The organism is Ruegeria sp. HKCCD3925, from assembly GCF_057221175.1.
Genome location: NZ_JBWVBI010000001.1, coordinates 619,820 through 677,179, shown reverse-complemented (window position 1 = coordinate 677,179; position 57,360 = coordinate 619,820). Strand labels below are relative to the sequence as shown.

Sequence of the window (57,360 nt, the reverse complement as noted above, 5' to 3'; positions counted from 1 at the left end):
CGCAAGGCGCGGCGGCGCAGACGGTCAGGTACAGCTTTGGCCATGAAGCCCGAGACATCATCGCCGGCTTCCAGTGTATCGGGATCGGGCAGATCAAACTCGGCCAGAATTTCAGCGTCGCTTTTTTCCTCCAACTCAGCTTGCCGCGTTGTGATAATCTGTTCCTCTGCGGCCAAAGCTTCTGCTTCGGTCTCGGCCTGAACGGCGGCCTTGCGGCGGGACCAGAAATCGCGGGCCTGGGTCATTGCAGCACCCGACGCGGAGCCCGGTAGACATCTGAATCCTGCCGGATTCGTGCATCGCCCTTGCCGTCTTCCACCAGATCGGTGCGTTTCTTGTCCCGTTTACGTTTTATGAACACCTCGTCCTGATGATGCTGCAGGGTGAAATCGCGGAGCCATGCAATCAACCCTTCGGTCATCGGAATCTTCTCAACGATCTCTTCGCCGGTATCCGCATAATCCTGACCCTCGAACGGTGAGGCGGTGATCAATACGGCATTCAGGGGTGTTTCGCCTTTCAGCTCATCCCGCAAAACCAGGTACAGCGAAGGTTGACCGTCCGACAGGTTGACCATGTAGGCTTCGGTTTCATCGGCCCACAGGGTGAGGGGCAGGGTGGCTGCATGGTATTCGATGGCCTCACCTTCACGTCGCAACTCTTGCCAGTCGGCAGGCTTTGCACCTGGCAAAACAGCGACCGCGCGCCAGTTCCAACGCGCCCAGCGTGTCACCCCGGGTGTTCTGCGCACGACGACGCCAATTGTCATTTCAGTCCGGCTTGCGGCCTTGGCCACTGGCTCCTCCCCGGAAGGCTCTCCCCTGCCTTCCATTGATGTACTATGTTACATAAATTGGCGACCTGCCAAGTCTAGTTTCGCCTAATATGAGACATTCACTTAGAGTTTATTTCCAACTTCAGGTTTTGATGGCGATTTGTGATGAAAAATAATGCACATATCGGGATTTTCTCTGATGCTTCGCATTGCCTCGGCGCGGATTGGGTCTAAGCTGCTGATGGGGCAGAACGCAGCGTCGGGAGGGGAAATGGCCAGCAAGCTCATATTGTGTGATTGCGAGGGGACGCAGTCCCTGAACGCAGATGGTATTTCTGCAGCCTGCGATACGGAGTGCTCGAAGGTGCATACCGCCCTTTGTACGCGCCAGATTCAAACTGCCGCCGAGTTGATGACGGGCGATGAGCAGGTGGTGTTTGCCTGCGCTCAGGAAAGTGCAGTTTTTAGCGAGCTTGCCGAGGAACTGGGTGTTGAAGCGCCCGGATTTGTCGATCTGCGCGACCGAGCTGGCTGGTCCGAACAGGGGACCAATGCAACCCCCAAAATGGCTGCGCTCGCGGCTGAGGCATTACTGCCGCAGCCAGTGACCCCAAGTTTCGATGTCATCAGTGAAGGTACCTGCTGTATTGTGGGGCCCGGAGAGGTTGTCTTTCCGTTGGCCGAACAGCTGTCCGCTGTGTTGGCCGTGACTGTGCTTTTGGTTGACGATGCAGAACCGCTAAGCCGCAACTATGACGTTGCGCGCGCACGAATACGCAGACTGACCGGCGCGCTGGGTGGATTTGTTTGGCATCTGGATGAAGTGCAGCAACTGGATCCCGGCGGACGCGGAGAATTTGGTTGGAGCGCACCCCGTGACGGTGCAACGTCGCGTTGCGACATTGTTGTTGATCTGACCGGAGCAACACCTTTGGTTAATGCCCCCGAAAAGCGCGAGGGGTACTTGCGCGCTGATCCCAGAGATGCGGTGGCCGTCGCGCGTCTTGCTTTTGAAGCGGTGCAACTGGTCGGGACCTTTGAAAAACCGCTCTATGTCCGATTGGATGAGACGCTTTGCGCCCATTCGCGAGCGGAACAAACGGGGTGTTCAAACTGTCTGGACGTCTGCCCGACCGGTGCGATCACACCGGCTGGCGATCATGTAGCCATTGATCCGATGATTTGCGCCGGGTGCGGTGAGTGTTCGGCGTTGTGCCCGTCGACTGCCATCACATATGAAGATCCTCCGGTCTCGGCGGTATTGTCGCGGATGCACATACTGGCCCGGACCTTCCGGCGCGCGGGCGGCGTTGCACCGCGACTGCTGGTGCACGACGCCCATGGGGCGCAGATGATCCGGATGGCGGCCCGGTTTGGACGAGGACTGCCAGCGGATGTCATTCCGCTGGAGCTGAACGTGGTTTCGGGCTTTGGACATGCCGAGATGCTCGCAGCGCTGGCGCATGGCTTTGCGCGCGCCGATATCCTGATTAGCCCTAAGACCGAACGGGACGCGCTTGATCGTGAATTAGAGCTGGCTCGGGCTATCGCAGTGCAAGACGCACTGAGTCTGATCGATGAAACCGACCCGGATGCGCTGGCAGATCTGCTTTATGCGCAAGATGTTCCGCAGCCATTGATTGATCCGGTGCTTCCACTGGGTAATCGTCGTCAAATAGCGCGTCTGGCGGGGCAAGCTTTGAACCCGGAGGTCGAGGTGCCGCTGGCCTTGCCCGAGAGCGCGCCTTATGGCGCGATTGCAGTGAATACCGACACCTGTACATTGTGCCTGAGTTGCGTGTCCCTTTGCCCATCGGGGGCGCTGATCGATAACCCGGACAAGCCGCAGTTGAATTTCCAGCAGGACGCCTGCCTGCAATGCGGGATTTGCCGAACGATCTGCCCAGAACAGGCGATCACACTAGTGCCCCAGCTTGATCTGAGCGACCAAGCGCTGTCACAACAGGTGCTGAATGAAGAGGAACCCTTTGAATGCGTCGAATGCGGCGCAGCGTTTGGCGTTAAATCAACGGTTGAGCGGATCATGGAAAAGTTGTCGGGCACACATCCGATGTTCGCGACCTCGGATCAGGCGCGGATGATCCAGATGTGCGACAATTGCCGGGTGAACGCCCAGTTCCATAGCGCTGACAATCCATTTCAATCCGCCCCCAGACCACGGGTTGTCACAACGGATGATTACCTTTCAAAGCGCAAGGATCACTGAAGTTGCAGTGGCGCGCCCAGATCGGCGGCGCGCATGGCGGTCACGAAAGCCAGAATTGCTTCGAGGTCATCCAGGCTCATCTCGACCGGATGGATCGGCGAGGGGCGCTCGGGCGGGAAAGGTTCGGTGACGCCCTCGATCTGCGTGAAAGCTGGGTGTGGGTTCAGGGCAAAGAACGCCTGAAACCGTTCCGACCAGTCGGGCATTGCGCGCAGCACTGCGAAAGACGGGGTCGAACCCAGCCCGTTCATCCGATTCTGTGGGCCGATCACATGGCACCGGCCACAATGGGTCATCGACAGATCTTCGCCAAGCAGCGCGTTTCCGTCGACCTCGACCTCTTCGGTAACAGTGGCAGTTTCGAAACTTGCGCTAAAGGGCGTGCCCTCATCGGGGATGAAGTTTTCAACCGTCCGTCTGCCAATGTCGGAAAGTAGCCATTCACGAAACCTTACCTGCTTGGCGCTGTCGTCGATTCTTAGATGATAGACCACCCCGTCACGGGCAAAGACCGGATCGCCGGGCGAACTCGGGGCCAGTGACATGACGCCGCTTTCATCCGCAACAACACGTATTCCGGTCTTGAGAGAAAAGCGCGGAAGAATATGTTGCAAAAGACCTGAGTTTGTCACTTCATCCGGGGCGGCAAGGCCCAATGCCTCTTGCGACCAAGAGGGGGTGGCGGTGAGCGTCAGGCTCAGGCACAACAGGACAAAGCGCATGGTTAAGCCTAACGGTGGCTGACCCGATGCGTCAAATGTACAAAATGAGACGGAGACACATGCAATGAGCGGCGACTATATTCTGTCGATACGCAAGGCGCCCAGCGTGGGGCGGATCAAGGGGAAGACGGCATGAGCATCCGTGATGCAGTTCTAGCGAACTTAAAGAAGATTACCGATCCGGTTTCTGGTCAGGATATTGTGAGCGCGGGTATCGTGCGTGCATTGAATGTTGAAGGCGATACCGTTCGGTTTGTGCTGGAGATCGATCCCAAACAGGCCGAGAAGATGGAGCCCGTTCGCGCCACAGCCGAACAGGCGGCGCAGATGGTTGATGGTGTTTCAAAGGTCTCGGCAATGTTGACCGCGCATTCGGACAAGGCACCGCCTGATTTGAAGCCCAAGCCAAAGCCCTCGCAAACCGGACCGCAGGCCGTTCCCGGTGTGGACCGGATCATCGCGGTTGCGTCGGGCAAGGGTGGCGTGGGCAAGTCCACAGTGTCGGCCAACCTTGCCTGCGCGCTGGCCGCTGAAGGCCGCCGCGTAGGCCTGTTGGACGCAGACGTATATGGCCCTTCACAACCCCGGATGCTGGGTGTGTCGGGGCGACCGGCCAGCCCAGATGGCAAGACGATCCTGCCGCTGCGCAATCACGGTGTCACCATGATGTCGATGGGGTTAATGACCAACGAAGGGCAGGCGGTTGTCTGGCGCGGCCCCATGCTGATGGGCGCCTTGCAGCAGATGATGAGTCAGGTGCAATGGGGCGCATTGGATGTGTTGATCGTTGATCTGCCCCCCGGAACCGGCGATGTGCAACTGACGCTGAGCCAAAAGTTTCAGGTGGATGGAGCCATTGTCGTCTCAACCCCACAGGATGTTGCTTTGATCGACGCCCGCAAGGGGATCGATATGTTCAACCAGCTCAAGACGCCCATTGTTGGGATGATCGAAAACATGTCGACGCATATTTGCTCGAATTGCGGACACGAAGAACATGTCTTTGGCCATGGCGGTGTTGCCTCAGAAGCCGAGGCGCTGGGCGTGCCATTGCTAGGGGAAATTCCGCTGCATCTGGATATCCGAGTTGCCGCCGACGGGGGTGCCCCCATCGTGGTCAGCAAACCAGACAGCACGCAAGCCGAAGCCTTCCGCAAGATCGCCCGCGACATGATTGCCAAGGGCAACGCGTGACCCAGCCGGTCTTTCCCCCATTGCTCAAAGGGCAACCTGCCAAGGCCGGCGAAGACCCGTTCGAGCGAGCCCAGGCCATGGCAGCGCTGGGCTGTGACGCGGGAACTGTGGTCCACAATATTCAGGCGGATCGTCTGCGCGTTGCGATAGTATTCGCGCCCGAGGTTCCGTTGCGGGATGCTATGGCAATGCTGCCGCTTTGTGCTGTCGGGTTCCAGAATGCGCTGGGCGCGCTGGCCCCGCCCGAGGTCGCGGTGCACTTGGGTTGGGATGGGCTGATCTGTGTAAACGGTGCAAAATGTGGGACAATAAAAGTTGCAGCGTCGTCTGCCGAGGTGGATGAGGTTCCCGATTGGCTGATCGTTGGTTGGGAACTGGCCTTGCTTCAAACCAGCGATGCACCAGGGGAAACACCGGATGTTACCTCGCTCTATGATGAAGGATGCGCCGAGGTTTCTGCGACGCAGTTGGTCGAGAGCTGGTCGCGTCACATGTTGACCTGGTTGAACCGCTGGACCGAGGACGGTAACGCGCCGATTCACGCTGAGTGGATGGGGCTGCTGCGCGGTGTCGGAGAACCTATTGGAGAAGGGGGTGTCTTTCTGGGCACCGACGAGCGCTTCGGTATGCTGATCCGCGACGGCGCGGACACACATTTACGCCCGCTGACAGAATTATTGGAGACCGCCAGATGAAACTCGCCCGTGCTATCCATTTTGATGAAAGCGATATGAACGTGTTTCATTCACCCGCAAGAACCGGTGAATGGTGCATCTCGGGCGGATTCGAGTTTTCGAACTGGAGTGAGGCTGATCTGGAAGGCAAGGCGCGTCAGGCCTTTGCCAATGGATGGCTGGGGCTTGAAACCTTCGGGCGCGTTACATTTGTTGCCGTCACACAAGTCGAGCAGGCCGAGATTGACCAGATCACGCAATATCTGGCCGAGCATTTCGTGCAATTCTACGGCGCGCCTTCGGTTGAAGCCGCGTTAGAAGTGGCGCAGGCCGAAGTCTCACATATGTCCGAGCTGTGCGAAGATCATGCCCCGAACACATTGCTGACCGTCGCCCGAGAGCTGACGGGGGCAGGGGTGCACGAGGCATTCCGAGTGATCACCCCGCAAGAGACGCAACTTGAAGCGTTGGCCGTCCACGGCTCGCTGGACGATTAGATCAGATCGGCGAAGCCGCCGAATTGTCCGCGCTTGAAGATCAGCCCCTGACCTGGGCGATGCATGACCTGTTCAACATGACCAACAAGGATCAGGTGGTCACCTGCCTCATGACGGGCCGACAGGCGGCAATCGAAGCGGGCGAGGCATTCCGCAAGTCGGGGGCGCCCGGCGTCATCCTCCTGCCAATCCGCATGGGAAAAATCGAACCCGTTTCGCGCGAATTGCAATGCTTGGTCGTGCTGGTCCTGCGCCATTACATGGATCGCGTAATGTTCGCAGTTGTGGAACGCGTCGTACCGGTTCGAGCCCCGATCGAGACACCACAGGACCAGCGGCGGGTCCAGCGATACAGACGCAAATGAGTTCACCGTGATTGCTGCAGGGCCCTCGGAGGTATTTGTGGTCACAACGGTGACGCCGGTGCCGAAACAGCCCAAGGCCTCGCGAAAGGCAAGGCTTTGCTCGGGGCTGGGAATGAAAGTTTTTTCCGTCATCGCGCGCTCGTACATGGGCCTGTCTCAGGTGCCACGCGACGCCGGGATTGTCCACGGAAAGCTGCGGTGATTTTAGGAATTTCTGGTCAGTTCAGGTCTTCAAGCAACCGTCCGTGTTTGCGAGTCTCGGTGATGACGTCGCCAAAGGTCACCAAATTACGGGCCGTAAGCATCGGTAGCATCCGAACCAGCACTTCGGCGGTCGCGACGGCATCACCCAAGGCCGTGTGACGCAAGGCTTCCGGGATCGTTATGCCTAACCGCTCGCAGACCGCGTCCAGCGTATGCGTTTCGCTTGCCCCGAACAGCACCGCCGACAGCAGGACCGTATCCAGAATGGGGTGGCTCCATTCCACCCCCATACGCTCGGCATGGCGGCGCAGGAAAGCCATGTCGAATGGTGCGTTATGGGCAACAATGACGGCATCCCGGGCAAATTGGTGAAAGCTGCGACCGGCCTCGGCAATATCAGGCGCACCCTGAACCATCCGGTCGCTGACCTTATGCACTTTGGTTGAAGCTGGGGGGATCGGGATGCCGGGGTCGACCAGGGTATCAAGCCGTTCGCCTTCGACGATCTTACCCTTTACGACGCGCACCGCACCGATCTGTACGATCTCATCCTTATGCGGGAGCAGGCCCGTGGTTTCGGTGTCAAAGACCACGAAGCAGAGGTCCAAAAGAGGTCTATCTTCAAACGCGTCATCACCGGGTGTGTCGAGAAGTTCGAAATCGTAAACCAGCGGGCGGGCCGCGTCGGGGTCGATCTGCGCAGCACTGTCATCGAAAACCAGCATGTAACCAGGGGCATCGCCCAAGGGTTTCATACGGGCCGAATAGGATTGCCGCCCATCAACACTGGTCAGCGTGCAATGGACGTCTTTCCCGGTCTTGACCAGCTTCGCATAAGAATCCGTCAGGCCCGTCGCTTCGAGATAGTCAAACAGCGACGCGTTCAACCGGGGATGTGCGATCTGTGCCAGAACCTCAGCCGCCTGCGCGTCATATAGAACGATCTGATGCTTCGGTCCGGCTAAAAGCATTGCAACCGGAATCTCGGTCAGCAGCGCCGTTAGACGTTGTTTTTCCGAGGCCAGATGGGCCGTTTCCGCGGCCACGGCCTCAGCCGTGGTCATGGCGTTGGCAGCCAGTTGTTCGGCCAGTCCAGCGGCGGCGGGGGCCAGATCGCCCAAATAGCGCGCCGCCTGAAGGTCCAAATCCGTGCTGACCCCGGCGTGTGCGCGCGCCCGGAGTTGGGCCGAGAGCCGCTCGATCGGTTTTGCAACGTTGTCATCAAAAAGAAGCCAGACTCCGGCAACTAGCGCCAACATTCCAAAAGCGATCAGTATCTCTGCGAAGATGAACGCATCCATAAGGGCAGGATCACTTGCCCTCTGATAACCGACCCACAAAGCCAGGGTGCTGATGATCAGCCCTCCTGCCGCAAGTAATAGGAAGAACAGGAACACCCTCAGGCGCAGGCTCAGATGGTTCAACATGGTCAGACCCCGCAGGTTGCCTCGATTACCGGATCTTCAGCGTCGATCTTGATCCAGCTGGCGTTCAGCAAACGTCCGTCATCGGCGAATTCGGCCCCGTCTGCCAGGTTGGCGCGGCTGTTTTCGGCGCAGTTTACAGCGACCGGCATCTTTGAGACCGGTGCCCAGCGACCAAAAAAGTAAAGATCAACCAGACGCTCGTCCGGCAAATTGGCATTGGTGCGTACCGATGTGGCGTCGATCGCAGCAAAGCGGTCGACAAAGGGCACGGCATACGTCCAAGGGCGATAAAAGGCGCGGCTTTCCACCTCCTGCACGATGGTGAGGCTGTCGGGCAGTTGGTCGCGCGTACGGTCATACCAAGAATACTCGCTGGTAATCGTCATACCGATCATCCCCGCACCTGCCGCAACCGGCGCGGCCCATTTGGGCAAGCGGCCCCCGGTCAGCTTGTTCACCACCATCACGACACCCGCAAAGGCAAAGCCTGCAAAAATCGTGCCGATCAGTTCCAGAAACATGTGATTTCTCCGTTCATTTCCAGTTTCTTAACCCAGCATTCCTTTGCCATGGCCAACCGCTGATTGCATGGTTTTTACCACGACAAAGGCATCGCGGAGATGACTTCGCTCAAAGTCCGACAATTCAGTGGGTGGCAGGTAATTGTCCGGTGCATCCCCGGATTTGACCAGACGCACTTGATGTTCCAATCGGGTCTCAGCGATCAGGTCATATGCGTCCAGTAAATCGCGTGCTCCAGACGCGCTGAGCACACCCGCAGCCTCGGCGGCGCCAAGACGGGCGCGGGTGTTCGCTTCGGTTAATTGTCCCTGCAGGCTGTAGATGCGTGCCAGATCCACGACAGGCACCACGCCATTATGCTTGAGGTCGAGCGTATTGCGATGCTCACCCGAACGTATGGTGGCGAATCCACGCAGCAGGCCCAGAGGAGGGGTGTGCTTGAGCGAGTTCGAGATCATATGAGCTACAAAGATCGAATTCGCATTGGCTGCCGCCAGCGTATCGGCCTGCAGGTCTGTGAACAGATCGAAGGACCCTCCGATGGGCCGCAGGTCAAACATCACCGAGGCCAGCATTTGCGCCTCAGGGTTGGGTTTGGCGATCCAGCCATTGAAATACTCGCGCCAGACACGCACGGGCTGGCACCAGCGAGGGTTGGTCGCCATCATGTCACCGGGGCAATAGAAATAACCGCAGGTATCCAGCCCGTCTGAGACGAATTTGGCCAGCGCAGCGAAGTAGGCCATATCACCGTCCGCCACACTGTCATCTAGCATCAGGCAATTGTCCTGATCAGAAACTCCGGTCTGTTCCTGCCGTCCTTGCGAGCCGCAAGCAAGCCACAAGTAGGGCACTGGCGGCGCACCCAGTTCAGCCTCAGCCAGTGCCAGCAACCGCCGCGTCGCAGTGTCTGCGATGTCGGTGATCAGCCGTGTAACGATCTCGTGCCGGTTGCCACCCGCGACGAGTTGGACCAGAAGTTGTGGTATCTCAGCGGTGACTTGAGCCATCTCTTGCGGGCTGTCGGCGCGGGCAATTCGTCCTACCAACTCGGCAGAATTGACCGCCTGATAGCGGGTGAGGTCGGTTTGGGTTACGATTCCGACCAGCTTACCGGCCTCGGAAATTGGAATATGACCGATGCCACGTTCCATCATCACGTGTAATACGTCCGAGCCGATATCTGTCGGGGCAAGAATGATTGGATCGGCGGTCATGATCGCCGAAACCGCGGTGTCAGCGGGCATCGCCTCGGCGACGTATTTGCCGGAAATATCGCGGAGGGTTGCGATACCCAACAATCTGTCCCCTTCGGTCACGCAAAGCGATGAGATATGGCGGTCGCGCATGATCTGCGCGGCGTTTTGAACCGGTGTATCGGGCGGGCAGGTGGCAGGGTCACGAGCCATCAGCACGTCAATTGCACTGGTAGCCAGGCTTTGCGGTCCGCTCCGCCCACCGCGTGAACGGTTAAAGAACTTGGACACCACATCGTGACCTTCGATCAGGTTTTTCACAAGGTCTGGCGGCAACACGATCAATACTGACGGCGTGTGCGCGCGCGCATGTGTGGCGGCTTTGCCGTCCTTCAGCAATCCGCGCTCACCAAAAGAATTGCGCAATCCCAGATGCGAAACGACAGCGCCGTTTTCATCGGTAATTTCTACCTGTCCTTCATAGATCACAAAGACGCCGGGCAGTGCGTTGCCCAACTGGTAAATGCTGCCATCGGCATCGACTTCGCGCACTTCGATCTGCTTGGCCAGATCGTCCAAAGCATCATGGGGCAACGAGTCATAGGGGTGTACAGACTTCAGAAACCGGGTGATTTCGTCATGGGACAGGGGCATTTACGCTCTCCGGAGTTCCGAATAAAAAATCCCGCCCGGTGGTGTGCCGGGCGGGAACAGTAAGTCGAAAGATGCGATCGAAGACAAGAGCCGCCGACCGCATCACACTCAGTGATCCTGAGCTGCGCCCGCACCACGGGGAATGCGAATGCTTTCGACCATATCTTTGATCTCCTGCGGAGTCTCTTTGGTCATACCGGCAACGACGTAGGCGACGCCGAAGTTGATCATCGCACCGATGGCGCCGAACGAGGTCGACTTGATCGGACCCAGAAGCGGATCAGCATCGGTGAACGAGTTGGTGCCCGGAATGAACAGCCAGCCCTTATGCAGGAAGATGTAGACCAGGGTTACGGTCAGACCAGCCAGCATACCTGCAACCGCGCCGGTGTTGTTGATGCGGGTCGAGAAGATCCCCATCATCAGCGCCGGGAAGATCGAGGCAGCCGCCAGACCGAAGGCCAAGGCCACGGTTTGTGCCGCAAAGCCCGGAGGGTTGAGACCCAGGTAGGTTGCAACAACGATGGCTACAGCCATTGCAATCCGTGCCGCCAGAAGTTCACCCTTTTCAGAGATCGACGGGTTGATTGCACCTTTGACAAGGTCATGGGACACAGCCGACGAGATCGCCAGCAGCAGGCCCGCAGCGGTTGACAGAGCAGCCGCAAGACCACCAGCAGCGACCAGACCAATCACCCAACCTGGCAAGTTGGCAATCTCAGGATTGGCCAGAACCAGGATGTCGCGGTTGAACTTGGTCAGCTCGTTACCGACCCAGCCTTTTTCTTCGGCGATTGCAGTCATCGCCTCGGATTTGTCGTTGTAGTACTGGATCTTGCCGTCGCCGTTCTTGTCTTCCCAATCCAGCAGACCGGTTTTCTGCCAAGTGGCCATCCAGTCGTAACGCGGATCATTGTCGATTTCCTCAACCGAAACAGCGCCACCTTCGATGCCACCATTGGGCCACATCATGTCGGTGATGTTCAGGCGCGCCATTGCACCAACAGCAGGAGCCGTCAGGTACAGCAGAGCGATGAAGACCAGCGCCCAGCCTGCCGACCAACGTGCGTCAGACACTTTGGGAACGGTGAAGAAGCGCATGATGACGTGCGGCAGACCCGCAGTACCGATCATCAGCGACAGGGTGAACAGCACCATGTTAAGCGTATTCGAGTGGTGGGCCGTGTAGTCGTTGAAGCCCAACTCGGTCACGATGGCGTCCAGCTTAGTCAGCAGGGGTTCACCGCTGGCGGTGTCACCAAACAGACCCAGTGCCGGAACAGGCGTGCCGGTCAGCTGCAGCGAGATGAAGATGGCCGGGATGGTATAGGCGGTGATCAGCACGCAGTACTGAGCGACCTGAGTGTAGGTCACGCCCTTCATCCCACCAAACACTGCGTAGGCAAACACAACGCCGGCGCCGATCAGCAGACCTGTAGTGTTGGACACTTCGAGGAAGCGACCAAAGGCCACGCCAACACCGGTCATCTGACCGATCACGTAGGTCACCGACGCAACGATCAGACAGATCACCGCAACGATACGTGCGGTCTGGCTGTAGAAACGATCCCCGATGAATTCCGACACGGTGAACTTGCCGAACTTACGCAGGTAGGGCGCAAGCAGCAGGGCCAGCAGCACGTAGCCACCGGTCCAACCCATCAGGAAGGTCGAGTTGTCGTAGCCGGTAAAGGCAATCAGGCCCGCCATCGAGATGAACGAGGCCGCAGACATCCAGTCCGCCGCTGTCGCCATACCGTTGGTGACCGGGTGAACGCCGCGACCGGCGGCATAGAATTCCGATGTGGAACCCGCACGGGCCCAGATCGCGATGCCGATGTAAAGCGCAAAAGACGCGCCCACAAACAGCAGGTTGATGGTAAACTGATCCATGCCGATTACTCCTCGTCCACGCCGTGCTCAGCGTCGAGCTTGTTCATGCGCCAGGCGTAGTTGAAGATCAGCACCAGAAAGACCAGGATCGATCCTTGCTGAGCGAACCAAAAGCCCAGATCTGTACCGCCAACGGCGATGCCGGACAGCAGCGGACGCAGCAGAATGCCGAATCCAAACGACACCAGCGCCCAAATCGCGAGGCTGATGTAGATGAGGCGCAGGTTGGCCTGCCAATAGCCCTTGTCGGCTTCGGCAGTCTGCGCGGAGTTTGTTGAATGATCCGCCATCGCGGGTTCCTCCTTCGCTTCCCTCATTGGCGGCCCATTGCCCAACTCCTCCAGTGCGGTGGGCCGCTTCTCGGTTGTGCCAAACGCCCCGTGACGTCAGGCATAACTTCTCTGGTCCGCCAAGGCGGGTCCATTGAAGTATTCTGATTTAGGATCAAAGCCCTAGGGCTTATCTCCTCCCCTTATTTCATGACCTCGCCGACAATCCCTTGAAGGTCTTGCGCGATGTCGTCGATCTGGCCCATGGCATCGATGCCTTTCAGCACACCTTGGGCTTGATAGTAGTCAATCAGCGGTGCGGTCTGCGCGTGATAGGCCGCCAGACGCGACGCGACCGTCTCGGCATTGTCGTCGGCGCGGCGTTTGAATTCTGTGTGACCGCACTTGTCGCATTTGCCGTCTTCGACGGGCTGCTTGTACGAGTCGTGATAGCCCTCACCGCATCCGGCGCAGGTGTAGCGGCCAGAAATCCGCGTCACCATCTCGGCGTCTTCAACTTCAAGGCTGATGGCCGCGTTGATCTTCTGATCTGAAGACGCGAGCAGACCATCAAGAGCCTCGGCCTGGACTGTGGTCCGGGGGAAACCATCCAGTATGACGCCCTTGACGCAGTCCGGTTCCGCCATGCGGTCGCGAAGGATCGCGATGACGATGCCGTCGCTAACAAGATCGCCCGCCTCCATGACCGCTTTGGCAGCATTACCAGCCTCGGTACCTGCGGCGACCGCGTCGCGCAGCAGATCACCGGTGCTGAGTTGTACAAGCCCGAACTTCTCTTCAAGCATACGAGCCTGCGTACCCTTCCCGGCGCCCGGAGGGCCGAGAAGGATCAGAACAGCGGGGGATATGGTCGTGGCAGCGTCCATCACATCCTCACTTGTTTGCCCGGTTTTCGATCAGGTCTTCGACCACTGACGGATCGGCCAGGGTCGACGTATCGCCAAGCGAACCAAAGTCGTTCTCGGCAATCTTGCGCAGAATTCGGCGCATGATCTTGCCCGAGCGTGTCTTGGGCAAGCCGGGGGCCCACTGGATCACATCAGGCGAGGCAATCGGTCCGATCTCGGTCCGGACCCAGGTGCGCAGTTCCTTTAGCAGCTCATCCGAAGGTTCGCGATCATTCATCAAAGTGACATAGCAATAGATGCCTTGCCCTTTGATTTCATGGGGGTAACCAACCACAGCGGCCTCGGCGACGGCGGCATGGGCGACCAGCGCGCTTTCCACCTCGGCCGTGCCCATCCGGTGGCCGGAGACGTTGATTACATCATCGACGCGGCCAGTGATCCAGTAATCGCCATCCTCATCGCGACGGCAGCCATCGCCGGTGAAGTAGTAGCCTTTGTAGTCCGAGAAATAGGTCTTCTCGAACCGCTCATGATCGCCCCAAACGGTGCGCATCTGACCGGGCCAGCTGTCTTTGATGCACAGAACACCCTCAACGCCATTTCCCTCGATCTCAACACCGGATTGCGGGTCCAGAACCACCGGCTGGATGCCGAAGAACGGTTTCATCGCCGAGCCGGGCTTCATCGCATGCGCACCAGGCAGGGGGGTCATCAGATGACCGCCGGTTTCGGTCTGCCACCAGGTGTCAACAATCGGGCATTTGCCTTTGCCAACAACTTCATTGTACCAGTTCCAGGCTTCCGGGTTGATCGGCTCGCCGACTGTGCCCAGCGTCCGGAGATCGCTCAGGTCGCATTTCTCGACGAACTCGGTACCCTGACCCATCAGAGCGCGAATTGCCGTCGGAGCAGTGTAGAACTGGTTCACCTTGTGCTTTTCGCACACCTGCCAGAAGCGTGATGCATCCGGGTAGGTCGGCACGCCTTCGAACATCAGTGTGGTCGCGCCGTTGGCCAGTGGTCCGTAGACGATATAGCTGTGACCGGTGACCCAGCCGACATCGGCGGTGCACCAGTAGACGTCGCCTTCATGGTAGTCGAATGTGATCTCATGCGTCATCGCGGCATAGACCAGATAACCGCCGGTCGTATGGACGACACCTTTGGGCTGACCGGTCGAACCGGAAGTATAGAGAATGAACAGCGGATCTTCGGCATTCATCTCGGCGGGTGCGCAATAGTCATCCGCTTCAAGCGCCATTTCGTTGTAATCATAGTCGCGGCCATCAATCCAAGTGGTCTGCCCACCGGTGCGTTTGACCACCAGACATTTCACGCTGTCTTTGCAGTGCAGCAGGGCCGCGTCTGCGTTGGACTTCAGCGGAGTCTTGCGGCCACCACGTGGTGCCTCATCGGCAGTGATGACGACCTTGGCATCACATCCGTTGACTCGGGCTGCCAACGCATCGGGTGAAAACCCAGCAAATACAATCGAATGGATTGCTCCGATCCGTGCACAAGCCAGCATCGCATAGGCTGCTTCAGGGATCATCGGCAGATAGATCACAACGCGGTCACCTTTGCGCACGCCCATCGACTCGAGAATATTGGCCATGCGGCAGGTGCGACGGTGCAGTTCGGCGTAGGTAATGTGCTGAGCTTCGTCGTTTGGATCATCCGGTTCCCAGATGATCGCTGTCTGATCGCCGCGCGTATTCAAATGACGGTCAAGACAGTTGGCCGAGACGTTTAGCGTGCCGTCCGCATACCAGTTGATACCAACCGAACCAAAATCATAGCTGACGTCTTTGACCTGAGTATAAGGCTTGATCCAGTCAACGCGCTTGCCTTGCTCATCCCAGAATGCTTCGGGGTTGTTGATCGACGCAGCGTACATATCTGCGTATTTGTCGGCGTCGACATGCGCACGGGCGACAGTTTCTGCGGATGGCGGATATGTCTTGGCATCTGCCTGGGCAGCGGTAGTCATCTTTGAGGCTCCTCCCTCTGGACTGGATTACATGGGATCGATTTTGCCAGCCGATCAGGCAATGTCGATCCGGTTCCTCCCCAAGTTGAATAATACGGGGATCAGAAAAGAAATAAATAAATTGCCATAATCCTTGGATTTCTTTGTGAAGAAATTTCATTTTCGGCACTAACATTGTAAATAATTCTGAAATTGTGCGTAATATACACTTTAAATCAGCAAGATAGCTGTAATGACATAAGTGCTCATTGGCATGTGTCTGGGGCTTTGGCCGATAGCTTCACTTTAATCTCGAAGTCTGGTGGCGATAACACCACTTATCCTCGCAGGGGTTGGCAGCTTCTAGACTTGGCGCTAGCTTCACAATCAAGCATCCCGACAGGGGGCGCAACTAAGGGAGATACCACTATGAAAAAGATGTTGAGCGGTGCGGCTTTTGCCGCCCTGAGTGTGGCGTTTGTCACCGAAGCAGCCGCGACCGAATGGAATGCCTCGGTCTGGGGTAAGCGCCGCGCATTTACCGAGCATGTTGAGAAACTGGCTGAACTGGTGAACGAAAAAACCGGCGGCGATTTCACCATCAATGTTAGCTATGGTGGATTGTCGAAGCCCAAGGAAAACCTGGATGGTATCGAGATTGGCGCGTTCGAGATGGCGCAGTTCTGTGCGGGCTATCACCGCGATAAGAACCGCGCGATCACCGTTTTGGAACTGCCCTTCCTTGGCGTAAACACATTGGATGAAGAGGTGGCCGTCAGCCACGCAGTCTATGATCATCCTGCAGTCAAGGACGAGATGGCGCAGTGGAACGCGCGCATCATCATGACTTCACCGATGCCTCAATATAACCTTGTTGGTACCGGTGACCCTCGTGATGAGCTTGCCGAGTTCGACGGCATGCGCGTACGCGCCACTGGCGGTTTGGGGCAAGCATTTGAAGCGGTTGGTGGCGTACCTACGTCCGTGCCCGCGACCGAAGCCTATAATGCGATGGAATCTGGCGTGGTCGATACCGTGGCCTTCGCTCAGCATGCGCATTTGTCATTCGGGACGATCAACGAAGCTGACTGGTGGACGGCCAATCTGAATCCTGGAACGGTAAACTGTCCGGTGGTGGTGAATATCGACGCTTATGAAGCGCTGCCAGCCGAACATCGCGAAGCGCTGGACAGCTCGATTAATGAGGCTATCGATCACTATCTGGCCAACTACGGTGGACTGCTTGAAAAGTGGGATGGCGTGCTGGCAGAGAAAGGCGTTGAAAAGGTCGAGATTGACGATGCCGTGCTTGAGGAGTTTCGCGCCAAAGCCGCTGATCCGATTCGCGCGAAGTGGATCGAAGACATGACCGCTCAGGGTCTACCTGCGCAGGATCTTTATGATCTTGTGCAATCGACACTGCAACAGCAGCGCGGCGGTAACTGATCGCCACAGCCGGGTGTCATTAGGCACCCGGCATCTCCTTCAATCAAAGGAATGCTGAGATGGCAGGACATGCCACGGTGCTTGAGGATGGCAGTCTTCTAAGCCGGTTGGATCACCGTTTGTTACGTCTAGAGCGTTTTATGGCGCTGATCAGCGGTTTCGCGGTTTTCGGGCTCATGGTGCTAGCTGTTGTGTCAGTCAGCGGCCGAAACGCATTAAACGCGCCTTTGCCCGGATATGTTGACTGGATTGAACAGGCGATGCCCCTGATCGCGTTTCTGGGTATCTCGTTTGTGCAACGTGATGGCGGGCATATCCGAATGGATATCGTTATCTCGCGCCTGAAAGGGCGGGCGCTGTGGTTGTTCGAGCTGATCTCGGTTCTGTTGATACTGCTGCTGATGCTGGCGCTGGTTTGGGGTAGTTGGTCCCACTTTGACCGGTCCTTTGACTTCGGCGCTCCGATGTGGAGTCGCGACAGCTCGATTGATATCGGGATTCCTATTTGGCCAGCCAAGCTGCTGGCACCCGTTGCTTTTTCGGTGCTGTGCGCCCGGCTAATCTTGCAGGTCTGGGGCTATGGACGCGCCTTCATGCTGGGGCTCGAGGCACCGGTGGCCGTACCGCTGATACAGGATGCCGCCGCACAGGCTGCAGCCGAGGCCGAACAATTCGAAGGACGTAACTGACCCATGGACACGATTGATATCGGCCTTTGGGTCACTGCCGGACTGTTGGTTCTTGTCGTCACTGGCATGCGGGTGGCATTTGCTGCAGGTCTGGCAGGGTTGGTTGGCCTTGTTTGGATATTCTGGGCAAAGTTTGGGTATGATCCCGAGCGGTTTGGTAAGGCACTGACGGTGGCCGTCAAAACGGCTGGCCAGGTGCCACATTCCAAGGTGGCGTCTCATACGCTGAGCCTGATCCCAACATTCATCCTGATCGGCTATCTAGCCTACTACGCTGGCCTGACCCGCGCCTTGTTTGAGGCGGCAAAACGCTGGGTGGCATGGGTGCCTGGCGGGTTGGCCGTTTCAACGATTTTTGCGACCGCCGGTTTCGCCGCCGTATCAGGTGCATCGGTCGCCACATCAGCCGTCTTTGCGCGCATCGCCATCCCTGAAATGCTGGCTGTCGGGTATAACAAACGTTTCGCCGCCGGTGTGGTTGCCGCTGGCGGGACCTTGGCCTCGCTAATCCCCCCATCTGCGATCCTTGTGATTTACGCCATCATTGTCGAGCAGGATGTGGGAAAACTGCTGCTCGCAGGCTTCATCCCCGGTGCGTTTTCGGCGGTGATCTATGGCTTGCTGATCGTCGGTATCGCCGTGATCTTCAAGTCCGTCGGACCGCCGGTCACCGGGTTTACCTGGAAACAACGATTTGCTGCACTTCCGGGCGCACTGCCCATTGTGGCGGTGATCCTCATCATCATCTGCTTTGTCTATAACCCCTTCGGCGACAAGGCTTGGGGCACCCCGACCGAGGGCGGGGCCATCGGGGCCTTCATCGTGTTCTGCTTTGCCCTGATCCACGGCATGCGCTGGCCTGAATTCAAATCGGCCTTGCTTGAAACCGCCAAACTGACCGCCATGATTTTCGCGATTATTTGGGGTGTTTTGATCTACGTGCGCTTTCTTGGTTTCGCAGATCTGCCGGGGGCGTTTTCCGACTGGATCACTTCGCTCGAAATGTCGCCTATGTTGATCCTCATTTGCATCCTGCTGGCCTACGCAGTGCTGGGCATGTTCATGGATGCGATCGGTATGTTGCTTTTGACACTTCCGGTTGTGTATCCCGCCGTTATGGCCCTGAACGGAGGCGAGGCCGTCAGCGCAGCAGACAGCGCCTTTGGTATGTCCGGGCCGATGTGTGCGATCTGGTTTGGTATCTTGGTGGTCAAAATGGCCGAGTTCTGCCTGATCACACCTCCTATTGGTCTAAACTGTTTTGTTGTCGCAGGCGTGAGGCCTGATCTTAGTGTTCAGGATGTCTTCAAAGGGGTAACGCCGTTCTTCATTGCCGATGCACTTACCATCGCACTGCTGGTGGCCTTTCCAGGGATTGTTCTATACCTGCCATCGCTTGCGGGATAAGAAAAAGCCCCGGCCAAAGGCCGGGGCACAGTTTTAGAAGTGCGGGTTCTTTATCCTGCCCGCATCAACATCCCAAACAGGTCCCTTGGGTCGTCAGGGTCTGCCAGCATATCCAATGCCTCATAGAAATCAGTGCCTTCAATCGCGCTTTTGATGTAACGTAGTGCCGAGAAGTCCTCGATCGCGAAGCCGACACTGTCGAACAACGTGATCTGTCGATCATCGGTGCGCCCTGTGGCTTGGCCGGTCAAAACTTCCCACATCTCGGTGACAGGGTGATCATCCTCCAGAGCCTGAATCTCACCTTCGATCCGCGTTTGTTCGGGGTACTCTACAAAGATCTCCGACCGCAAAAGAATGTCGCGGTGCAGTTCGGTCTTGCCGGGGCAATCCCCTCCGATCGCGTTGATGTGGACGCCGGGGCCAACCATGTTGTCGGTCAGGATGGTCGCGTATTTCTTATCGGCAGTGCAGGTCGTTATGATCTGAGCGCCTTCGATCGCGTCCTCAGGTGTTTTACATGGCACGACGGTCAGCCCTTTGCCCTGCAGATTGGCTGCACATTTCGCCGTCGCGTTCGGGTCTGTGTCGTAGAGTCGGACCGTATCGATCCCGCACATGGCTTTGAAGGCCAGGCACTGGAACTCGGATTGCGCGCCGTTTCCAATCATCGCCATCGTCGTTGCGGATTCGGGCGCGAGGTATCTGCCGACTAGCGCCGAGGTTGCCGCCGTCCGCAGCGCGGTCAACATCGTCATTTCGGTCAACAATGTCGGGTAACCGGTATAGACATCAGCCAGAAGGCCAAATGCGGTAACGGTCTGCAGTCCCTCAGACGTATTTTTGGGATGCCCGTTAACGTATTTGAACCCGTATGCCTCACCATCCGAGGTTGGCATCAGTTCGATCACCCCATGTGGTGAGTGGGCCGGGATGCGGGGCGTTTTGTCAAAGCTCTCCCAGCGTTTAAAATCGGATTCGATCTGCGCGGCAATCTGCGTGATCATCTGTTCGACCCCGATGTGGTGGACCAGACGCATCATGTTGTCGACGGATACAAATGGCACGAGGGCCTTATCAGAAGGTTGCATCAAAGACTCCTATCGGCGGGAAAGATGGATACCAGCGATCATACAACGTACGGATCCACCGGCTGTTTCAATTGTGGGAACCGAGAGCGGCAGCGGAGTTGCACTGGCTTCGATGATCGCGACTTGAGCAGGTGTAAGAGCCTGTAGCGCTCGGCTAGATAACGCCAGGACAAGACCATCATTGCCACTAAGCTCAATCGCGTTTCCTGCAAAATCTGCAATCTGCTCATGGGACAGATCGATGACAGTACGGCCAGATTCCTCAAGCCGTGCCCGAACTGTTGCCCGACGTTCTGGGTTGGAAATCATGTCCAAACAGATAAGGGCGTAGTGCGTGCCGATCCCCATCAGGACATTGGTGTGATAGACATCACGGCCTTCAGCGTCCTTTGCATCAAAGGCAATCGGCTCATAGTTAAAATGCGTACAGAAACGCTCCAACAACACCGGATCGGCGCGGTTGGATCGAACAGTGTAGGCAATACGGCCCACGTGATCCAGAACCATTGCGCCAGTGCCCTCAAGCGCGAGGTCGTCCTGTTCGAGGCCGGAATAGTCGATGACGTCTTGCACTCGATATTCCCGCTTCAGTAACTCAATTACATCTGAGCGTCTTTCGCGTCTGCGCGATGGAACGAACATCGGATAAACAGCGACATGACCGCCTGGATGGGTCGAAAACCAGTTGTTTGGGAACACGCTGTCGGGTGTGTCACGTTCGCCTTCGTCGTCAAACACATGAACGGTCACACCAGCAGCGCGAAGCTGTTCTACTGCTTTGTCATGCTCATCCCGCGCGGCAGCAGACGTCGCTGCAGCAGATCGATTTGCCAATGTTTGAAACGCATTGTCGTCGCGGGTCTCTGGATTTGACGCAAATGCATGGGGGCGCACCATCACGACAGCTGAAGGAGATTGAAGAGAAATCATCAGAAGCTCCGGGTTGGGCGATCGAAGATGCGACGACCCATAAGCGAGGCTGCAAGATCGACCATCAGTTTTGCGGTTCGGCCGCGCTCATCCAGGAACGGGTTCAGTTCAACTAGATCCAGCGAACAAACGAGACCGCTTTCATGCAGCAATTCCATGACCAGATGGGCCTCACGTTCGGTGGCACCGCCGGGGACAGTGGTGCCGACGGCTGGTGCGATCGACGGGTCAAGGAAATCTACATCCAGCGAGACATGCAGGATGCCGTTTGCTGCGCGCACTTTGTCAAGGAAGGCCAGTAGGGGTGTCTTGATACCATGCTCGTCGATGCTGCGCATATCGGCGAGCATCGCGTGATCTTTTTCCAATGCCGCACGTTCGGCGGGATCGACCGAGCGCAGACCAATCATACCGACGCGATCCGTTGGGATCGGCGATATCAGCGGTGGAAAGGCGTCAAAGCCTGACTGGCCAGTGAAATAAGCGACCGGCGTTCCATGCAAATTACCGCTGGCCGTACTGCTGGGCGTATGGAAATCACTGTGTGCATCTAACCAGAGCACGAACAGAGGGCGCCCGATACGGTTCGCATGTGCCGCCATTCCTGCCACTGTGCCCATCGACAGGGCGTGATCACCGCCCATGAAAATAGGAAGGCCTTCAAGCGCGGCTTCCTGAGCCGTGCGGCTCAGCGCCTGTGTCCAGCCAACGCATTCCGGTAACGAGAATAGATGGGTGTCTTCCGACATGTCGACGGCATCTGGTCGCGTGTCACCGATGTCCGACACAGAATGCCCGAGATCTGACAGCGCTTGGGCGAGACCCGCGACCCGATAGGCATCTGGACCCATCCGACAGCCTTGGCGGTGTTTGCCGGCATCCATAGGCGCTCCGGCGAGAATGATGTTCATTTTGCTCATAAGTCTATCTATCGATACGATATGAGTTGAGAAAAGAGATCAAATTGGTCAAAGTGAATTGGCTAATTCCGATTTGGTAATCACGCATGGACGAACTGGACAATCGCTTATTGAACGCACTGCACAGGGACGCTCGGGCATCGTTGTCGGAACTGGCTGAACTGCTCGGGGTGACCCGAACAACCGTGCGCAGCCGACTAAAGCGGCTTCAGCAGTCTGGCGAAATCGTCGGCTTTACCGTTGTGACACGGCAGGGCGTATCGGAAAGCCCTGTTCGTGGATTGATGATGCTTGAGATCGCAGGCCGCGGGACCGAGCGGATCAGATCGCGGATCGCTGCGATGCGTCAGGTTCGGGCGGTGCACTCAACCAATGGAAGTTGGGATCTGATCGCAGAGATCGGAACCGATACACTGGATGAGCTTGATGAAGTCCTGTTCCAGATCCGTCGGATGGAGGGCGTTACACGATCTGAGACCAATCTGTTGCTCTCGACACGCAAGGGACGCTCGTGACGCGTTGGCCTAGGCCCTTTGCCGGATGGAAAATTCGTGCAAAGCTTTGAATTGACACTGATCTGAGGATCGCGGGGCAGGGGCGAACGGAATGACGACACAGCCGACAACGGAAGAGACACGCGCCGTACGTCTGGCCGAGTATGTGACAGGGCTGTTGGAAAAGCCGCTGGTCAAGATTGCGGTTCCGTTGCTGATTACAGGAATCGCGCTTGCGGTTCTGCATGACCTCTCTGCGCATGTGAAATGGTCAGATATCCAAAGCGATATCGCAGCGAAACCATGGAAATTCATGTTTTTTGCGATGTGCTGGACGGCTTTCAGTTTTCTGTCGCTTTCGTTCTACGATGTGCTTGCCGTGCAGAGCGTCGCCGATGGAAAAGTGCCTTTGCCCGTCGCAGGGATGGCCGGAGCAAGCGGCTATGCGGTATCGAACTGCCTAGGATTCTCCTATATCACCGGCACCGCGATCCGATACCGTATCTATGCGTCGCTGGGGCTTGATCTTGGCCGCGTGGCCGGGGTGATCGCGACCTCTTGGGTGGCGTTCTGGATGGGACTGATCCTGCTTTTGGGCCTGTTGCTTACAATACACCCGGATGGCATTTCCAAGGTCCTGCCGATCAGTGAAACGACGGAAACTGTGATCGGTCTGAGCATGTTGGCGGGGCTTGCGGTCTTGTTTGTCTGGCTTTCAAGCGGAGGGCGGCGATTGGCCTATGGCGGGTTTGGGTTCAACCTGCCGGGCGGCAAGCTGGCAAGTCTGCTGACAATCGCGGCGGTAGGCGATCTGTTCGGCGCTTCAATGGCGCTGTATGTGCTCATGCCGGACGATCTGGGGGTTGGCTACCCGTATTTCTTCGCGGTCTATATAGGCGCAATAGCGGTGGGTATCCTTAGCCATGCACCGGGTGGAATCGGTGTGTTCGAAGCCACTCTGATCGCTGGTCTAGGGGCGTCGGGCCGGTCTGATGTGATCGCTGCGCTTCTGCTCTACCGACTGGTCTATACGTTCCTTCCGTTTGCCATCGCCAGCCTGTCGATCGCGGTCGCGTCGGTGCTAACACAGCGCCATCGCATCGGGGGCGCGGTCACTTGGGTCTATCGCGCAATTCGCCCCATTGTCCCGATGGTGGCTGCCGGCGTCGCGGCTGTGGCAGGAGTTATCCTGTTGGTTTCAGGGGCTTTGCCTTCCAGTACGCAGAACCTTGGCGTACTGCGAGAGGTTTTGCCTTTGTCATTTGTCGAGGCATCTCATCTTGCAGGCAGCGCCGTGGGTGTCCTACTGCTACTTGTCTCACGTGGTCTATTCCGCAAGCTCTATCGGGCATGGGTTGTTGCCATGCTTTTGATGGTGGCAGGTTTCTTCGCCTCGCTCGCCAAAGGGCTTGATACGCATGAAGCCCTTTCATTGCTGTTCACGATTGGCCTTTTGGCGATGTTTCGGGGGGCGTTTTACCGGGTAAGCGGTGCATCTATCTTTCGGCTAAATATCCCTTGGCTGGTCAGCGTCGTCGCGTTGCTGGCGGTGATTTTCTGGATTGGATTGTTCGCTTATTCCCATGTCGAATATCAAAACGCGCTGTGGTGGGACTTTGCCTGGAGTGGAGATGCCTCGCGATTCCTGCGGTCCAGCCTCGTGGTGGCCGTGATCGTTGGCATCGTGGCGGTGAACTCGCTGTTCGGCCGTGAAATCCCCGCGCCGGTTAGGACTGAAATCCCCGAAGTTGTCGAACGTCTCGTGATGGAGAGCGAAGACACCGAATCTCAGATTTCACTGACGGGCGATAAGCAATTCCTGATCTCGCCTGACGAAACCGCATTCCTTGCCTATGCCGATACTGGCAATGCGCTGATCACCAAAGGAGAGCCTGTGGGTGATGAGCAAGCGGGACAGCAACTGATCTGGCAATTGCGAGAAATGGCCGATCGCGAAGGCAAGCTTTGTGCGTTTTACAGTGTATCGACCAAATATCTGCCGACATTCCTGGACCTCGGCCTATCGATCCTGAAGATCGGAGAAGTGGCCCGCGTACCGCTGCAGAATTTTTCGCTGGACGGAAAATCGCGCAAACGGTTCCGGCAGGCGAAGAACAGGGCTGAGCGTGAGGGGTACAAGTTCGAAATTATCCCCAAGGAACAGCTTGCACCGGTGTTGCCCGAACTTCGTCAGATCTCGGACGATTGGTTGGCGCAAAAGGCAGGTGAGGAAAAGGGTTTTGCCTTGGGCGGCTTTGATGATGCCTACCTTTCTTATTTCGACCATGCGGTTCTGCGGGATGAGACGGGCAAGATCATGGCCTTCGCCAACCTGTTTCAAGGCGGAAATAAATCCGAACTGTCTCTGGATTTGATGCGTTATGAACCGGACAGCCCCAGCTTTGTCATGGATGCGCTGTTTGCTGAGATGATGGTCTGGGGGTCCGAGCAGGGATTCCACTGGTTCTCACTGGGCGCAGCGCCATTTTCAGGGATCGAAAACCGGCAGTTGGCCTCGCTTTGGAATCGGATCGGTGGGTTCGTTTATGAACATGGCGAACAATTCTACCACTTCGAAGGCCTGCGCGCCTTCAAGCAAAAATTCGATCCGGAATGGAGCCCCAACTATCTAGCCAGCCCCGGCGGGTTGGCCGCGCCACGTATCCTCTACGAAGTTAACATCCTGATCTCGGGTGGCCTGCGCGGGTTGACGAAATAGGCCTTAGTTCAAGCTGGCGCGTGTTGGCGTTTTCTCCAACAGATCACCCCAATCGGTGCGATAGGCCATCTCGGCCAGCACCGTCTCGGGTAGGAATTCCTGATTCTGCCGAATCTGCCAACCACCACCCAGACCTTTGTAGATCGCGACCAGATTCGAAGAGACCTCCTGCCGGGCCTCGATCAGGTTCGCCTGCGATCTTAATAGCGCGGTCTGCGTGTTCAGGATACGCGAATAGCTGGCGATGCCGTCTCGGTACTGATCGACCGCGATTTCAGCCGCCTTGCGCGAAGCTTCGACGCTGCGCTGATAAAAGGTGACCTGTTTGCGCGCCTGTGCGTAAGCAACCATCGCGCTTTCGACCTCGGAATACGCGGTCAGAACAGTATTCTGATAGTTGGCGATCAACGCTTGATAGGCGGCATCCTGCGCGCGGACATTGTTCTTGATGCGGCCATAATTCAGGACGTTCCAGACAACGCCTGCGCTAGCCAATCCTGTGGCGCTGTTGGTGCTGAACAGATCGCGCCCACCCGAGGCCTGCAAACCGATCGCGCCCGACAGGATGAATTGTGGATAGAGATCAGCCAACGCGATCCCCACCTGCGCCGATTGGGTGGCTGCCGCCAATTCGGCGGCGCGGACGTCAGGCCGCCGCCGTAGCAATTCGGCGGGCACACCAACGGCCACGTTGCTGCGCCCTGTTGGAATTCGGCCTGAATTGCCGATCAAGCCAGTCATCTGAGACGGCGTTTTTCCTAACAGAACCGCCAGTGCGTTCTTGGCTTGTTGGATATCGCTTTCCAACTCGGGCACGAGTGCCTTGGTGTTGTTGAGCAGGGCAGTCGATTCCTGCACATCCAACTCGGTTGTAACGCCGTTGTCAAAGCGCAGCTGAGTGAGGTCTGCCGATGCCTGCTGAATCGTGATGTTTTCCCGCGCGATGCGCAGAGCCTCTTGCAACGAACGGATGTTGATATAAAGCGCCGCTACGTCCCCGGTCAGCGTGACCAGTGCGTCGTCATAATTAGCAACCTGCAGTGCCAGGTTCGATCGCGCGGCCTGTACGCCGCGACGTTGCTGGCCCCATACGTCCAGTTCCCATTGCGCATCAAACCCAACTTGCGAAGTCGAGAATTCGGTGTCCAAGGGAATAATCCGCCGGATGTCCGAAATCGGCCCAAGATTGTCGCTGATCTGTCGGCGTTGGAGCGAACCGCCCACGGCCTGCGATTGCGGGTAGAGCTCTCCGAATGCGATACCAAGCTGCGCGCGGGCCTGAAGTACGCGGGCACCTGCGACCTGTAAGGTCAGGTTCTGCGCATAGGCTTCGGCGATCAGCTTGTTCAGCGTCGGATCATTAAACGTTTCCCACCAGCGCACAACCGGAGCGCTGCGTGAGGTCAGGCCGCTCTGGCCCGCGCTGGGGTTGTTGACCTCCATCCATTGCTTCACGACCGGAGAGTTGGGGCGCACAAAATCAGGCCCCACCGGCGTACAGGCGGTGAGGGTAGCGGCGCAAAGGGCAGTGCCTAACAACCGGCGGAGTGTCATCGTACGCATCCTCAGATATCCAGTGGCCGGATGAAGTTGGCGAAGGAATAGAGGCGAATGTTGATGCGCCTCAGAAATTCAAAGCTTTTTCCCATGCCGGTGTAAATCGCCACCGCAGCGTGGCCACCTGCAGGAAAAGTATGCCCCTCAGGCACATCGACCGAGATCTGAACAGCGATCCGACCGGGCAGTTTTGGCAGCTCAAAGCCGGGCAGGCGGCCTGAGGGCAAGTATTGGCCCTGACGTGTAGCCCACCAGACCGCCTCAACCTTGCCGGTCAGAATTTCTCCGGGATAGAGGTCCAGAGCAACTTCGACCGGTTGGCCGACCTCGACAAATTTCAGGTTCTGCTGGCGGAAGGTGGCTAGAATATAGGGGTCTTCTTCGGTGACAAAGCTGGCAATGGCACCCAGACGAATTTCCCCCACAACCATCCCCGGGCGGGCCTGTTGCGAAACGATCATGCCATTTTCGGGGGCATAGATCGTTGTGTTATCGAGAAAATACTCGGCCTCGGCCAGCTGCGCCTCAGCCTCAATAATGCCCGTATTCACGCCGTCGATCTGTGAATCCAGCGCAAGGTTGGCCTTTTCCAAATTGGCCTGAGCTTCCTTAATCTTCGCCTGATCTTCCGCGACCTGTTCGTTCCAGCGGTCTAGTTCATCCTGGCGGGCGCCCCCGGCGGGAACGAGGTTCTCGTATCGCGCTTGTTCGGTCAGCGCATAGGCCAGCTGCGCGTTCGCGCGTTCGACTGCTTCTCCCGCCGCGATAACGTCCTGTTCAAGGATCTTTGCGTTTTGCTGCGCCGCCACCAGCTGTGCATTCGCCTTGTCCACGGCCAGCGAAAACACCGTGTCGTCGAACTTATACAGCGGATCGCCCTTAGTGACCCAGGTGTTGGGCTCGACCAAAACCTCGGACAGGATTGTGGGCTGTGTCAGGCGCGGGACGATCTGGATGGTGGAGCGCACGACGTGGCTGTCGACGGAAAAGGGCTGAAAGAAGCGCAGCGCGACCAAAAAGATCAGCAGCAGATGAGCGCCGACCCAGAATGAGACGATCCCCCACATGATGTTGAATTTCAGCCATTGCACCTTGAAGAAGATGAACCAGACAAAAATAATGTAGAAAAGCGTGATGCCTAGGGCGACGAACATGAGTGCTGAATTCCTTTGGCCTTAGGCTTGCTTTGTTTCGTCGGTATCAAGTGGGTCCTGGTATTCCGGTTTGACGGTGCCTCCCAGACGCTTGATTTCATCCCTTATGGCCTTGCGTTCTTCATCAGGGCCGCGGCGCATGTCGACGGTGACGCCGTCGTGAAACGCCCAGATAAAGGCATGCACCCAAGGGACAATCGCCAAAAATCCCATCCATCCCATGATCTTGACCGCTTCGGCATGGGGGTGATTGCGTTTGATCGCGATACGTCCGGGCAGACCCATTAGGAATAGAAACAACGCCATCACCGCTGCCAGCAGCAAGATAAGTGCCACAAATGTCAGATAGTCATAGTAGCCCAGCGGCTGCCCTAAAAGTCCCATGCTCGCGCCTCCTGTTGTTGGAAACTGTTCCATCCTCGGGCGCTGTTGTCCAGCTAATCAATCACTTTCTGGCTGATCGGAAGGATGCATCAGCATTCAATAATTTTGGTGTTCCAATCTATGCACTTCTGATGGAGGTCGCCGGGCAGCGGTAGATCAGTATAAACCATATCAACATCGGATAATGAGGCGATGCGTGCGGGCGCGGTGCGCTGAAACTTTGAAGCATCCGCTACTAGGCTGATCTGCCGGGCTTGTTCAATGATAGTTTGACTGACCAGTACTTCTTGGAGATCGAAATCCATTAGATCCCCATCCGCATCCAATGCGGAACAGCCGATAATCGCGTGATCGAATTTGAACTGGCGGATGGTCGAGACCGCAAGATTCCCGACCAACCCACTATCTGATCTGCGCAGCACACCGCCTGCAACGACGATCTGGCAATCGGGGTTATCGGCCAGGATATTGGCAACGTTCATATTGTTGGTCACGACCATTAGGTTTTTGTGTTTCAGCAATTGGCGGGCAACGGCCTCGGTCGAGGTGCCTATGTTCATAAAGATCGAGCTGCCCTCGGGGATGTCGGCCGCGCAGCGTTCAGCGATGCGTGTCTTGGCTTCATGGTTCAGGGCGCGCCGGTCTTCGTATCCAATATTAGACACGCCAGAACGCAGAACGGCACCCCCGTGAACCCGATCCAACTTACCAGCTTCTGACAGTTCAGTCAGGTCACGGCGAATGGTTTGAACCGTCACCTGAAAGCGCTCGGCCAGTCCTTCGACAGTAACGCGGCCCTCTTGCTCGGCGACTAAAAGAATGTCCGATTGGCGAAATGATAGTGACATGGGCGGTCCTGAGTTCCGGAGTTTTCGTTTTTGTTCTAATTTTGCGGTTAAGCAAGGGAATTCGTTAGTTGCACTTATTAATATTCGTTGTTTCAGCTAAAAACGAACAATATCGAAAAATAAAGTTGACGATACGAACCATCATACTGCTAATGCGCTTGAAACTGCCACGTTGGGGAATCAATTGGATATGTCATCGGACAGCAGCCAAGTTACCGATCTTTTTGTGATCGGCGGGGGTATAAATGGGTGCGGTATCGCACGTGATGCGGCAGGTCGGGGCCTATCGGTCACCTTGGCTGAAATGAACGATCTGGCCTCGGCGACGTCGTCAGCCTCGACCAAACTGTTTCATGGCGGGCTACGGTACCTGGAATTTTTTGAATTTCGTTTGGTGCGTGAAGCGCTGGTCGAACGCGAGACCTTACTGCGCGCTATGCCCCATATCAGTTGGCCCATGCGTTTCGTGCTGCCCTATCACGCCGATATGCGTTTTGACTCTGAAACGCCGACCTCACGGTTGCTAAGTACGGTGATGCCATGGATGCGCGGGCGTCGTCCTGCCTGGCTAATACGGCTTGGCCTGTTTTTGTATGACAATCTGGGCGGTCGCAAAATCCTGCCGGGTACACGTTCGCTGAACCTGCGCGCGACACCCGAGGGGGCTCCGCTGCAAGACAAATTTGAAACCGCCTATGAATACTCGGACTGCTGGGTCGAGGATTCGCGGCTGGTGGTTTTGAACGCCCGCGATGCCGAGGCACGCGGGGCCAAGATCTTGGTCAGGACCGAGGTTCTTTCGGCTGAGCGGATCGATGAACTGTGGCAGGTTACGATCCGGGATCGGGATAGCGGCAAGACCGAAACCGTCCTTGCGAAGATGTTGATCAATGCGGGCGGACCTTGGGTAGGTGACATCATCCAGACCAAGATCCGGGTCAATTCCCGAGAAGGCGTCCGTCTGGTGCGTGGCAGCCATATCGTGACACCCAAGCTGTTTGACCATGACAAGTGCTATTTCTTTCAGGGCGAAGACGGGCGCATCATCTTTGCGATCCCGTACGAGCAGGATTTTACCTTGATCGGAACCACGGATCAGGATCATTCTGACCCCTCCGAGCCTCCGATTTGTACGGAGGCCGAGCAGGAGTATCTGTGCGCTTTCGCATCGAAATACTTCGCGAAGCCCGTTACCCGTGAAGATATTGTCTGGACCTATTCAGGCGTCCGTCCGCTATATGATGACGGCGCAAGCAGTGCCACGGCGGCTACCCGCGATTACACGCTGAAAGTTGATGCCGAGAGCGGGGCTCCGGTGTTGAATGTCTTTGGTGGTAAAATCACCACCTACAGACGCCTCGCGGAAAGCGCGCTGGAGAAGATTGGAGAGCATTTCCCGGATCTTGGCGGACCATGGACCGCAGGCGTCCCATTGCCCGGCGGGGATTTTCCGGTCGACGGCGTGCAGGATTTGATCGGGGAACTGATAGCGGAGTACCCGTTCCTGACCGATTTTTGGGCCCGTCGATTGATCCGGGCCTATGGCACCGAGACCTGGGACCTTCTGGGTCCGGCAAAAGATCAGAGCGATCTGGGTGACGATTTCGGCGCGACGTTGACCGAGGCCGAACTGGTTTGGCTGATGGACAAGGAATACGCGCGCACCGCTCAGGATGTCGTGTGGCGGCGCAATAAGCTGGGTCTAAGGCTCAGCCTCGAGCAGATCGGCCGGATAGACGACTGGATGGCCAAACGGTTAGCTGACTAGCGCGCGGATCGGTTGATCCGTGCAAAAAAAAAGTAACGCCCCGCAGATGTGCGGGGCGTATTTCGATTTCAATGCCGGCCCTACGCAGCTTCCTCTGACGGTTCCGGATCGTTCTTGCTGCCTTTGACCCACTCGCGCAGGCTCTGCATCACGGCGTAGAGCACGGGAACCAGAATGACCCCGAACAGCGTCGCAGCCAGCATGCCGCCGAACACGGCGACGCCGATGGCCTTCTGGCTGGCAGCTCCGGCCCCGTTCGCGGCCAGCAGGGGAACCACGCCCAAAAGGAAGGACAGGGCGGTCATCATCACAGCGCGGAAACGCTGATATGCGGCTTCGGCCGCGGCCTCCTTGATTGACAGCCCATTGGCCCTTTGCTCCATCGCGAATTCGACGATCAGAATCCCGTTCTTTGACGCAAGCCCGACAAGCATGATCATCCCGATCTGCGTGTAGAGGTTGATGTCGCTGCCAACGATCGCCACCGCTGCGACGGCACCGAACAAGGCCACGGTCACCGACATTAGGATCGAAACGGGCATCGTCCAACTTTCATATTGGCCGACAAGGAACAGGTACCCAAACAGGATCGCCAACCCAAGGATCACCACGACCAGGCCGCCCGAGGCCAGCTGCTGCTGCGCCGTTCCGGTCCATTCATAGGCATAGCCGGGGGGCAGGGCGGTCGCCGACTCCTCGGTCATGACATTGATGGCGTCCCCGGTGGAGAGCCCCGGTGCTGGAACCGCTGTCACAGTGGCCGAGCGGAACAGGTTATGCCGCTTCAGCAGGACCGGACCCAGCACGTTCTCGATATCGATCAGCGTGCCAAGCGGTACCATCTCACCTTTGGTGGAACGTACATAAAGCTCTGAGATATCATCGACCTTATTCCGGTATGACCCTTCGGCCTGGATCATCACGCGGTAGACACGACCAAACAGGTTGAAGTCATTCACGTAATACGAGCCAAGCTGCGCCTGCATGGTCTGGAAAATCTCGGCCACCGAGACTTGCAGGGTTTTGGCCTTTTCCCGATCCAGATCGACAAACAATTGCGGCACGTTCGCGCGGAAGGTGGTGTAGGCCTGCGCGATCTCAGGACGCTGGTTTGCGGCATAGACATACGACCCAACGGCCGAGGCCAGATCCTGCGGCGAGCCGCCACCGGTCTGCTGCACCTCCATCTCTACCCCTGCGGACATACCAAGGCCCTGAATGGGTGGCGGGTTGAACGCAACAATTGACGCCGCAGATTCACCATATGCAATCGCCAGAACCTGGTTCAGGATCGCATCCGCACTGAGCTCGGGTTCCTGCCGCTCTTCCCAGTTGGTCAGGTTGACAAAGATGGCTGCGCCATTGGTAGTGGTCCCGTTCAACAGCGAGAACCCATTGACCAGAACGGTACTGGATACGCCGGAAATCTGTTGAATCTGTTCATCGATCCGCGCAGAAACCGCCTCGGTCCGTTCAAGCGTCGCCGCATCGGGAAGCTGGATATCGACGAACAGATATCCGTTGTCTTCCAGCGGAATGAACCCTTTGGACGTGTTGCCCATAATGGTCCCGGTGCCTGCCGCGAAGGCCGCGATGATCCCAAGCGAAATGACCGGCAGGATCAGTAGCTTCCGCACAATGGCGACATAGCCGCTGCGCATGCCGCCGATAAATCCCTCGAACACGGCCAGCAGCCCCTTGGGCGGTCCTGAACGCGCCCGCAGCACCAACCCGCAAAGGGCCGGTGAAAGCGTCAGAGCGTTGATCGACGAGATCACAACAGCGGTCGAGATCGTGACGGCAAACTGCGAATACAATCGCCCGGATATGCCGGGCATGAACGTCACCGGCACGAACACGGCCAGCAGTACCAACGTGGTTGCGATCACGGGGCCGGTGATCTGGCCCATGGCTTTGCGGGTCGCTTCGGCAGGGGATAGGCCTTCGTCGGCGATGATACGCTCGACGTTTTCCACCACAACGATGGCGTCATCTACAACGATCCCGATGGCCAGCACCAATGCGAACAGCGAGATCGTGTTCAGCGACATGCCAAAGGCCAGCAAGAATGCAAATGTCCCGATCAATGAAACCGGAATGGCCACCGCTGGAATGATCGTCGCCCGCCAACTGCCAAGGAAGATGAACACAACTGTGATCACCAATATGAATGTCAGGATGAGGGTCGAGACCACGTCATTGAGCGACTGTTCCACGAAGTCAGTCGTATTGAATGGAACATCGTATTCGACATCCGTGGGAAAGGACCGTGACAGGCGCTCAAGTTCGGCCTCAACACGTTCGGACACCGCAAGGGCGTTTGCGCCGGGGGCCTGATAGATGCCGATAACGGTCGCAGGAACGCTTTCGAAATAGCCCGAGGCGGAATAAAACTGCGCCCCTAACTCGACGCGCGCAATGTCTTTGACGCGCACAATCGCACCGGCTTCGCCTGTACGGATTACAATATCTCCGAATTCATCGGCCGAGGTCAGGCGGCCTTTGGTCTTGATCGTATACTGAAAGGTCTGCCCTTCAGGTACAGGCGGTGACCCGATTGAGCCCGCAGAGACCTCGATATTCTGTTCGCGGATGGCATTGATCACATCACCCGGAGTGATTGACAGCGCGGCCATCTTGTCCGGATCCATCCAGATCCGCATGGCGTATTCCAGATTGGTCAGAACATCCGCTTTACCCACGCCCTGAACCCGCGCCAGAGCGTCTTTCAGGTTGATTGAGGCATAGTTCGAAAGAAACACACTATCATAGGTGCCATTCGGTGATGTCAGCGTGACCAGCAACAGCATGTTGGTTGACGCTTTTTGCGTGACAACACCGGATGAAGTCACTTCGGACGGCAGCGATGCCATCGCCTGTGCCACACGGTTCTGTACGTTGACCGAGGCGATATCGGGGTCGGTGCCCACCTCGAACGTAACGTTCAACGAATACGAGCCGTTATCCGATGAGGTCGACGTCATGTAGATCATGTCGTCCACACCGTTGACCTGCGCCTCGATCGGGGCGGCCACGGTGTTTTCCACGGTTTCGGCATTTGCACCTGTATAGGTGGCCGTTACGCTGACCACCGGCGGCGTGATATCGGGAAACTGCGCAACCGGCAGAACCAGATAACCGATCCCGCCCAAAATGGTCAGGACCAGCGAAATGACAAGCGCCAGCTTGGGCCGGCTGATAAACAGGGCTGAGAACATCAGTTATTCTCCGGCTGCTCGGACGCGACGACTGCATCAACGGCGACGCCGGGGCGCACGCGTTGCAGGCCTTCGACGATGACGCTTTCGCCTTCGCGCAGGCCATCTGTGACGATAATCGCCGAGTCCACGGTATCTCCGGTTGTGATGTAGCGCTGTTCAACCATCTGCTTGTCATTGACGACCAGAACGAATTCGCCGCGCTGATCACGCTGCAGCGCTGCTTGAGGGATCAATACCTGCAGCGTCGGCTCAAGCGCTTCGATCTGAACGTTCACGAAGGCACCATCAACGAGCAGACGCTTGGCATTGTCGAATTGAGCCGTGATCGTAATGGCGCCGGTCAGCGGATCAATGCGGTTGTCGACAAAAATGATTTCGCCGGTTTCATCCAGCTCAGTACCGTTCGGCAGAGTCACATGAACATTCGGGCTTTGGCTGCTTTCAGCTAGCGTGGCCGGGTCTTCACCAAATTGTTCAAGAACCGACGTGAACTGCTTCTCATTCAACGAAAAATTCACATAGATGGGGGCTTCGCTGACCAGGGTGACAAGCGGCGGATTGTTGGGGCCCACAACATCACCGACACTGGTTTCCACGCGGCCGATGCGGCCCGAAAACGGGGCGTGGATCTGTGTGTAGCTCAGATCAAGCTCGGCCTGTTGGATCGCTGCATTGGCGGCTTTGACCTCGGCCTCGGCGACCAGTTCATTGGCTCGGGCAATGTCACGTTCTGATTCCGGTGTAGCGTCGCGCTTGTACAGCTCTTCCTTGCGGGCGAGATCGACTTTGGCCAGTTCAAGGTTTGCCTGCGCCCGATCCAGATCGGCTTTACGTGCCTCAAGCGTGGCTTCGTAAAGATCCGGTTCGATCGTGAACAGCAGGTCATCCTCATTCACCGGAGAGCCATCGTCGACGTTCTGGCTGTCCAGGAAACCACTGACGCGCGCGATAATATCGACCTTGTCGATTGCCTCGGCCCGTCCAATGAAGGTGGCCTGATCGGTGATCTCTTCGGTATAAGCTGCGGCGATCGACACCTTGGGCGCAGGGGCATCGCCCTGATCCTGCGCGACCGCTATCTGGGGCAGGCTGGAACATGCAAACAAAGCGGCAGAAACGCCGAGTGCCCTGAAATAGCCGCGTGGGCGGAGTGCTGGCTTCTTAAATGCAAGGGACATGTTGGCGCCTCGTTCAAAGTAAAGTTTGCACAACCGGGCAACAGAAACCCCCGGATGAGTCGATTGATTTTATAGGCAGGATGGCGGGTTTGACGCGGTTTCTCAAGCGTGTTGAGGTAATGCGTTGGCAAGAATCGACCCGAAATTTCTTTCCAGTCTGCAGACTTAGCCTGCATCCGCAGGCGTTTACCTGCCCGATGACAATAGGGGCGGGCGAATTTTCTCTGCCAAAAACCAGCAGCGGAGAGGCTTCAGGGCTCCGCTGCGGCATTCATAAATCGAATTTTGTTGTTATTCACGCGTTCCCGCAAACCGATTCTGCCAGTCCTCGCGCTGTTCGTCCGTGATTTTGGCAAACAGCACGTCGGGAACCGAAAATTCATGGCCAGCGGGCAGGGCGCGCAGCGCGGCATCGACATCTTCGGGCCAGCTGGTATCGAGTGTGTTCATCGCACTAAGCATTTTTGCAGACGCATCCGGAATGAACGGCGCGCTCAGAACTGCATAGAGGCGGATCAGGTTCAGCCCCAGCCGCACCTGCGCCGCAGCCTGCGCAGGATCTTCCTTAAAGGTTGACCATGGTGCGGCAGCCTGCAGATACTCGTTGCCCGCGACCCAGATCGCACGCAGCTCTTGCGCGGATTTGCGCACTTCCATCGCTTCCATGTGGCCTTCGTAGGCACGTACTCGGCTAGTAAGCTCAGCAATCAGGGTCTGTTCACGTTCGCCATACGCACCACCTTCGGGCACTGCTTCACCGAATTTCGAGCGGCAGAACTTAGTGATCCGGCTGACAAAGTTACCCAGAACATCCGCAAGATCTTTGTTTACCGACTGCTGGAAGTTCTCCCATGTGAACTCGCTGTCGCTGCTTTCTGGCGCATGGCTCAACAGCCACCAGCGCCAGTAATCGGCGGGCAGAATGTCCAGCGCCTGATCCATGAACACTCCACGGCCCTGTGAGGTCGAGAATTGGCCACCGTCATAGTTCAGGTAGTTGAATGATTTCAGGTGGTCGACCATCTTCCAGGGCTCGCCCGATCCCAGAATGGTGGCCGGGAAAGACAGGGTGTGGAAGGGCACATTGTCCTTGCCCATGAACTGAACGTAACGCACATCTTCTGCGCCTTTGTCGGTGCGCCACCAACGTTCCCAATCGGCATCAGACTTACCATTGGCGTCGGCCCATTCCTTGGCGCAGGCGAGGTATTCAATGGGGGCATCGAACCAGACATAGAAGACTTTGCCTTCCATGCCGGGCCAATCTTGATCACCTTTCTTGACTGGTACACCCCAATCCAGATCGCGGGTAATGCCGCGATCCTGCAGGCCGTCGCCATCATGCAACCATTTCTTGGCGATCGAGGTTGTCAGGATCGGCCAGTCTGTCTTGCTGTCAATCCACGCGTCCAACTGATCTTTCATTGCGGATTGACGCAAATACAGGTGCTTGGTCTCACGCACCTCAAGATCGGTCGAGCCGCTGATCGCGCTGCGGGGCTCGATCAGGTCGGTCGGGTCTAGCTGCTTGGTACAATTTTCGCACTGGTCGCCGCGCGCGCGCTCATAACCGCAATTGGGGCAAGTGCCTTCGATATAGCGGTCGGGCAGAAAACGGCCATCGGCGTTGGAATAAACCTGCTTTTCGCTGACTTCCCGGATCAGCCCGGCTTCATCCAGTTTGCCAGCGAAATGCTGGGTCAATTTACGGTTCTGATCGCTGGACGAGCGGCCAAAGTGATCAAAGCTCAGGCCAAAGCGCTTGGCGATATCGGCCTGTACTGCGTACATGTCAGCGCAATATTCAGCCACAGGTTTGCCCGCTTTGGCGGCGGCCAGCTCGGCCGGGGTGCCGTGCTCGTCGGTTGCACACAGGAACATGACCTCATTGCCCCGGCCGCGCTGATAGCGAGCGTACAGATCGGCAGGCAATTGCGAGCCGATCAGGTTGCCGAGATGTTTGATCCCGTTAATGTAAGGGATCGCCGAGGTGATGAGAATTCGGGCCATAATGCGCTTCCACGTATCTGTCTGCGCGCCCGTCTACCTTATGTGGCCAGTAAGCAAAAGCCCGCATTCATACCCGCTTGAATTTAACGGGTATTACTACGCGACTTCGTGCATTCCCGGGAGTTTGTGTCGCGTTCGTCAGCGATTTCGCCCCGTGCGTACCAATGGTGTATGATGATCAGGAGAACCCAGCTTAGGGGGAATTTCATTATGCAGAGTTTATGGATGGGCTGCTGTGCCGCCGTTGCAGCTATTGTATTTACCGCCAGCGCCATCGCCGACCAGAGCGCCACAGATGATCCGGTGCATGCTTTTGACCACGCTATGCTCTCGATCTTTCACCGAGGCCAGGATGCGCTGACGGCTGAAACCCGGCCCGTCATGATTATCGCACGTGATGTCACAGTCATGACCGAAGACGGAGAGGCGAGGTATCCAAGGGATGCGCCAACCTATCAACATCTGAAGTCCACGTCGCATGTTGTGTTGGGATTGATCGGGGCGGTGACTCCATGGCCTGATGATAATACCGATGATGAGCGCTGGAAGGCGGAGTTTGCAACTATCATCAATGAGATAGATGTATTTCTTGCGACATTGGGCGAACTGGGCATGACCGAGGGCGACTTGGCGAGCCAGCGCAAAATGCTCGAAACAGCCCGGGCATTTGCTCAAGGTGCACTCGACAAGGATCAGATCACACGTGAAGCGGTTTCGCAGGTGATCAACGACATGCGGCCCATCTGGGCAGAGAATATGGAGAAATCTGCACGTGCGGAGTTGAACGCACTTCATACCGCCGTGTCCGATGCACGCGCAGCCATAAGCGAAGAGGAGTGGGCCAAGATGTATGTGGTGCATCACGGCGGCTCCAGCGTCAAAGACGTCAATGTCGTGCTATTGTACCTACAGCGCGTGATGCCGGAAAAGGTTGCTGCCGGGCAGGTTCTGTTCGCTGAGAACGCACACGGGAACGACGCGTTGGCTGGATACGCCGGATACGTTCGAATGCAGAGGCATGTTGGTGCATGGGTGTTCGGAGACCCTGAACGGATGCGGGTTGACCTGCTGGGATATGAGGCGGGATCAATCCTGGATGAAATGATCCCGGCACCACCGCCAAAGCCCACCGATTAGAGAATTACTCCAGCAGGTGTGAACAGGTAATACGTTTCGCACGGGCGAAAGAAATTGAGCTTAATGTCATGGTTGCAGATTGTAACTGACATTTGGATGTAAATAACCTCAGGTTGAAACACAGAATCACAACCTCTTGAAATTGTAGCAATGACTTCCCATTTGTAGTGTATACAAAAGTATACAATAACGAGGGCAATCTGCTGATGTTTGACTTTTTACTAGAGGGCGCATTTGTGCCCTTTACCTTGGCGCTTGCGCTTCTGTTCGGTCTTCTGGGCCTTGAACTGATCGCATTGGTTTTCGGGGGAAGTCTTCTGGCAGGCGAGGGCGAGGTTGATCTGGACATGGTCGACGCGCCCGATCTGGACGTCGTCGACTTTGATCTGGATATCGACGCCGACATCGATCTGAGTGACTTGGAACTGGCCGAAATTGAAACCGATGTGCCTGCGGCTACGCCCGTCGGCCCGTTTGGCTGGTTGGGCATTGGCAAGATGCCATTCATGATCTGGCTCGTTGTGCTGCTGGCTGGTTTCGGCCTGAGTGGCATAGGCCTGCAACTGGCGCTGCGTGATCTGCTGGGCTTTGACTTACCTGCATGGTTGGCCGCGATTCCGGCCGGAGTATTCGGCCTATGGTTCGCACGTGGCTTTGGTGGTGTCTTCGCTCGCCTCCTGCCCAAAACCGAAACCGAAGCGATGTCGGAACGGATGCTGGCCCGCCGCCGTGGCGTGATCACTCAGGGTATCGCATCGCGAGGCCGTCCAGCCGAAGTCCGCGTCATGGATCGCTTTGGCAACACGCACTACCTGCGCGCAGAGCCGTTGCAGGACAAAGATGCGCTGGAGCAGGGAACAGAGGTCCTTGTTCTGCGTGATCGACGGCGCGACCGGTTCGTTCTGGTTCGCATGTCAGTTTAACCAAAAAATCTTAACCCCAATCCGGAGGATATTGCATGGAACTATCATTCCTGGCCGTTACAGTTGTGACTATTTTAGCCGTACTCTTGTTCATAGGCCTTGTACTTGGCCGCCTTTATCGACGCGCCACGCGCGAGATCAGCCTGGTGAAAACCGGCGCGGGTGGCAAAAAGGTCATTATGGATGGCGGCGTCATCATCGTACCGTTGCTGCACGAAGTCAGCCCGGTCAACATGAAGACTCTGCGCCTTGAGGTGCAGCGCAGCGGTGAGGCCGCGCTCATCACCAAAGACCGGATGCGTGTCGACGTGGGTGTCGAATTCTACGTCTCGGTGATGGCGACTGAAGAGGGCATCGCACGCGCCGCGCAAACGCTGGGTGATCGCACCTTTGACGTCGAGCAACTACGTGAGATGATCGAAGGCAAGCTGATCGACGGTCTGCGCGCTGTGGCCGCTCAGATGACCATGGACGGTCTGCATGAAAACCGCGCCGACTTTGTGCAAGAGGTGCAGAATGCGGTGTCCGAGGACCTGCTTAAGAACGGTCTTTCGCTGGAGTCCGTCTCGCTGACCGCGCTGGACCAGACCCCGTTCGAGGCTCTGGACGAGAATAACGCCTTTAACGCCGTGGGTATGCGTAAGCTGGCCGAGGTGATCGCCATATCCAAAAAAGAACGCGCGCAGATCGACGCCGAGGCCGAGGTTGAGGTGCGTCGTGCGGCGATGGAAGCGGAGCGTCAGAAGTTGCTGATCGAACAGGACGAACAGCAGGCGCGCATCGAGCAGGCGCAGAAGGTGGAAACTCTTCGTGTGGCGCAAGAGGCGGAGATCGCTGCGCGAACTGAAGACTCGGTACGCGAAACCGAACGCGCCCGGATTGCCCGTGAAGAGGCCATTCGTTCCGCCGAGATTGAGCGCGAGCGCAAGATCCGCGATGCCGAGATCGCCAAAGAGCGTGAGATCGAAGTCGCGGAACAGGAACGCCAGATCATCATCGCGCAGAAATCCGAAGAGGAAAGCCGCGCACGCGCATCCGCCGATCTGGCTCGAGCCGAGGCGACCAAAGCAACCGAAGCCGTGGCTACGGCGCGCGAAGTGGCCGAGGCCGAGCGCCAGAAGCAGATTGTTCTGATTGAAGCCTCCCGTGAGGCCGAACGTCAGGCCACCGCGATCCGTTTGTCAGCGCAGGCCGAGAAAGAGGCCGCCGCAGATCGCGCCGAAGCCCGCCGCGAGGAAGCGCAGGCCGAAGCAGACGCGTTGAACATTCGCGCCGAGGCCAAGAAGAACGACATGCTGGCCGAGGCGGAAGGTAAGCGTGCGATCGTAGAGGCCGACAATGCCCTGTCACCTGAGCAGATCCGGATGAAGGTCGACTTGACCCGCATTGAAACCATGCCCTCGATCATCTCGGAAATGGTCAAACCGGCCGAAAAAATCGACTCGATCAAAATCCATCAGGTTGGTGGGATCGGAGCTGCCAATGGTGGTGGTGTTTCAAGCGGTGAAAAGCCGGTTGTCAATCAGGCGTTGGATTCGATCATGGGAATGGCCGTGCAGATGCCAGCGCTCAAGAAACTGGGCGAAGAGCTTGGCTTGTCCATGGAGAACGGCGTCGGGGGCGTGGTGAACGGTGCGCTTGAGAGCACCGTGGATCCAGATGAGGTGGTCGACGTGGTCGAGGGCCATGGGCCAGCGGTCCAGCAGTAAAACAGAAGGGCCGGGATTTCCCGGCCCTTTTTCATTGCTTTTCGCGAGAACCCTTGAGCAGCCTGCCGATGGTAAAGGATGTGCGCGGAGCATAGACATAATTCGTCCGTTTCTCGGGCGTCGGGCGCGAGCGCATACGGGCGAGGCCAAAAACAATAAGAAACACATGACCCAATGCAACAAAAGCAAACAGGGCTCCAGGGCCGAATTGCTGGATCAACGTGGATGAGATGTAGGGCGATGCAATCGCCCCCAGCGCGTACCAGAACATCAAGGCCGCTGCCAATTCAACGCGTTGTTCGGTCGTGGCAAAATCATTCGCATGCGCCGAGGAAACCGAGAAAATCGGAAACGTGGTCAGGCCAAAGAACCCGGCGGCCAGCATAACGCCGACCGTTCCAGTTCCGCTAGCCAACATCGTGACACCGCAGCTTAGCACCGCTGCCACGGATAGCCAGATCAGCACCCAGCGTCGATCATACTTGTCTGCGAGCCAACCCAAGGGGTACTGGGCCAGTGCGCCGCCCAGAACGAAAGAGGCCAGAAAGAATGCAATCTGATCTACGCCCAGTCCGACCTCCTGACCGTATACCGGGCCGACCATGCGAAATGATGCCGAGCTAAGCGCAGCCACGATAACGCCCGCCACAGCCAGTGGTGAGCTGTGCCAGGCCAGCTTGGGACGCAGGCGCGGGGTGTCCGGTGTCTTGGGTTGGCTGGCGCGAGTTAGGGCCAGCGGCAAGATCGATGCACAGCATAGGATCGCAAGCAGGTTGTATGAAACGTAAGAGGCGGGTGGCAGAACAGCAATGATAAGCTGTGCACAAAGCGAGGCCCCCATATCGGCGATACGGTAGGTACCCATCGCGCGCCCACGGGTTTCGTTGGTGACCTTGGCGTTCAGCCAAGCCTCGATCACGGTGTAACAACCGGCGACACAAGTGCCCGACGCGATACGCAGCGCGGCCCAGACATAAGGGTTTTCAGTCAGCGTATGCCCCAGCAAACCCATCGCGCCCAAAGCGGTGCAGACCGCAAATGCGCGCGAGTGCCCGACGCTGCCCATAAGCCGCGGAGCCCACCAGCAACCAACAAAGAACCCAATGAAGTGCGATGACCCCAGCAGACCGATCTGTTCGGTCGAAAAATCAAGCGTCAGCCCCGAGATTGCATCCAGCGGACCAACACCGCCCGTTGAGAGCTGCAGCAGAATGACCGAAAGAAAGAGGGCGGCAAATGAAATGATCGTACGCATGATAGGTGCAACTTGACCTTGTCGCCACGAAATGCGCGCGCCTAATCGACGCCCTGACGTCGTTTTTTGCCTTTTTTGTGGTTAATCCTGCCGGATGATTTCGGCGTGGATGTCCAGGCCGATCGTGGGTTGTACAAGATCAGGATATCCAGACGCGCCAAACTCATTTCGATTGATCGCCCCCTGTAGCCGGATGGACAGGGTGTCCAAATCATCCACCGCGCTTCCCGGTCTCCGATACAGATTGGCGCTCAAAGTCACCGGACGCGTGATACCGCGCACTGTCAGATCGCCGGTCACGGTTGCACCTTCCGAGATACGGCCAGTGGGTCCCAGCTGAATCTTAGTCGTGATGAAACGGATGGTGGGGTATTGGGCAGCGTTCAACACACTTTTTCCCAACATCGGACCTCGGGCAAATGGTAGGTTCGTCCGCGCACGGGCCACGTCCAGCACGACATCGACCCGGCTGTTTTGCAAGCGATTGGTATCAATCAGAATTTGGGCCGACTGTACTGGTATCGTGCCCGTCTGAAGCGCGCCGGACAAATCATAGGTGAAGCCAACGGAACTGCGCGATGCTGCCAGCGCATATGGGGTGAGGGCGGCCATCGCTGCCCGTGCCATTGGTAACGCGCAAAGGCTTGCAATCAGGCTGCGTCGGGTAAGGTTCCTCATGCCATTGCCGTGCGACCGCGCGGGCGCGAGCGTTTCATGAGCATCAGCACGATTGCGATGTTCAGCCCGTTCCAAAGGATGCCATTGATGAAAGCAAGCTGATAGCTGCCAGTCACGTCATAGATCCAGCCCGACATCCAACCACCCAGAGCCATGCCGAGGATAGTCATCATCATGACAAAACCCACGCGCGCACCGGCCTCTTGCGGGGGCATATATTCGCGTACAATCAGCGCGTAGCTGGGGACGATACCACCCTGGGCCAGCCCGAATAGCATGCTGACGACATAAAGCGAAACCATCCCATCATAAGGGAGAAACAGGAACAGTGCGATACATTGTAGGACCGAGCCGATCAGCAGTGTTGAAAGCCCTCCCAACCGGTCCGCGACAAGCCCCGAGATGATGCGGCTAACCACGCCGCCCAACAGCATCAGAGACAGCATCTCGGCACCAACGGCCGGGCCATAGCCCAAGCCCACACAATAGGAGACAATATGGACCTGGGGCATCGACATGGCCACGCAGCAGCCGATGCCAGCCAGCCCAAGGATGTACTGCAGGGCGCGGGGTGAAAAGCCGACGCTTTGTGCTTTGACCTGTGCTGCCGCCGCTGCCGTGCCGTGCGCCTCGATGGGGACCTGTCTGCGCAAAAGCAGGGACAGAGGAATGACGGCGACCAGGGTGATGACGGCGAGACTCAGATAAACCTGCTGCCACCCGTCGCGCTGCAGAATGCCCGACAGCAGCGTGGGCCAGATCGCGCCCGACAGGTAGTTGCCACTGGCCACCAGTGCCACGGCAATCCCTCGCCTGCGCATGAACCAATGCGAGATATCGGCGATCAGCGGTCCAAATCCGATTGACGTGCCGAGCCCCAGCAGAAGATGCGCAACCGACAGCAGCGCAATATTCGGCGCAAGGGTTGCCAGCAGATAGCTTACCGCACTCAGCACAGCGGCGCCGATCAACGCCATTGTCACGCCCAGTCGGTCCACCAGCTTGCCTAGCCACATGTTGCCGAAGGCAAAGCCGATCATGGCGAGCGTATAGGGCATCGACGCTGCGGCTCGGTCTGCGCCAAACTCGGCCTCGATGGCGGGCATGACGACGATCACAGCCCACATGCCCACATTGACCACGGTTGCGATGGCCAGGGTGATCAGCAGGCGAAGCCAGGAATATCGGCTGTCATGGATCGGGTGTGTCATGCCGGCACGCTAGGGGGCAAGTCCGGTTTTGGCCAGTCACAAGTTATGTGATCATCGGGGCGTCTTCGGATTTGATCTGCTTTAGCTGCAGTCCGGAATGAGGAGCGGCCCGCGTCACGTGCCAACTGGCCGGGGGCAGGGCGCGGGCGCGGCGGCGGGTCAGACACCAACTGCAGGCCTCGTCCCGATAGGTGGGCGCCATATGCCAGCGCGTCTCAATCCCCTGTGCGCCACCATCGTCAGGCGTCAGCAATAGCCCCAGCGGAGCCTGTCCCGATATGCCGCCCTGTTCGGCAGCCAGATGCATCCGCCGGACCGGGGTCAGACCCGGCGGGCCGGGCAAATCGCCAATGACCAACGGGGCGGCACCGCTGCGCAAGGCTTCTTCCATGCACCACAACAGGTCTTCGGGTTTGTCAGGGCGGATCAGCAGAAACCGGGACGGATCGGCAAAAGGCAGCATGCCCTCGGGATGCAGCTGCGCCACCTCCCAAGCCGGGGCAATCCACATCACTGGCCCTTGAGTCTGCCCCGCCACCCACAGAGCAAAGCTACGCCGGGCAGGGCCGCAGGCTTCGTGTACACGGGCCAGTTGCAGACTGATCTGTGGGTGCAGGGCCACCCCGGGTGGGGTGCGCGCGGGCTTGCGGCCAAGAAGATTGGTGGACATGCTGATCAAATTAGCATGTTCTCATTTTGTTCTCAATTGGGGAATGCGGTCAACGCGACAGGATTAGACGCCCATCTGCGAACTGGATGTTCGAAAAGCGGTGCAGATACGCCATCCCTAGCAAGGATTGACCCAGATCGCCTTCATTGACCGAGGCCAGGATACCGCGATCGGTGATGGGACCCAAAGACAGGCTGTCCAGCCGAACCGGCGCCGTACGCACAATGCCATTGGCCGTCGAGGCGCGGCCGAGATAGTTCAATTGATCCGTATCGATTCCAATTCGTTCGGCATCTTTCGGGCTGATGACGATATTGCTGGCCCCGGTATCGACCAGAAAGGTCACCGCTGTGCCATTCACCAGCATTGGTAAATAGTAGTGTCCATCATAAGAGCGGGGCACTTCAATCCGCTGATCAGTTACGGTCAGTTGCTGGGTCGGGCTGACGGTTGAACGGATGTCATCCCACAATCCGACAACGGCAATGACACCGATAAAGATAAACACCCAAGCCGCGACCTGCTGCATGGTTTTGCCCAAAGACTGACGGTTCTGAGTGATAAACCACATCAACAGGGCCGCACCCAGCAAAACCAGATAGGTCAATCGCCCAATATCGTAGCCGTCCATTCAATCACCCGAAATCAGTTTTCTCATACCAATATGGTGTTTCAAGAGGCGAAACCAAAGGCTTTGAGGCCATCAAGAATGAACTGAACCGACAGTGCAGCCAGCAGCATACCCAGCAGCCGTGTCAGCACGTTCAGCCCGGTCTTACCAAGAATACGGGCGATCATGCCTCCGGCCAGAAAGAACACAAATACAACCAACATGACGGCAAGCATAACAGCGCAGGCCGCTGCGATCCCAGGGACGCCCGGGTTTTGTCCGGCCAAAAGAATGATTGTTGCGATCGATCCAGGGCCCGCGATTAGGGGTATGGCCAGGGGGAACACCGAAGGGTCAGAATGATCTTCTTCCTCGGCGCGGTCCTCGCGGCGTTTGGTACGGCGGTCGAACAGCATGTCCAGCGCAGTCAGAAACAAAAGCGCGCCACCTGCAACGCGGAAGGCTTCCATCGAGATGCCGACGAATCCAAGAACCGCTTCACCAAAAGCGGCAAAGGCGATCAGGATGAAAACCGCGGTCAGGCAGCTGCGAATGGCAATCTTACGGCGTGTGGCCGCATCCATGTCCTGCGTCAAGGCAACGAAAATTGGCGTGGTTCCGAAAGGGTCGATCACCACAAACATCGTGGTGAAAGCCGTTATGAAAAAGGCCATGTCGATCATGCTGCGCTCTCTGCCTGTTCCAACCGTTCTGCGGCGGCGACCCATAGGGCTTCAGCCTTTTGCATGGCTTCGACCACCTCGGCGAATTTGCGGTTCCAGGTTTCCAGATCGTTGATCCGGTCATCTTCATAAAGCGCCGGATCGGCCAGCTTGGCAGAAAGCTTGTTGTGCATATTGGTCAGTTTCTCGACCCGGTCTTCGCATTTGCGCAGATCCGCACGCAGGGCCAATACGGTCTCGCGTGACGCACGTTTGGGTTTGGGCGCCTGTAGTTTATCTTTGACCGGTTTCTCGCGGGCCAGCAAAAGAGCGCGATAGGCCTCAAGATCGCCATCGAATGGCTTCACGGTGCCATCCGAGACCAGCCATAGCCGATCAGCGACAAGCGACAGTAGATGCATGTCGTGGCTGACCAAGATGACCGCGCCGGAATAGGCAGTCAGCGCTTCGACCAACGCTTCGCGGCTTTCGATGTCCAGATGGTTCGTCGGTTCGTCGAGGATCAGCATATGCGGCGCGTCGATGGTGGCGATCAGTAGCGACAAGCGCGCCTTTTGTCCGCCCGACAGGCGACCGACCAGCGTTTCTGCCTGATCCGCGTTCAATCCGAACCCCGCCAGACGCGAGCGCCACTTGCCGGGTGCTTCATTTGGGCGTAGGCGGCGCAGGTGATCCAATGGTGTTTCGTCAACATGCAGCTCATCCACCTGATGCTGCGCGAAATAGCCGATGCGCAGCTTGGAGCTTCGGGTCATTTTACCTGCCATCAGGGGTAGGCGGTCAGATAGCAGTTTTGAAAGGGTTGACTTGCCCTGACCATTCTTGCCCAGCAGAGCGATGCGATCATCCTGATCAATACGCAGGTTCAGTCGTCGCAGAACCTCGGTATCACCATAACCGGTCACGCCTCCTTCAAGCTGAATGATCGGTGGCGACAGCTCTTCTGGCTCGGGGAATGAAAAGGCGCGCAAAGCCGCCTCTTGTGGAGTTGAAACCAGTTGGATGCGCTCGATCATCTTCAAACGAGACTGGGCCTGTACGGCCTTTGACGCCTTATAGCGGAAACGATCCACGAAACTTTGCAGATGTGCGATGCGGGCCTTGGCCTTGGCGTTTTCCGACTCTGCTTGTGCCAGACGTTCAGCGCGACGTTCGGCAAACTTGTCGTAGGGAACCGCGTAATATGTCAGCTTGCGATCTTCGAGATGCAGAATTGATCCGACGGCGCGGTTCAACAACCCCCGGTCGTGGCTGATGATGATGACGGTGTGAGGGTATTTGGCCAGATAGCTTTCAAGCCACAACGCGCCTTCTAGGTCCAGATAGTTGGTCGGTTCGTCCAACAGCAACAGGTCAGGCTGCGAAAACAGTACGGCCGCCAGCGCCACCCTCATGCGCCATCCGCCCGAGAAATCCGAACAGGGTTTCAGCTGATCCTCATCGTCAAAGCCCAGTCCTTTGAGGATCGAGGCTGCCCGAGCCTCAGCCGACCAAGCATCAATATCAGCCAGCCGTGTCTGGATTTCAGCAATGCGGTCCGGATCTATTGCGCTGTCTGCTTCGGCCATCAATGTGCTGCGTTCCACATCCGCGGCCAGAACCGTGTTGATCAGCGAGACATCCGAGGACGGCACTTCCTGCGCCACGCCCCCGATCCGCGCGCGTTTTGGCAGGGATATATTGCCTGATTCCAGCGACAGCTCGCCCCGGATCAACCGAAAGAGCGTCGTCTTTCCGGTACCATTGCGCCCGACAAGGCCGACCTTGTGGCCATCGGGAATGGTCGCACTGGCCCCGTCGAACAGAGGACGGCCTTCAACGGCGTATGTGATGTTATCGATCCGTAGCATGAGGCGCTCTTATCAGAGCATCCAAGACGCCGCCAGAGGTCACCATGTTCAAGCCAGAAGCAATGTGTTAGCGCTGTTCCGGTTCGTCTTCCAAACGGTTTCGATATGCGTGCGGCTCAATCTCCTCCGACCCTGATAACTCTGATCTTTGCAACGGCGCTCTCGGTTCTGACACTGAACATGTTCCTGCCGTCGCTGGCGCATATGAGCGAAGATTTCGGCGTGGATTATGGCCTGATGAACGTGGCCGTCGCAGGGTACCTATTTGTCTCGGCGGTCTTGCAGTTGATCGTCGGGCCGCTGTCGGATCGCTACGGGCGAAGACCTGTCTTGTTGATCGCGATGGTCATATTTGTCGCCGCATCAATCGGTTGCGTCTTAGCCGAGTCAATCTGGGTTTTCCTTTCGTTTCGGATGATTCAGGCGGCGGTGGTGGCCGGGCCGGTGCTGTCGAGTGCTTCGATCCGCGACCGATATCCACCAAACGAGGCCGCCAGCAAGCTGGGTTATGTCGCAATGGCCATGGCACTGGCACCGATGCTTGGGCCAATGCTAGGCGGCGCGCTGGATATGCTTTTTGGTTGGCGGGCCGGGTTCGTGCTGTATTCGCTGCTTGGGGCAGGGGTGCTGTTGCTGCTTTGGGCTGACATGGGTGAAACCAACACCAACCGCTCGTCGACTTTCGCGGCGCAGATGCGGGAATACCCGCATTTGTTCCGCGCGCGTAGGTTCTGGGGTTACGCCTTATGCGCCGCGTTCTCCATCGGCGGTTTTTTTAGTTTTATCACCGGCGCGCCATTGGTCGCCGCAGCCTGGTTCGACCTGAGCCCAGCAATGCTGGGTCTGGGCATCGGTATCATCACGGGCGGGTTTATGGTCGGCAACTTTGTTACAGGGCGCATCGCAAAGCGTACCCAGCTGACGACAATGATCTTGTTCGGTCGGGTCGTGGCCTCGGTTGGGCCATTTTGCGGGCTGCTGCTGTTCATCGGCAATATGGGCTCGGTCTGGGTGTTTTTTGGATCCGCCATCTGCGTTGGTTTCGGAAATGGTTTGACCAATGCAAATGCCTCGGCCGGGGTGATGTCGGTACGTCCGAAACTGGCCGGCAGTGCGGCTGGATTATCAGGCGCCTTGATCGTGGCATTGGGGGCTGTCTTGACCATGATGACCGGGACGTTTGTAAGCCCTGAAAACGGGCCATATCTGGTGCTGAGTATGATGTGCGGCAGCAGCTTTGCTGGTCTTTTGGCAGTGCTCTATGTCCGCCGGTTGGATCGTACCGACCCACTGCCCGAGGCGATCTGAGTGATAAACGATCATAACGCTTTTCATGAGACAAATACCATGTTAGGCGGCGCGCGATGGATTTCGGCGCGGGTATCGCGCCCTTAAGTCAAGGAGAGGCCAATATGGCACTGGAACGCACATTCTCGATCATCAAACCCGATGCAACCCGCCGCAACCTGACTGGCAAGATCAATGCCAAGTTCGAAGAAGCTGGCCTACGCATCGTCGCGCAAAAGCGCATTCACATGACCAAAGCTCAAGCTGGCAAGTTCTATGACGTGCACGCCGAGCGTCCGTTCTATGACGAACTGTGCGAATTCATGTCGTCGGCCCCCGTTGTTGTTCAGGTTCTCGAGGGCGAAGGCGCCATTGCAAAGAACCGCGAAGTCATGGGCGCAACCAACCCTGCAGACGCAGCACCTGGCACCATCCGCGCCGAGTTCGCTGAATCGGTCGGTGAAAACTCGGTCCACGGTTCGGACGCACCGGAAACTGCCGCGGTTGAGATCGCCTACTTCTTCTCGGGCATCGAACTGGTCGGCTAATCGGCCGTCAGATCACAGCTTTAGGCCGTACCCCCTATCGGGTGCGGCCTTTCTTATGAGGGCAGGGCTCAAGAGTGTTTGTCCGCATTGCTTTAGTCGACAGGAGCGAAATGCCGTCATGAGCACAAACAAACGCATTGTTCTTTCCAGTGATCACGCTGCAATCGACCTCAGGCAGGCTATCTCTGCTTACGTTGAAGCCCAAGGTTGGGAGGCCGTAGATATCGGCCCGACCACATCGGAAAGCACTCATTATCCCGAACACGGAGCTGCTGCAGCGCGCCTTGTGGCTTCGGGTGATTGTCGCTTTGGTATCATCTTGTGTGGCACCGGTCAGGGTATCATGATGGCGGCGAACAAAATCAACGGCGTCAGATGTGGCGTTTGCAGTGATGTCTTTTCGGCCCAGATGATCCGTCAGCACAATGACGCAAACATGCTCTCGCTGGGGGCGCGGATTCTCGATGAAAAGCAAGCACTGGAAATCACGGCTGCTTTCCTGACATCCGAATTCGAAGGTGGTCGCCACGCAATGCGGGTCGACATGATCGAGGCTCTCGAAGCCTAGTCTGCCGACAAATCCTTGGCTGATATTCGCACGCCCAAAGCATCAAGATCGGCAATCATCTGATGCTTTGGCGTTATGCTGACTCCGGCTTTGATCGCATCGAACCGTTCGCGCAAGGCCTTCTTTTCCTCGCCCTTGCAGTCATTCCAGGGACGGCCTTGCAAGCCCATGACCAGCACATAATAACCGATGAAATGAGGGCGCGTTCCGGCCTGTAGCAGGCGCGTATAAGCCTCGTCTGCTCCCAACGCTCGCAATTCCTGAGCTGTCATAATGCCCGCACGCGCGCAGGCTTGCTCGAATGCCGGGCCAAGATTGCGGATGGAGGATATCGGATCAGACATGCCTTGTCTTATCCCGCCCGATACGGCCTGTCACCCGCTCAAGGTTGTTTGCAGCTTCCCTTTCCGCTACCCAAGCGTTGGAGGGGTCAAGCATGAACGATCTAAGCCTAGAGAATGTCGCGCAAAATTTGGACCTGATGAACCCGCCCGAGGGGTTTGTCGACGACCCGTTCCCCTTTTATGATGCACTGCTTAAGCATGCGCCTGTATTGCGGCAGCCGGACGGTTCCATGTTGTTGTCGCGCCATGCGGATCTGGATGCCATTTATCGCAACACGACGCTTTATTCCTCGGATAAGGAGGCTGCGTTCGGCCCTAAATTCGGTGTTGGCTCGCCGTTATTCGAACATCATACAACTTCACTGGTGTTCTCCGATCCACCGCTGCACACGCGGGTGCGCAAGATCATGACCTCAGCCCTGACGCCCCGGGCAATCGCGCGGATGGAGCCGGGTCTGATCGAAACCGTTGATACGCTGCTGGATGATATGGCGGGCAGGGGACGGGTTGATCTGATTGCGGATTTTGCCTCGACCATTCCAATCCAAATCATCGGCAATCTGCTGGATGTACCGATGGATGAACGCGCGCCTCTGCGCGATTGGTCTCTGGCTATCCTTGGTGCTTTGGAACCCGCTTTGACGGAAGCTCAGCTGGAAAAGGGTCACACTGCTGTTCGCGACTTCAAAACTTACCTTCGGGATCTCGTCGCCCGTCGTCGCGCAAAACCGGGAGATCCGGAAACAGATGTTCTGACACGTCTGATCCGTGGCGAAGGCGCGGATGAGATGCTGAGCGAGATTGAGCTTCTGCAAAACTGCATCTTCATACTGAACGCGGGCCACGAAACGACCACCAATCTGATCGGCAATGGGCTGGCGCTGCTTCATGACTATCCAGAACAACGCCAAAGACTGTTGGAAGATGGCGAATTGATTGCTCCGGCGGTTGAAGAGGTCTTGCGCTTTCGGTCGCCCAACCAATTTGGCAACCGGGAAACTACGTCGGACGTTGAAATCCGAGGACATCAGATCGCCAAAGGAACGAACCTGCATCTATGTATCGGGGCAGCGAACCGTGATCCCGAGGTGTTCACCGACCCGACCCGGTTTGACATCACACGCAAGCCGAACAGGCACCTAGCTTTCGCAGGCGGGCCGCATGTCTGCGTTGGCCTGACTTTGGCGCGTCTTGAAGGTCGTGTTGCATTGGGCCGGTTGTTGAATCGTTATCCCGATTACCAGATTCAAGGAAAACGGATGCAGGGTGGTCGCATTCGCTTTCACGGATACGCTTTCTTGCCTGCAGTTATGTAATTTTATCAAGGCTATAGTAGATGTTCTTCATGTAATTACGAATTGCGTGACAACTTCAGAGTTGTCTCAAGCCCTGGCTTCCGGTTACGCGCAAGAAATGTGCCGCCGTGCATATGCGAAATTGCCGCCACAAGCGCCAGTCCAAGACCGGCATTGCGGCCTGTCCTTGCAGGATCAAGCGTCACAAACGGCATCTGCAATCGGGGCAGATCGCTTTCGGGTACGCCAGGGCCCCGGTCGCGAACGCTGAGTAACGCATAGTCGCCGTTGTCTTGAATTTCGATGGTGATCGCTGTGCCGGGCGGGGCGTAGCGCATGGCGTTTTCAAGAAGGTTCGACAGTGCTTGAGACAGCAGAGGGCGATGGCCTTGGATTGGGTCCGCGTTTCCAACGACCTCAAGTCGGATGTTCTGATCAGACGCGACAGGTTCGTATAACTCAACCACGTCACCGACCAGTTGCAAAAGCTTTACCGGTTCAAATTGTTCGCGGCCCAGACCGGCCTCGGCGCGCGAAATCTCGGTCAGTTGGCTGAGAACGCGCAGCAGGTGATCAATCTCGCCAGTCGCGCGCGCCATGTCGATCTCGCGATCTTGATCGCTTTTGCCGGGCTCAGCCAGGGATTCGACCCGTTGCCGCAGTCGCGACAGGGGAGAGCGCAGGTCATGAGCAATAGAATTGGACGTTGTGCGCAGGTTGCTGATCAGTTCTTCAATACGATCCAGCATGTTGTTCAATGTGGCCGCGACCTGATCGAATTCATCGCCCGTGCCTCGTAGAGGCATGCGCAGAGCTAAATCTCCGGAAACGATATTGTCGGCTGTATTGGCGATGTCTTTCAGTCGTGAAAACACCAGCCGGGTCAGCAGCCAGCCGGTCAATAAACTCAGCGCCAATGCCGTGGCAAGTGCCAGCGCGACAGACCGGAACAGAACCCGGTCGAATTGCTGTCTAGCCAATGAATCACGCCCGACAAGCAGCCTCTCACCACCCGGCAGCCGGACTGAAGCGGCAGAGATCGGGACATATTGATCCGTATCTTCTTTGCGAAGCTGAAGATCGACCCAGCCGCTGCCCGGAGTTATCCCTTCCGGCCAATGCGTCAGGTTGCCCGCCAGTTTCGTGCCTTGCCGACCTGTCAGCAGGTACAAGGCATCCCGCTCAGCCGCTGTCGGCAAACGGCGGTCGATGGCAGAGATCAACCCGATCATGCCACGCCGTTCATATTCATCTGCGAGGCCCGTAAGCTCGGCCTGAACGACCGAACGCGTCTCGCCTGAAATCGTGCGATTGGCCGTAAAATACACCATCGTCAGAACGGTCGCCGTCAGCAAAGTGCTAAGCACCATGCTGGCCAGAACCAACCGAGTACGAGAGTTTTTCAGCGACAGGCGCAGGTTATCCATCCGAAACCATGTATCCGGCGCCTCGGACTGTTTCAATCACCGGGTCAGCTCCGTCTTCATCAAGTTGGCGGCGCAGTTTCGAAATATGGACGTCGACCACGTTGGTGTTCGGGTCAAAGTGGTAATCCCACACACCTTCAAGCAACATCGTGCGCGAGACGACGCGGTTTTTTCGGCGCAGAAAGAACTCCAGAATTTGAAATTCGCGCGGGGTCAGGGTGATTTCACGACCGTTGCGTGTGACCTTGCGGGTCAACAGATCCATTTCGAGATCGCGGCAGGCAAGGGTCGGCGTTTCTTCGGCTTCTTGCGGTCGACGCAACAGGGCTTCGATCCGGGCATGAAGTTCCTGGAATGAAAATGGTTTGACCAGATAATCGTCTGCGCCCGCGCGGAGGCCTTTGACTCGCTCGTCCACTGCACTCATGGCGGTTAACATCAGAACAGGTGTTTTCAACCCAGCCGCACGCATTGACTTAATCAGTGATAACCCGTCCAGCCCGGGAAGCATTCGGTCCAGTACGACCGCATCAAATCCGCCGTCAGTTGCGTGGTACAGGCCTTCGCGGCCATCTGATGCGACTTCGACAACATAGCCTTCTTCACCAAATCCCTTGGCAATGAAGTCCCGTGTGTCTTGGTCATCTTCAACGATCAACAAGCGTCTGCTCATGGTCAGGGCTCCTTCCCAATGGGATTTAAACACACATACTCTTTGAAAAAAACATGCCGGGTGCAAAGGTGCACCCGGCTGTTCCGGCGGCACGTGGACAATCCGTGCCTGCCAGAATAAGCGCTCCAGATTTCCCCATCATGTGGCGCGCTTAGGTGTAGGGTTAGGCGATTTCGACCGCGACGAAGATCTGGTTGCCACCGCGATTGATCAAAACCAGAGCTGGATCCGTCTTTTCGTTCTCCAGCGCTTCTTTCAAAGCGTCTGGCGTAACGGTATCCAGATTGCCCAGTCGAACGATCACATCACCACGCTGCAATCCGGCCTTGGCCGCAGGGCTTTCGGGCTCCAGATCGGTGACAACAACACCATCGACGTTCTCGGCCACGCCAATCTCGGCGCGGGCGGTTTCGGTCAGCGGTGCCACGGTTACGCCCAGCGACGTACCTTCGAACTTGTCTTCAACCACGCTATCGGTAGCCGCCGAGGCTGACTGATGCTGACCGATTGTCAGTTCGATCTGTTCTTCTTTGCCATTTCGAAGAACAGTCAGCGTGCTATCAGTACCTACCTTGGTCGTGCCAACCAGGATCGGAAGATCGCTACTGGAATCAACGGCTTCGTCATTGAAGGTCAGGATCACGTCACCTTGCTGCAGTACGCCATCGGCCGGGCTGTCAGGTACAACATCCGATACCAGCGCACCTGTTGCCGTATCGATACCCATCGCAGCAGCCAGTTCGGGGCTGACATTCTGGATCGACACTCCCAACCAACCGCGGCTGACCTCGCCGTCATCGCGCAGATCAGCCGTGATGTGATCTACAATATTCGAAGTCACCGCAAAGCCGAGCCCGACTGAGCCGCCGCTGGGCGAATAGATCGCCGAGTTCACACCGATCACCTCACCATCCATGTTGAATAGCGGACCACCCGAGTTGCCTTTGTTGATAGCAGCGTCGGTCTGGATGAATTCGGCGTAGGGACCTTCCGAAATATTGCGCCCCTTCGCGGAAACAATACCGGTCGTAACAGTTGCATTCAGGCCAAACGGGTTGCCGATGGCGACGACGTCTTCGCCCACGCGAATGACATCGCTGTCACCCATTTGAACGGCTTGCAGGTCTTCTCCTGCGTCGATTTTAAGCACGGCGATGTCAGTAAGCGGATCTGTACCAACGATTTCAGCTTCGAATGTGCGGTTATCGCTCAGACGTACGGTCACTTCGCTAGCGTTATCGACAACGTGGTGGTTGGTGACGATGTATCCTGCCTTATCCAGCACAAAGCCTGATCCCAAACCCTGGCTGGGGCCTCGCTGCGGCATGTCAAATCCTTCAGGACCGCCGAACCGCTTAAAGAACTCGCCAAAGGGATGGTTTTCGAGGTCGAACTCTTGACCTTGTGTGGGGCGTGGTTTGGCATCTTGCTTGGCGGTGATCGTGACCACCGAAGGCGAGACGGTTTCGACCAGATCGGCCAGAGCCTCGTCTGCCATTGCGGGCAGGGCGGTGGTGGCCATCATGGCCGCGCCCAGTGCGGTAGCTCCCATCCAGCTGGATGTGCGTGGAATAAGCAGTGAGGATTTACGGATGCTCATTTTGACTCCTGTCTATTTCGGCGGTTGATCCCGCGCATTGAGACAGGAGATGCACTGGCAACCTTGGGATATCCTGAGAGAAATATTAAGAAACCTTAATTTCGCCACGTTTCGCCGCTTTAATGACTCCGTTCAACGTGCTCGGGTAGCAAGAATCAGCTTGGGTGCTATGTGGCGAATCGGTGGATTGTTGCCGATAAAGTCAATAATTTCGAAAAAGCATTGAATTGATTCATTTTTGTTAACAAAGAAACGACGCTTTTGCGGTCTCAAAAATACTTCTCCTAAAAGTTGCGTGAGATGGAGTGTTCAAATTTCGAACGCGCCCGTCGATGCCTTTGAAATAGGTAAGTTAGCCGTATTCTAAGTGCGCAACTGACGGAAACTTCTGGAAAAAGTATAAGTCGATGCAACCATTGGTAGAATCCAGAGTGTTGCATTGTTGCTCAAAAGCCAGTGCGCCTGCGCTGAAATTTACCATTTCATCCAATTTTACATTGTTTGAACGCATCGGATCAGCGACATTGGAGTTGCCCAAGTGAGGGGGGTCTTAGGCACTAGGGGGTGTCAAAGGCGCATCTCAGTCTCCATAGCGCTGAGCGGCATGTTAACGAGGGGGTCTTGTTTAGGTTCAGCAGCACAACGTCGGGAAGCCTGATTGGCGATCTGACCGCGCTTTAGAGATTGGTGAAAGTGGTAGTCCTGTTTTTGGGCATGCGACCCGGTCATTATTGACCGGGTCGCGTTTATTTGAGGGGCTGCTTTTGCGGTCGGCCCGCATTCCAACGGGTCCAATCGGCGGGTGTATCCAAATCAAGCAGCGCATTCTGGGCGGGCAGGCGATGCAGATGAACCTTGCCCTTGTAGCGTTGCACGACAATCTGCGCGCCGCTGTCACCGTTCAGTTCCGAAAGCTCTGAAAATAGAGAACGATCAAAGACGACAGGATGGCCGGGAGCGCCTTCCTCAGTAGCCCCACGCCATATCAGATTGTCAGGGTGGGTTTTGACTGATCGGAGAACGCTGTTCAGGTCTTGGGTTGTGAGGTCCGGAAGGTCCGATAACAGGATCATGACCGCAGGTGCATTTGCTGGAATGGAGGCCATTGCGCCTCTCAAACTGGCATTCATGCCTTCTTGCGCATTTGGGATTTCGACCAGTTGAACACCGAGGCCCTCCAGCACCGTATATCGGGGATGTGGGGCCGGGGGCAGGGCGATGATAACGTGACCTGCGACAAGCGCCCGCTGAGCCACTCGGCGCAGAAGCGGCACGCCTTCAATCGGTTGCATTAACTTATCAGCACCACCCATGCGGCTGGATTGCCCGGCAGCGAGCAGGATGATGGGAATCTGGGTCATTTCGCAAGCATGCCGTCGGTGGATTAATAAGTCATCCCCGCATTCTTGCGCCATCGGGATCGAAAAGTAGGGTCGTGATGACACGCGCATTGTGCATCTGACCTAGAATTTCAATTTCAACCGCACGTCCCTCGGTGGCCTGTTCAGTCGGGAGGAACCCCATGGCAATCGACTTGCCCGCAAAGTGCGAATACCCACCAGATGTACAGAAGCCGACAACAACGCCGTCTAACCAGATCGGTTCGTACGCGTTTACAT

Annotated in this window: 51 protein-coding genes (2 of these 51 only partly in view); 17 read left to right on the top strand and 34 right to left on the bottom strand. The window is 57.0% G+C overall.

Annotated elements, in window-relative coordinates:
• Both AC2TEM_RS03370 and AC2TEM_RS03365 read right to left on the bottom strand, forming a co-directional pair.
• Positions 1-245: the 5' portion of a DUF3306 domain-containing protein gene (locus AC2TEM_RS03370; protein ID WP_170626027.1), read on the bottom strand. The gene continues 337 nt to the left of window position 1, outside the view; only the first 245 of its 582 coding nucleotides appear in the window; it begins with the start codon at positions 243-245; its stop codon lies beyond the left edge, outside the window.
• Positions 242-796 (bottom strand): DUF3305 domain-containing protein, encoded by a 555-nt coding sequence (locus tag AC2TEM_RS03365; protein WP_170393358.1) that lies wholly within the window; start codon positions 794-796, stop codon positions 242-244. Before AC2TEM_RS03365 ends, AC2TEM_RS03370 begins: the two co-directional genes overlap by 4 nt.
• A 250-nt stretch (positions 797-1,046) precedes the next feature.
• Here AC2TEM_RS03365 and AC2TEM_RS03360 point away from each other — a divergent pair, with 250 nt between their 5' ends.
• Positions 1,047-3,002: a 4Fe-4S binding protein gene (locus AC2TEM_RS03360; protein WP_170422424.1), complete on the top strand. Its 1,956-nt coding sequence runs from the start codon at positions 1,047-1,049 to the stop codon at positions 3,000-3,002.
• On the opposite strand, the gene AC2TEM_RS03355 is transcribed toward AC2TEM_RS03360, so the two are convergent.
• Positions 2,996-3,724, bottom strand: coding sequence for a cytochrome c family protein (locus AC2TEM_RS03355; protein ID WP_170421185.1), 729 nt, complete (start codon positions 3,722-3,724; stop codon positions 2,996-2,998). The genes AC2TEM_RS03360 and AC2TEM_RS03355 overlap by 7 nt on opposite strands.
• Before the next feature lie 132 nt (positions 3,725-3,856).
• On the opposite strand from AC2TEM_RS03355, the gene AC2TEM_RS03350 reads away from it, so the two are divergent.
• From AC2TEM_RS03350 to AC2TEM_RS03340, 3 genes are read left to right on the top strand one after another with little or no spacing between them, the layout of a single operon-like run.
• Entirely contained in the window at positions 3,857-4,918 is a 1,062-nt protein-coding gene (locus AC2TEM_RS03350; protein ID WP_170421187.1) for an Mrp/NBP35 family ATP-binding protein, read from the top strand.
• Entirely contained in the window at positions 4,915-5,613 is a 699-nt protein-coding gene (locus AC2TEM_RS03345) for a biotin/lipoate--protein ligase family protein (RefSeq protein WP_170421189.1), read from the top strand. The genes AC2TEM_RS03350 and AC2TEM_RS03345 overlap by 4 nt, the downstream gene beginning before the upstream one ends.
• The gene (locus AC2TEM_RS03340; RefSeq protein WP_170393354.1) at positions 5,610-6,089 is read left to right on the top strand and encodes a DUF6505 family protein; all 480 of its coding nucleotides are present in this window, start codon (positions 5,610-5,612) and stop codon (positions 6,087-6,089) included. The genes AC2TEM_RS03345 and AC2TEM_RS03340 overlap by 4 nt, the downstream gene beginning before the upstream one ends.
• Here the strand turns inward: AC2TEM_RS03340 and AC2TEM_RS03335 are convergent.
• The 8 genes from AC2TEM_RS03335 to acs all read right to left on the bottom strand — a co-directional run bounded on the left by AC2TEM_RS03335 (position 6,086) and on the right by acs (position 15,478).
• Positions 6,086-6,586 (bottom strand): flavin reductase family protein, encoded by a 501-nt coding sequence (locus AC2TEM_RS03335; protein WP_170421191.1) that lies wholly within the window; start codon positions 6,584-6,586, stop codon positions 6,086-6,088. The two genes, AC2TEM_RS03340 and AC2TEM_RS03335, sit on opposite strands and share 4 nt — an antisense overlap.
• A gap of 86 nt (positions 6,587-6,672) precedes the next feature.
• Positions 6,673-8,085, bottom strand: a complete 1,413-nt coding sequence (locus tag AC2TEM_RS03330; protein WP_170421193.1) for a 3'-5' exonuclease — start codon at positions 8,083-8,085, stop codon at positions 6,673-6,675.
• Positions 8,086-8,087: 2 nt separating this feature from the next.
• Positions 8,088-8,606 carry a hypothetical protein gene (locus tag AC2TEM_RS03325; RefSeq protein WP_170393351.1) on the bottom strand — a complete coding sequence of 173 codons (519 nt, stop codon included), beginning with the start codon at positions 8,604-8,606 and terminating at the stop codon, positions 8,088-8,090.
• A gap of 27 nt (positions 8,607-8,633) precedes the next feature.
• On the bottom strand, positions 8,634-10,457 hold the full coding sequence (locus tag AC2TEM_RS03320; protein WP_170421195.1) for a DUF294 nucleotidyltransferase-like domain-containing protein: 1,824 nt from the start codon (positions 10,455-10,457) through the stop codon (positions 8,634-8,636).
• 108 nt (positions 10,458-10,565) lie between these two features.
• Entirely contained in the window at positions 10,566-12,350 is a 1,785-nt protein-coding gene (locus AC2TEM_RS03315) for a sodium:solute symporter family protein (RefSeq protein ID WP_170393349.1), read from the bottom strand.
• Positions 12,351-12,355: 5 nt separating this feature from the next.
• A complete protein-coding gene (locus AC2TEM_RS03310; protein ID WP_010439512.1) occupies positions 12,356-12,640 on the bottom strand; it encodes a DUF4212 domain-containing protein in 285 nt (94 codons plus the stop codon).
• 182 nt (positions 12,641-12,822) lie between these two features.
• The gene (locus AC2TEM_RS03305) at positions 12,823-13,506 is read right to left on the bottom strand and encodes an adenylate kinase (RefSeq protein ID WP_170421197.1); all 684 of its coding nucleotides are present in this window, start codon (positions 13,504-13,506) and stop codon (positions 12,823-12,825) included.
• 7 nt (positions 13,507-13,513) lie between these two features.
• The gene (gene acs, locus AC2TEM_RS03300) at positions 13,514-15,478 is read right to left on the bottom strand and encodes an acetate--CoA ligase (RefSeq protein WP_170405196.1); all 1,965 of its coding nucleotides are present in this window, start codon (positions 15,476-15,478) and stop codon (positions 13,514-13,516) included.
• Positions 15,479-15,886: 408 nt separating this feature from the next.
• On the opposite strand from acs, the gene AC2TEM_RS03295 reads away from it, so the two are divergent.
• The 3 genes from AC2TEM_RS03295 to AC2TEM_RS03285 are packed head-to-tail and all read left to right on the top strand — an operon-like array spanning position 15,887 to position 18,999.
• Entirely contained in the window at positions 15,887-16,903 is a 1,017-nt protein-coding gene (locus tag AC2TEM_RS03295; protein WP_170393346.1) for a C4-dicarboxylate TRAP transporter substrate-binding protein, read from the top strand.
• A 59-nt stretch (positions 16,904-16,962) separates the two neighbouring features.
• Positions 16,963-17,592, top strand: a complete 630-nt coding sequence (locus AC2TEM_RS03290; protein WP_170393345.1) for a TRAP transporter small permease subunit — start codon at positions 16,963-16,965, stop codon at positions 17,590-17,592.
• 3 nt (positions 17,593-17,595) lie between these two features.
• Entirely contained in the window at positions 17,596-18,999 is a 1,404-nt protein-coding gene (locus tag AC2TEM_RS03285; protein ID WP_170393344.1) for a TRAP transporter large permease, read from the top strand.
• A 50-nt stretch (positions 19,000-19,049) separates the two neighbouring features.
• Here AC2TEM_RS03285 and AC2TEM_RS03280 read toward each other — a convergent pair whose 3' ends face one another.
• The 3 genes from AC2TEM_RS03280 to rocF are packed head-to-tail and all read right to left on the bottom strand — an operon-like array spanning position 19,050 to position 21,940.
• On the bottom strand, positions 19,050-20,093 hold the full coding sequence (locus AC2TEM_RS03280; protein ID WP_170421199.1) for an ornithine cyclodeaminase: 1,044 nt from the start codon (positions 20,091-20,093) through the stop codon (positions 19,050-19,052).
• Positions 20,094-20,099: 6 nt separating this feature from the next.
• Complete coding sequence (gene ctlX / locus AC2TEM_RS03275) at positions 20,100-21,020, bottom strand: citrulline utilization hydrolase CtlX (RefSeq protein ID WP_170393342.1); 921 nt, start codon at positions 21,018-21,020, stop codon at positions 20,100-20,102.
• Positions 21,020-21,940, bottom strand: a complete 921-nt coding sequence (rocF, locus tag AC2TEM_RS03270; protein ID WP_170421202.1) for an arginase — start codon at positions 21,938-21,940, stop codon at positions 21,020-21,022. Before rocF ends, ctlX begins: the two co-directional genes overlap by 1 nt.
• A gap of 86 nt (positions 21,941-22,026) precedes the next feature.
• Here rocF and AC2TEM_RS03265 point away from each other — a divergent pair, with 86 nt between their 5' ends.
• Both AC2TEM_RS03265 and mprF read left to right on the top strand, forming a co-directional pair.
• On the top strand, positions 22,027-22,455 hold the full coding sequence (locus tag AC2TEM_RS03265) for an Lrp/AsnC family transcriptional regulator (RefSeq protein ID WP_170393340.1): 429 nt from the start codon (positions 22,027-22,029) through the stop codon (positions 22,453-22,455).
• 91 nt (positions 22,456-22,546) lie between these two features.
• Positions 22,547-25,153, top strand: a complete 2,607-nt coding sequence (mprF, locus tag AC2TEM_RS03260; RefSeq protein ID WP_170405209.1) for a bifunctional lysylphosphatidylglycerol flippase/synthetase MprF — start codon at positions 22,547-22,549, stop codon at positions 25,151-25,153.
• A gap of 3 nt (positions 25,154-25,156) precedes the next feature.
• Here the strand turns inward: mprF and AC2TEM_RS03255 are convergent, their stop codons facing one another.
• The 4 genes from AC2TEM_RS03255 to AC2TEM_RS03240 all read right to left on the bottom strand — a co-directional run bounded on the left by AC2TEM_RS03255 (position 25,157) and on the right by AC2TEM_RS03240 (position 29,096).
• Positions 25,157-26,707, bottom strand: coding sequence for an efflux transporter outer membrane subunit (locus AC2TEM_RS03255; protein ID WP_480790398.1), 1,551 nt, complete (start codon positions 26,705-26,707; stop codon positions 25,157-25,159).
• Between the two features lie 11 nt (positions 26,708-26,718).
• Positions 26,719-27,864, bottom strand: a complete 1,146-nt coding sequence (locus AC2TEM_RS03250; protein ID WP_170393337.1) for an HlyD family secretion protein — start codon at positions 27,862-27,864, stop codon at positions 26,719-26,721.
• A 21-nt stretch (positions 27,865-27,885) separates the two neighbouring features.
• Positions 27,886-28,248: a DUF3302 domain-containing protein gene (locus AC2TEM_RS03245; protein WP_170421206.1), complete on the bottom strand. Its 363-nt coding sequence runs from the start codon at positions 28,246-28,248 to the stop codon at positions 27,886-27,888.
• A gap of 89 nt (positions 28,249-28,337) precedes the next feature.
• Positions 28,338-29,096: a DeoR/GlpR family DNA-binding transcription regulator gene (locus AC2TEM_RS03240; RefSeq protein WP_170421208.1), complete on the bottom strand. Its 759-nt coding sequence runs from the start codon at positions 29,094-29,096 to the stop codon at positions 28,338-28,340.
• A gap of 190 nt (positions 29,097-29,286) precedes the next feature.
• On the opposite strand from AC2TEM_RS03240, the gene glpD reads away from it, so the two are divergent.
• The gene (glpD, locus tag AC2TEM_RS03235; RefSeq protein WP_170421210.1) at positions 29,287-30,864 is read left to right on the top strand and encodes a glycerol-3-phosphate dehydrogenase; all 1,578 of its coding nucleotides are present in this window, start codon (positions 29,287-29,289) and stop codon (positions 30,862-30,864) included.
• Positions 30,865-30,944: 80 nt separating this feature from the next.
• On the opposite strand, the gene AC2TEM_RS03230 is transcribed toward glpD, so the two are convergent.
• The 3 genes from AC2TEM_RS03230 to metG all read right to left on the bottom strand — a co-directional run bounded on the left by AC2TEM_RS03230 (position 30,945) and on the right by metG (position 37,273).
• Positions 30,945-34,082: an efflux RND transporter permease subunit gene (locus AC2TEM_RS03230; protein ID WP_170421212.1), complete on the bottom strand. Its 3,138-nt coding sequence runs from the start codon at positions 34,080-34,082 to the stop codon at positions 30,945-30,947.
• Entirely contained in the window at positions 34,082-35,263 is a 1,182-nt protein-coding gene (locus AC2TEM_RS03225) for an efflux RND transporter periplasmic adaptor subunit (protein WP_170393332.1), read from the bottom strand. Before AC2TEM_RS03225 ends, AC2TEM_RS03230 begins: the two co-directional genes overlap by 1 nt.
• Before the next feature lie 291 nt (positions 35,264-35,554).
• Positions 35,555-37,273, bottom strand: coding sequence for a methionine--tRNA ligase (gene metG, locus AC2TEM_RS03220; RefSeq protein ID WP_170421216.1), 1,719 nt, complete (start codon positions 37,271-37,273; stop codon positions 35,555-35,557).
• 210 nt (positions 37,274-37,483) lie between these two features.
• Between metG and AC2TEM_RS03215 the strand changes: the two genes are divergently transcribed.
• The 3 genes from AC2TEM_RS03215 to AC2TEM_RS03205 all read left to right on the top strand — a co-directional run bounded on the left by AC2TEM_RS03215 (position 37,484) and on the right by AC2TEM_RS03205 (position 41,042).
• Positions 37,484-38,410: a hypothetical protein gene (locus tag AC2TEM_RS03215; protein ID WP_170421218.1), complete on the top strand. Its 927-nt coding sequence runs from the start codon at positions 37,484-37,486 to the stop codon at positions 38,408-38,410.
• 206 nt (positions 38,411-38,616) lie between these two features.
• Positions 38,617-39,333, top strand: a complete 717-nt coding sequence (locus tag AC2TEM_RS03210; protein WP_170393710.1) for an OB-fold-containig protein — start codon at positions 38,617-38,619, stop codon at positions 39,331-39,333.
• Between the two features lie 35 nt (positions 39,334-39,368).
• Complete coding sequence (locus AC2TEM_RS03205; RefSeq protein ID WP_170421220.1) at positions 39,369-41,042, top strand: flotillin domain-containing protein; 1,674 nt, start codon at positions 39,369-39,371, stop codon at positions 41,040-41,042.
• A gap of 31 nt (positions 41,043-41,073) precedes the next feature.
• Here AC2TEM_RS03205 and AC2TEM_RS03200 read toward each other — a convergent pair whose 3' ends face one another.
• The 7 genes from AC2TEM_RS03200 to AC2TEM_RS03170 form a co-directional block, all read right to left on the bottom strand.
• Positions 41,074-42,297, bottom strand: coding sequence for an MFS transporter (locus AC2TEM_RS03200; protein ID WP_170421222.1), 1,224 nt, complete (start codon positions 42,295-42,297; stop codon positions 41,074-41,076).
• 81 nt (positions 42,298-42,378) lie between these two features.
• On the bottom strand, positions 42,379-42,975 hold the full coding sequence (locus AC2TEM_RS03195; protein ID WP_170608848.1) for a YceI family protein: 597 nt from the start codon (positions 42,973-42,975) through the stop codon (positions 42,379-42,381).
• Positions 42,972-44,186 carry an MFS transporter gene (locus AC2TEM_RS03190; RefSeq protein WP_170421226.1) on the bottom strand — a complete coding sequence of 405 codons (1,215 nt, stop codon included), beginning with the start codon at positions 44,184-44,186 and terminating at the stop codon, positions 42,972-42,974. Before AC2TEM_RS03190 ends, AC2TEM_RS03195 begins: the two co-directional genes overlap by 4 nt.
• A gap of 43 nt (positions 44,187-44,229) precedes the next feature.
• Positions 44,230-44,856 carry a hypothetical protein gene (locus tag AC2TEM_RS03185; protein WP_170421228.1) on the bottom strand — a complete coding sequence of 209 codons (627 nt, stop codon included), beginning with the start codon at positions 44,854-44,856 and terminating at the stop codon, positions 44,230-44,232.
• A gap of 49 nt (positions 44,857-44,905) precedes the next feature.
• On the bottom strand, positions 44,906-45,487 hold the full coding sequence (locus AC2TEM_RS03180; RefSeq protein ID WP_170421230.1) for a TIGR02281 family clan AA aspartic protease: 582 nt from the start codon (positions 45,485-45,487) through the stop codon (positions 44,906-44,908).
• A 41-nt stretch (positions 45,488-45,528) separates the two neighbouring features.
• The gene (locus AC2TEM_RS03175; protein ID WP_170393323.1) at positions 45,529-46,149 is read right to left on the bottom strand and encodes a MarC family protein; all 621 of its coding nucleotides are present in this window, start codon (positions 46,147-46,149) and stop codon (positions 45,529-45,531) included.
• Complete coding sequence (locus AC2TEM_RS03170) at positions 46,146-47,999, bottom strand: ABC-F family ATP-binding cassette domain-containing protein (protein ID WP_170421231.1); 1,854 nt, start codon at positions 47,997-47,999, stop codon at positions 46,146-46,148. Before AC2TEM_RS03170 ends, AC2TEM_RS03175 begins: the two co-directional genes overlap by 4 nt.
• 105 nt (positions 48,000-48,104) lie before the next feature.
• Between AC2TEM_RS03170 and AC2TEM_RS03165 the strand changes: the two genes are divergently transcribed.
• From AC2TEM_RS03165 to rpiB, 3 genes are all read left to right on the top strand, one after another.
• Positions 48,105-49,307: a multidrug effflux MFS transporter gene (locus AC2TEM_RS03165; RefSeq protein WP_170405251.1), complete on the top strand. Its 1,203-nt coding sequence runs from the start codon at positions 48,105-48,107 to the stop codon at positions 49,305-49,307.
• A gap of 104 nt (positions 49,308-49,411) precedes the next feature.
• On the top strand, positions 49,412-49,834 hold the full coding sequence (gene ndk / locus AC2TEM_RS03160; protein WP_008757405.1) for a nucleoside-diphosphate kinase: 423 nt from the start codon (positions 49,412-49,414) through the stop codon (positions 49,832-49,834).
• 118 nt (positions 49,835-49,952) lie between these two features.
• Complete coding sequence (gene rpiB / locus AC2TEM_RS03155; protein WP_170393320.1) at positions 49,953-50,402, top strand: ribose 5-phosphate isomerase B; 450 nt, start codon at positions 49,953-49,955, stop codon at positions 50,400-50,402.
• On the opposite strand, the gene AC2TEM_RS03150 is transcribed toward rpiB, so the two are convergent.
• A complete protein-coding gene (locus tag AC2TEM_RS03150) occupies positions 50,399-50,746 on the bottom strand; it encodes a TfoX/Sxy family protein (protein ID WP_170393319.1) in 348 nt (115 codons plus the stop codon). The genes rpiB and AC2TEM_RS03150 overlap by 4 nt on opposite strands.
• Before the next feature lie 92 nt (positions 50,747-50,838).
• Here AC2TEM_RS03150 and AC2TEM_RS03145 point away from each other — a divergent pair, with 92 nt between their 5' ends.
• Positions 50,839-52,062, top strand: coding sequence for a cytochrome P450 (locus AC2TEM_RS03145; RefSeq protein WP_170421233.1), 1,224 nt, complete (start codon positions 50,839-50,841; stop codon positions 52,060-52,062).
• A 35-nt stretch (positions 52,063-52,097) separates the two neighbouring features.
• Here the strand turns inward: AC2TEM_RS03145 and AC2TEM_RS03140 are convergent, their stop codons facing one another.
• The 5 genes from AC2TEM_RS03140 to AC2TEM_RS03120 form a co-directional block, all read right to left on the bottom strand.
• The gene (locus AC2TEM_RS03140) at positions 52,098-53,468 is read right to left on the bottom strand and encodes a sensor histidine kinase (RefSeq protein WP_170421235.1); all 1,371 of its coding nucleotides are present in this window, start codon (positions 53,466-53,468) and stop codon (positions 52,098-52,100) included.
• Positions 53,461-54,141, bottom strand: coding sequence for a response regulator transcription factor (locus AC2TEM_RS03135; protein ID WP_170393316.1), 681 nt, complete (start codon positions 54,139-54,141; stop codon positions 53,461-53,463). Before AC2TEM_RS03135 ends, AC2TEM_RS03140 begins: the two co-directional genes overlap by 8 nt.
• Before the next feature lie 163 nt (positions 54,142-54,304).
• Positions 54,305-55,741 carry a DegQ family serine endoprotease gene (locus tag AC2TEM_RS03130; protein ID WP_170421237.1) on the bottom strand — a complete coding sequence of 479 codons (1,437 nt, stop codon included), beginning with the start codon at positions 55,739-55,741 and terminating at the stop codon, positions 54,305-54,307.
• 746 nt (positions 55,742-56,487) lie between these two features.
• On the bottom strand, positions 56,488-57,102 hold the full coding sequence (locus tag AC2TEM_RS03125; protein ID WP_170421239.1) for a nucleotidyltransferase family protein: 615 nt from the start codon (positions 57,100-57,102) through the stop codon (positions 56,488-56,490).
• 31 nt (positions 57,103-57,133) lie between these two features.
• Positions 57,134-57,360, bottom strand: partial view of a GcvT family protein gene (locus AC2TEM_RS03120; protein WP_170421241.1) — the end only. Its footprint extends 2,191 nt past the window's final position; 227 of the gene's 2,418 nt are visible here — the last part of the coding sequence; its start codon lies beyond the right edge, outside the window — the gene reads right to left on this strand; it ends in the stop codon at positions 57,134-57,136.

What these genes read in the sequence shown, in the direction of transcription:
- AC2TEM_RS03320 (WP_170421195.1), bottom strand. Translation starts at nt 10,457, where the DNA reads ATGCCCCTGTCCCATGACGAAATCACCCGGTTTCTGAAGTCTGTACAC.
- AC2TEM_RS03305 (WP_170421197.1), bottom strand. Translation starts at nt 13,506, where the DNA reads ATGGACGCTGCCACGACCATATCCCCCGCTGTTCTGATCCTTCTCGGC.
- AC2TEM_RS03205 (WP_170421220.1), top strand. Translation starts at nt 39,369, where the DNA reads ATGGAACTATCATTCCTGGCCGTTACAGTTGTGACTATTTTAGCCGTA.
- AC2TEM_RS03215 (WP_170421218.1), top strand. Translation starts at nt 37,484, where the DNA reads ATGCAGAGTTTATGGATGGGCTGCTGTGCCGCCGTTGCAGCTATTGTA.
- AC2TEM_RS03240 (WP_170421208.1), bottom strand. Translation starts at nt 29,096, where the DNA reads ATGTCACTATCATTTCGCCAATCGGACATTCTTTTAGTCGCCGAGCAA.
- ndk (WP_008757405.1), top strand. Translation starts at nt 49,412, where the DNA reads ATGGCACTGGAACGCACATTCTCGATCATCAAACCCGATGCAACCCGC.
- AC2TEM_RS03355 (WP_170421185.1), bottom strand. Translation starts at nt 3,724, where the DNA reads ATGCGCTTTGTCCTGTTGTGCCTGAGCCTGACGCTCACCGCCACCCCC.
- AC2TEM_RS03165 (WP_170405251.1), top strand. Translation starts at nt 48,105, where the DNA reads ATGCGTGCGGCTCAATCTCCTCCGACCCTGATAACTCTGATCTTTGCA.
- AC2TEM_RS03265 (WP_170393340.1), top strand. Translation starts at nt 22,027, where the DNA reads ATGGACGAACTGGACAATCGCTTATTGAACGCACTGCACAGGGACGCT.
- mprF (WP_170405209.1), top strand. Translation starts at nt 22,547, where the DNA reads ATGACGACACAGCCGACAACGGAAGAGACACGCGCCGTACGTCTGGCC.
- AC2TEM_RS03135 (WP_170393316.1), bottom strand. Translation starts at nt 54,141, where the DNA reads ATGAGCAGACGCTTGTTGATCGTTGAAGATGACCAAGACACACGGGAC.
- AC2TEM_RS03315 (WP_170393349.1), bottom strand. Translation starts at nt 12,350, where the DNA reads ATGGATCAGTTTACCATCAACCTGCTGTTTGTGGGCGCGTCTTTTGCG.
- AC2TEM_RS03295 (WP_170393346.1), top strand. Translation starts at nt 15,887, where the DNA reads ATGAAAAAGATGTTGAGCGGTGCGGCTTTTGCCGCCCTGAGTGTGGCG.
- AC2TEM_RS03140 (WP_170421235.1), bottom strand. Translation starts at nt 53,468, where the DNA reads ATGGATAACCTGCGCCTGTCGCTGAAAAACTCTCGTACTCGGTTGGTT.
- AC2TEM_RS03190 (WP_170421226.1), bottom strand. Translation starts at nt 44,186, where the DNA reads ATGACACACCCGATCCATGACAGCCGATATTCCTGGCTTCGCCTGCTG.
- AC2TEM_RS03330 (WP_170421193.1), bottom strand. Translation starts at nt 8,085, where the DNA reads ATGTTGAACCATCTGAGCCTGCGCCTGAGGGTGTTCCTGTTCTTCCTA.
- ctlX (WP_170393342.1), bottom strand. Translation starts at nt 21,020, where the DNA reads ATGATTTCTCTTCAATCTCCTTCAGCTGTCGTGATGGTGCGCCCCCAT.
- AC2TEM_RS03195 (WP_170608848.1), bottom strand. Translation starts at nt 42,975, where the DNA reads ATGAGGAACCTTACCCGACGCAGCCTGATTGCAAGCCTTTGCGCGTTA.
- AC2TEM_RS03250 (WP_170393337.1), bottom strand. Translation starts at nt 27,864, where the DNA reads ATGTTCGTCGCCCTAGGCATCACGCTTTTCTACATTATTTTTGTCTGG.
- rpiB (WP_170393320.1), top strand. Translation starts at nt 49,953, where the DNA reads ATGAGCACAAACAAACGCATTGTTCTTTCCAGTGATCACGCTGCAATC.
- AC2TEM_RS03290 (WP_170393345.1), top strand. Translation starts at nt 16,963, where the DNA reads ATGGCAGGACATGCCACGGTGCTTGAGGATGGCAGTCTTCTAAGCCGG.
- AC2TEM_RS03350 (WP_170421187.1), top strand. Translation starts at nt 3,857, where the DNA reads ATGAGCATCCGTGATGCAGTTCTAGCGAACTTAAAGAAGATTACCGAT.
- AC2TEM_RS03230 (WP_170421212.1), bottom strand. Translation starts at nt 34,082, where the DNA reads ATGTTCTCAGCCCTGTTTATCAGCCGGCCCAAGCTGGCGCTTGTCATT.
- acs (WP_170405196.1), bottom strand. Translation starts at nt 15,478, where the DNA reads ATGACTACCGCTGCCCAGGCAGATGCCAAGACATATCCGCCATCCGCA.
- AC2TEM_RS03130 (WP_170421237.1), bottom strand. Translation starts at nt 55,741, where the DNA reads ATGAGCATCCGTAAATCCTCACTGCTTATTCCACGCACATCCAGCTGG.
- glpD (WP_170421210.1), top strand. Translation starts at nt 29,287, where the DNA reads ATGTCATCGGACAGCAGCCAAGTTACCGATCTTTTTGTGATCGGCGGG.
- AC2TEM_RS03325 (WP_170393351.1), bottom strand. Translation starts at nt 8,606, where the DNA reads ATGTTTCTGGAACTGATCGGCACGATTTTTGCAGGCTTTGCCTTTGCG.
- AC2TEM_RS03175 (WP_170393323.1), bottom strand. Translation starts at nt 46,149, where the DNA reads ATGATCGACATGGCCTTTTTCATAACGGCTTTCACCACGATGTTTGTG.
- AC2TEM_RS03360 (WP_170422424.1), top strand. Translation starts at nt 1,047, where the DNA reads ATGGCCAGCAAGCTCATATTGTGTGATTGCGAGGGGACGCAGTCCCTG.
- AC2TEM_RS03185 (WP_170421228.1), bottom strand. Translation starts at nt 44,856, where the DNA reads ATGTCCACCAATCTTCTTGGCCGCAAGCCCGCGCGCACCCCACCCGGG.
- AC2TEM_RS03125 (WP_170421239.1), bottom strand. Translation starts at nt 57,102, where the DNA reads ATGACCCAGATTCCCATCATCCTGCTCGCTGCCGGGCAATCCAGCCGC.
- AC2TEM_RS03335 (WP_170421191.1), bottom strand. Translation starts at nt 6,586, where the DNA reads ATGACGGAAAAAACTTTCATTCCCAGCCCCGAGCAAAGCCTTGCCTTT.
- AC2TEM_RS03285 (WP_170393344.1), top strand. Translation starts at nt 17,596, where the DNA reads ATGGACACGATTGATATCGGCCTTTGGGTCACTGCCGGACTGTTGGTT.
- AC2TEM_RS03180 (WP_170421230.1), bottom strand. Translation starts at nt 45,487, where the DNA reads ATGGACGGCTACGATATTGGGCGATTGACCTATCTGGTTTTGCTGGGT.
- AC2TEM_RS03170 (WP_170421231.1), bottom strand. Translation starts at nt 47,999, where the DNA reads ATGCTACGGATCGATAACATCACATACGCCGTTGAAGGCCGTCCTCTG.
- AC2TEM_RS03210 (WP_170393710.1), top strand. Translation starts at nt 38,617, where the DNA reads ATGTTTGACTTTTTACTAGAGGGCGCATTTGTGCCCTTTACCTTGGCG.
- AC2TEM_RS03200 (WP_170421222.1), bottom strand. Translation starts at nt 42,297, where the DNA reads ATGCGTACGATCATTTCATTTGCCGCCCTCTTTCTTTCGGTCATTCTG.
- AC2TEM_RS03310 (WP_010439512.1), bottom strand. Translation starts at nt 12,640, where the DNA reads ATGGCGGATCATTCAACAAACTCCGCGCAGACTGCCGAAGCCGACAAG.
- AC2TEM_RS03245 (WP_170421206.1), bottom strand. Translation starts at nt 28,248, where the DNA reads ATGGGACTTTTAGGGCAGCCGCTGGGCTACTATGACTATCTGACATTT.
- AC2TEM_RS03145 (WP_170421233.1), top strand. Translation starts at nt 50,839, where the DNA reads ATGAACGATCTAAGCCTAGAGAATGTCGCGCAAAATTTGGACCTGATG.
- AC2TEM_RS03340 (WP_170393354.1), top strand. Translation starts at nt 5,610, where the DNA reads ATGAAACTCGCCCGTGCTATCCATTTTGATGAAAGCGATATGAACGTG.
- AC2TEM_RS03150 (WP_170393319.1), bottom strand. Translation starts at nt 50,746, where the DNA reads ATGTCTGATCCGATATCCTCCATCCGCAATCTTGGCCCGGCATTCGAG.
- metG (WP_170421216.1), bottom strand. Translation starts at nt 37,273, where the DNA reads ATGGCCCGAATTCTCATCACCTCGGCGATCCCTTACATTAACGGGATC.
- AC2TEM_RS03225 (WP_170393332.1), bottom strand. Translation starts at nt 35,263, where the DNA reads ATGTCCCTTGCATTTAAGAAGCCAGCACTCCGCCCACGCGGCTATTTC.
- AC2TEM_RS03255 (WP_480790398.1), bottom strand. Translation starts at nt 26,707, where the DNA reads ATGACACTCCGCCGGTTGTTAGGCACTGCCCTTTGCGCCGCTACCCTC.
- rocF (WP_170421202.1), bottom strand. Translation starts at nt 21,940, where the DNA reads ATGAGCAAAATGAACATCATTCTCGCCGGAGCGCCTATGGATGCCGGC.